The sequence below is a fragment of the Virgibacillus sp. 7505 genome (assembly GCF_002272135.1).
Classification (GTDB): Bacteria; Bacillota; Bacilli; order Bacillales; family Amphibacillaceae; genus Terribacillus.
In genome coordinates this window covers 57672-115342 of sequence record NZ_NPBF01000028.1, presented here as the reverse complement: position 1 = coordinate 115342, position 57671 = coordinate 57672, and the positions used below count along the sequence as shown (strand labels likewise).

General features: G+C 43.9%; 61 protein-coding genes and 1 pseudogene (1 of these 62 only partly in view). 20 read left to right on the top strand and 42 right to left on the bottom strand.

Features of this window, described 5'->3' with window-relative positions; genetic code table 11:
• Positions 1-563: the 3' portion of an SDR family oxidoreductase gene (locus CHH91_RS13410; RefSeq protein WP_095223967.1), read on the top strand. It extends 340 nt beyond the left edge of the window; the window shows 563 of its 903 coding nt (coding positions 341-903); its start codon lies beyond the left edge, outside the window; the stop codon is at positions 561-563.
• 42 nt (positions 564-605) lie between these two features.
• Here the strand turns inward: CHH91_RS13410 and CHH91_RS13405 are convergent, their stop codons facing one another.
• On the bottom strand, positions 606-1772 hold the full coding sequence (locus CHH91_RS13405) for an iron-containing alcohol dehydrogenase (protein WP_095223966.1): 1167 nt from the start codon (positions 1770-1772) through the stop codon (positions 606-608).
• 107 nt (positions 1773-1879) lie between these two features.
• Positions 1880-2737, bottom strand: a complete 858-nt coding sequence (locus tag CHH91_RS13400) for a dimethylarginine dimethylaminohydrolase family protein (protein WP_095223965.1) — start codon at positions 2735-2737, stop codon at positions 1880-1882.
• Between the two features lie 126 nt (positions 2738-2863).
• Between CHH91_RS13400 and CHH91_RS13395 the strand changes: the two genes are divergently transcribed.
• On the top strand, positions 2864-3289 hold the full coding sequence (locus CHH91_RS13395) for a pyridoxamine 5'-phosphate oxidase family protein (protein ID WP_483372403.1): 426 nt from the start codon (positions 2864-2866) through the stop codon (positions 3287-3289).
• Between the two features lie 14 nt (positions 3290-3303).
• Here the strand turns inward: CHH91_RS13395 and CHH91_RS13390 are convergent, their stop codons facing one another.
• From CHH91_RS13390 to CHH91_RS13360, 7 genes are all read right to left on the bottom strand, one after another.
• The gene (locus tag CHH91_RS13390) at positions 3304-4065 is read right to left on the bottom strand and encodes an STAS domain-containing protein (RefSeq protein ID WP_095223963.1); all 762 of its coding nucleotides are present in this window, start codon (positions 4063-4065) and stop codon (positions 3304-3306) included.
• Positions 4052-4699 carry a cobalamin B12-binding domain-containing protein gene (locus CHH91_RS13385; protein WP_095223962.1) on the bottom strand — a complete coding sequence of 216 codons (648 nt, stop codon included), beginning with the start codon at positions 4697-4699 and terminating at the stop codon, positions 4052-4054. Before CHH91_RS13385 ends, CHH91_RS13390 begins: the two co-directional genes overlap by 14 nt.
• Before the next feature lie 27 nt (positions 4700-4726).
• Positions 4727-5089, bottom strand: coding sequence for a hypothetical protein (locus CHH91_RS13380; RefSeq protein ID WP_095223961.1), 363 nt, complete (start codon positions 5087-5089; stop codon positions 4727-4729).
• Positions 5086-5391, bottom strand: coding sequence for an antibiotic biosynthesis monooxygenase family protein (locus CHH91_RS13375; RefSeq protein ID WP_095223960.1), 306 nt, complete (start codon positions 5389-5391; stop codon positions 5086-5088). Before CHH91_RS13375 ends, CHH91_RS13380 begins: the two co-directional genes overlap by 4 nt.
• Positions 5392-5517: 126 nt before the next feature.
• The gene (locus CHH91_RS13370; RefSeq protein ID WP_411260427.1) at positions 5518-6693 is read right to left on the bottom strand and encodes an MFS transporter; all 1176 of its coding nucleotides are present in this window, start codon (positions 6691-6693) and stop codon (positions 5518-5520) included.
• Positions 6694-6774: 81 nt separating this feature from the next.
• Positions 6775-7179, bottom strand: coding sequence for a MarR family winged helix-turn-helix transcriptional regulator (locus CHH91_RS13365; protein WP_095223958.1), 405 nt, complete (start codon positions 7177-7179; stop codon positions 6775-6777).
• Positions 7180-7298: 119 nt separating this feature from the next.
• A complete protein-coding gene (locus CHH91_RS13360) occupies positions 7299-7532 on the bottom strand; it encodes a hypothetical protein (protein WP_286160781.1) in 234 nt (77 codons plus the stop codon).
• A 110-nt stretch (positions 7533-7642) separates the two neighbouring features.
• On the opposite strand from CHH91_RS13360, the gene CHH91_RS13355 reads away from it, so the two are divergent.
• Positions 7643-8140, top strand: coding sequence for a GNAT family N-acetyltransferase (locus tag CHH91_RS13355; RefSeq protein WP_095223957.1), 498 nt, complete (start codon positions 7643-7645; stop codon positions 8138-8140).
• A 174-nt stretch (positions 8141-8314) separates the two neighbouring features.
• Here the strand turns inward: CHH91_RS13355 and treR are convergent, their stop codons facing one another.
• The 3 genes from treR to treP are packed head-to-tail and all read right to left on the bottom strand — an operon-like array spanning position 8315 to position 12144.
• On the bottom strand, positions 8315-9028 hold the full coding sequence (gene treR, locus CHH91_RS13350; RefSeq protein ID WP_095223956.1) for a trehalose operon repressor: 714 nt from the start codon (positions 9026-9028) through the stop codon (positions 8315-8317).
• A gap of 13 nt (positions 9029-9041) precedes the next feature.
• Positions 9042-10715: an alpha,alpha-phosphotrehalase gene (gene treC / locus CHH91_RS13345; RefSeq protein ID WP_095223955.1), complete on the bottom strand. Its 1674-nt coding sequence runs from the start codon at positions 10713-10715 to the stop codon at positions 9042-9044.
• A 19-nt stretch (positions 10716-10734) separates the two neighbouring features.
• Positions 10735-12144: a PTS system trehalose-specific EIIBC component gene (treP, locus tag CHH91_RS13340; protein ID WP_095223954.1), complete on the bottom strand. Its 1410-nt coding sequence runs from the start codon at positions 12142-12144 to the stop codon at positions 10735-10737.
• A 209-nt stretch (positions 12145-12353) separates the two neighbouring features.
• Between treP and coaA the strand changes: the two genes are divergently transcribed.
• Together coaA and CHH91_RS13330 are read left to right on the top strand one after the other, a co-directional pair.
• Positions 12354-13277: a type I pantothenate kinase gene (gene coaA, locus CHH91_RS13335; protein ID WP_095223953.1), complete on the top strand. Its 924-nt coding sequence runs from the start codon at positions 12354-12356 to the stop codon at positions 13275-13277.
• A gap of 23 nt (positions 13278-13300) precedes the next feature.
• Positions 13301-14167 carry a MurR/RpiR family transcriptional regulator gene (locus tag CHH91_RS13330; protein ID WP_095223952.1) on the top strand — a complete coding sequence of 289 codons (867 nt, stop codon included), beginning with the start codon at positions 13301-13303 and terminating at the stop codon, positions 14165-14167.
• Positions 14168-14176: 9 nt separating this feature from the next.
• On the opposite strand, the gene CHH91_RS13325 is transcribed toward CHH91_RS13330, so the two are convergent.
• The 4 genes from CHH91_RS13325 to CHH91_RS13310 are packed head-to-tail and all read right to left on the bottom strand — an operon-like array spanning position 14177 to position 18748.
• Entirely contained in the window at positions 14177-14821 is a 645-nt protein-coding gene (locus CHH91_RS13325; RefSeq protein WP_176465791.1) for a lysozyme family protein, read from the bottom strand.
• Positions 14805-17414, bottom strand: a complete 2610-nt coding sequence (locus CHH91_RS13320; RefSeq protein WP_095223950.1) for a YfhO family protein — start codon at positions 17412-17414, stop codon at positions 14805-14807. Before CHH91_RS13320 ends, CHH91_RS13325 begins: the two co-directional genes overlap by 17 nt.
• Positions 17404-17808, bottom strand: coding sequence for a GtrA family protein (locus CHH91_RS13315; RefSeq protein ID WP_095223949.1), 405 nt, complete (start codon positions 17806-17808; stop codon positions 17404-17406). Before CHH91_RS13315 ends, CHH91_RS13320 begins: the two co-directional genes overlap by 11 nt.
• Positions 17786-18748 carry a glycosyltransferase family 2 protein gene (locus CHH91_RS13310; RefSeq protein WP_095223948.1) on the bottom strand — a complete coding sequence of 321 codons (963 nt, stop codon included), beginning with the start codon at positions 18746-18748 and terminating at the stop codon, positions 17786-17788. Before CHH91_RS13310 ends, CHH91_RS13315 begins: the two co-directional genes overlap by 23 nt.
• A gap of 156 nt (positions 18749-18904) precedes the next feature.
• Between CHH91_RS13310 and CHH91_RS13305 the strand changes: the two genes are divergently transcribed.
• A complete protein-coding gene (locus CHH91_RS13305; protein WP_176465790.1) occupies positions 18905-19753 on the top strand; it encodes a Cof-type HAD-IIB family hydrolase in 849 nt (282 codons plus the stop codon).
• 10 nt (positions 19754-19763) lie between these two features.
• Here the strand turns inward: CHH91_RS13305 and CHH91_RS13300 are convergent, their stop codons facing one another.
• Positions 19764-20765 carry an NAD(P)/FAD-dependent oxidoreductase gene (locus CHH91_RS13300; protein ID WP_176465789.1) on the bottom strand — a complete coding sequence of 334 codons (1002 nt, stop codon included), beginning with the start codon at positions 20763-20765 and terminating at the stop codon, positions 19764-19766.
• Between the two features lie 127 nt (positions 20766-20892).
• Between CHH91_RS13300 and CHH91_RS13295 the strand changes: the two genes are divergently transcribed.
• The gene (locus tag CHH91_RS13295) at positions 20893-22953 is read left to right on the top strand and encodes a bifunctional diguanylate cyclase/phosphodiesterase (RefSeq protein ID WP_095223945.1); all 2061 of its coding nucleotides are present in this window, start codon (positions 20893-20895) and stop codon (positions 22951-22953) included.
• Between the two features lie 16 nt (positions 22954-22969).
• Here CHH91_RS13295 and CHH91_RS13290 read toward each other — a convergent pair whose 3' ends face one another.
• A complete protein-coding gene (locus CHH91_RS13290; protein ID WP_095223944.1) occupies positions 22970-23440 on the bottom strand; it encodes a nucleoside deaminase in 471 nt (156 codons plus the stop codon).
• Between the two features lie 179 nt (positions 23441-23619).
• Between CHH91_RS13290 and CHH91_RS13285 the strand changes: the two genes are divergently transcribed.
• A complete protein-coding gene (locus CHH91_RS13285; protein WP_095223943.1) occupies positions 23620-23952 on the top strand; it encodes a winged helix-turn-helix transcriptional regulator in 333 nt (110 codons plus the stop codon).
• A gap of 151 nt (positions 23953-24103) precedes the next feature.
• Positions 24104-24406: a hypothetical protein gene (locus tag CHH91_RS13280; RefSeq protein ID WP_095223942.1), complete on the top strand. Its 303-nt coding sequence runs from the start codon at positions 24104-24106 to the stop codon at positions 24404-24406.
• A gap of 219 nt (positions 24407-24625) precedes the next feature.
• Here CHH91_RS13280 and CHH91_RS13275 read toward each other — a convergent pair whose 3' ends face one another.
• Positions 24626-25987 (bottom strand): FAD-binding oxidoreductase, encoded by a 1362-nt coding sequence (locus CHH91_RS13275; protein ID WP_095223941.1) that lies wholly within the window; start codon positions 25985-25987, stop codon positions 24626-24628.
• A gap of 349 nt (positions 25988-26336) precedes the next feature.
• On the opposite strand from CHH91_RS13275, the gene CHH91_RS13270 reads away from it, so the two are divergent.
• Entirely contained in the window at positions 26337-28028 is a 1692-nt protein-coding gene (locus tag CHH91_RS13270; RefSeq protein WP_095223940.1) for an NAD-dependent malic enzyme, read from the top strand.
• Positions 28029-28134: 106 nt separating this feature from the next.
• On the top strand, positions 28135-29100 hold the full coding sequence (locus CHH91_RS13265; protein WP_095223939.1) for an AEC family transporter: 966 nt from the start codon (positions 28135-28137) through the stop codon (positions 29098-29100).
• A gap of 41 nt (positions 29101-29141) precedes the next feature.
• Here CHH91_RS13265 and CHH91_RS20625 read toward each other — a convergent pair whose 3' ends face one another.
• The 6 genes from CHH91_RS20625 to CHH91_RS13240 all read right to left on the bottom strand — a co-directional run bounded on the left by CHH91_RS20625 (position 29142) and on the right by CHH91_RS13240 (position 36196).
• Entirely contained in the window at positions 29142-29288 is a 147-nt protein-coding gene (locus CHH91_RS20625) for a hypothetical protein (RefSeq protein WP_170937651.1), read from the bottom strand.
• A 153-nt stretch (positions 29289-29441) separates the two neighbouring features.
• The gene (locus CHH91_RS13260; protein ID WP_095223938.1) at positions 29442-30041 is read right to left on the bottom strand and encodes a nitroreductase family protein; all 600 of its coding nucleotides are present in this window, start codon (positions 30039-30041) and stop codon (positions 29442-29444) included.
• Positions 30042-30204: 163 nt separating this feature from the next.
• On the bottom strand, positions 30205-31767 hold the full coding sequence (locus CHH91_RS13255) for an AbgT family transporter (RefSeq protein WP_095223937.1): 1563 nt from the start codon (positions 31765-31767) through the stop codon (positions 30205-30207).
• Positions 31768-31789: 22 nt separating this feature from the next.
• Positions 31790-33229 carry a M20 family metallopeptidase gene (locus CHH91_RS13250; protein WP_095223936.1) on the bottom strand — a complete coding sequence of 480 codons (1440 nt, stop codon included), beginning with the start codon at positions 33227-33229 and terminating at the stop codon, positions 31790-31792.
• 222 nt (positions 33230-33451) lie between these two features.
• Entirely contained in the window at positions 33452-35167 is a 1716-nt protein-coding gene (locus tag CHH91_RS13245) for an ABC transporter ATP-binding protein (RefSeq protein WP_095223935.1), read from the bottom strand.
• Between the two features lie 144 nt (positions 35168-35311).
• A complete protein-coding gene (locus tag CHH91_RS13240) occupies positions 35312-36196 on the bottom strand; it encodes a Cof-type HAD-IIB family hydrolase (RefSeq protein ID WP_095224078.1) in 885 nt (294 codons plus the stop codon).
• A gap of 187 nt (positions 36197-36383) precedes the next feature.
• Here CHH91_RS13240 and CHH91_RS13235 point away from each other — a divergent pair, with 187 nt between their 5' ends.
• On the top strand, positions 36384-37730 hold the full coding sequence (locus tag CHH91_RS13235) for a sugar porter family MFS transporter (RefSeq protein ID WP_095223934.1): 1347 nt from the start codon (positions 36384-36386) through the stop codon (positions 37728-37730).
• 29 nt (positions 37731-37759) lie between these two features.
• On the opposite strand, the gene CHH91_RS13230 is transcribed toward CHH91_RS13235, so the two are convergent.
• From CHH91_RS13230 to CHH91_RS13220, 3 genes are all read right to left on the bottom strand, one after another.
• The gene (locus CHH91_RS13230) at positions 37760-38464 is read right to left on the bottom strand and encodes an ABC transporter permease (RefSeq protein WP_095223933.1); all 705 of its coding nucleotides are present in this window, start codon (positions 38462-38464) and stop codon (positions 37760-37762) included.
• On the bottom strand, positions 38461-39306 hold the full coding sequence (locus CHH91_RS13225) for an ABC transporter ATP-binding protein (protein WP_095223932.1): 846 nt from the start codon (positions 39304-39306) through the stop codon (positions 38461-38463). Before CHH91_RS13225 ends, CHH91_RS13230 begins: the two co-directional genes overlap by 4 nt.
• A gap of 156 nt (positions 39307-39462) precedes the next feature.
• A complete protein-coding gene (locus tag CHH91_RS13220) occupies positions 39463-40479 on the bottom strand; it encodes a LytTR family transcriptional regulator DNA-binding domain-containing protein (RefSeq protein ID WP_095223931.1) in 1017 nt (338 codons plus the stop codon).
• Positions 40480-40558: 79 nt separating this feature from the next.
• Here CHH91_RS13220 and CHH91_RS13215 point away from each other — a divergent pair, with 79 nt between their 5' ends.
• Genes CHH91_RS13215 through CHH91_RS13205 form a run of 3 tightly spaced genes read left to right on the top strand, consistent with a single transcriptional unit; the run spans position 40559 to position 42542 of the window.
• Complete coding sequence (locus CHH91_RS13215; protein ID WP_095223930.1) at positions 40559-40999, top strand: YueI family protein; 441 nt, start codon at positions 40559-40561, stop codon at positions 40997-40999.
• A gap of 59 nt (positions 41000-41058) precedes the next feature.
• Positions 41059-41679, top strand: a complete 621-nt coding sequence (locus CHH91_RS13210) for a flavin reductase family protein (RefSeq protein ID WP_095223929.1) — start codon at positions 41059-41061, stop codon at positions 41677-41679.
• Positions 41680-41699: 20 nt separating this feature from the next.
• Positions 41700-42542, top strand: coding sequence for an SDR family oxidoreductase (locus CHH91_RS13205; protein WP_095223928.1), 843 nt, complete (start codon positions 41700-41702; stop codon positions 42540-42542).
• On the opposite strand, the gene CHH91_RS13200 is transcribed toward CHH91_RS13205, so the two are convergent.
• From CHH91_RS13200 to CHH91_RS20620, 10 genes are all read right to left on the bottom strand, one after another.
• On the bottom strand, positions 42543-43085 hold the full coding sequence (locus tag CHH91_RS13200; protein ID WP_095223927.1) for a transcription repressor NadR: 543 nt from the start codon (positions 43083-43085) through the stop codon (positions 42543-42545).
• A gap of 72 nt (positions 43086-43157) precedes the next feature.
• The gene (locus CHH91_RS13195; RefSeq protein ID WP_095223926.1) at positions 43158-44030 is read right to left on the bottom strand and encodes a glycosyltransferase family 8 protein; all 873 of its coding nucleotides are present in this window, start codon (positions 44028-44030) and stop codon (positions 43158-43160) included.
• A 177-nt stretch (positions 44031-44207) separates the two neighbouring features.
• Positions 44208-44771 carry a shikimate kinase gene (locus tag CHH91_RS13190; RefSeq protein WP_095224077.1) on the bottom strand — a complete coding sequence of 188 codons (564 nt, stop codon included), beginning with the start codon at positions 44769-44771 and terminating at the stop codon, positions 44208-44210.
• 96 nt (positions 44772-44867) lie between these two features.
• Positions 44868-45839, bottom strand: coding sequence for an aldo/keto reductase (locus CHH91_RS13185; protein ID WP_095223925.1), 972 nt, complete (start codon positions 45837-45839; stop codon positions 44868-44870).
• A gap of 227 nt (positions 45840-46066) precedes the next feature.
• On the bottom strand, positions 46067-46996 hold the full coding sequence (locus tag CHH91_RS13180; protein WP_095223924.1) for a manganese-dependent inorganic pyrophosphatase: 930 nt from the start codon (positions 46994-46996) through the stop codon (positions 46067-46069).
• An 85-nt stretch (positions 46997-47081) separates the two neighbouring features.
• On the bottom strand, positions 47082-47669 hold the full coding sequence (locus CHH91_RS13175) for a DNA-3-methyladenine glycosylase (protein WP_095223923.1): 588 nt from the start codon (positions 47667-47669) through the stop codon (positions 47082-47084).
• Positions 47666-48907: an MDR family MFS transporter gene (locus tag CHH91_RS13170; protein ID WP_095223922.1), complete on the bottom strand. Its 1242-nt coding sequence runs from the start codon at positions 48905-48907 to the stop codon at positions 47666-47668. Before CHH91_RS13170 ends, CHH91_RS13175 begins: the two co-directional genes overlap by 4 nt.
• Before the next feature lie 99 nt (positions 48908-49006).
• Positions 49007-49402 (bottom strand): large conductance mechanosensitive channel protein MscL, encoded by a 396-nt coding sequence (gene mscL / locus CHH91_RS13165; protein ID WP_095223921.1) that lies wholly within the window; start codon positions 49400-49402, stop codon positions 49007-49009.
• A 112-nt stretch (positions 49403-49514) separates the two neighbouring features.
• The gene (gene nadE, locus CHH91_RS13160; RefSeq protein WP_095223920.1) at positions 49515-50339 is read right to left on the bottom strand and encodes an ammonia-dependent NAD(+) synthetase; all 825 of its coding nucleotides are present in this window, start codon (positions 50337-50339) and stop codon (positions 49515-49517) included.
• Between the two features lie 133 nt (positions 50340-50472).
• On the bottom strand, positions 50473-50628 hold the full coding sequence (locus CHH91_RS20620; protein ID WP_176465788.1) for a hypothetical protein: 156 nt from the start codon (positions 50626-50628) through the stop codon (positions 50473-50475).
• A 156-nt stretch (positions 50629-50784) separates the two neighbouring features.
• Here CHH91_RS20620 and CHH91_RS13155 point away from each other — a divergent pair, with 156 nt between their 5' ends.
• Positions 50785-51654, top strand: coding sequence for an SDR family oxidoreductase (locus CHH91_RS13155; RefSeq protein WP_095223919.1), 870 nt, complete (start codon positions 50785-50787; stop codon positions 51652-51654).
• Positions 51655-51685: 31 nt separating this feature from the next.
• Here CHH91_RS13155 and CHH91_RS13150 read toward each other — a convergent pair whose 3' ends face one another.
• The gene (locus tag CHH91_RS13150; RefSeq protein WP_095223918.1) at positions 51686-52645 is read right to left on the bottom strand and encodes a cation diffusion facilitator family transporter; all 960 of its coding nucleotides are present in this window, start codon (positions 52643-52645) and stop codon (positions 51686-51688) included.
• Positions 52646-52891: 246 nt separating this feature from the next.
• Between CHH91_RS13150 and CHH91_RS13145 the strand changes: the two genes are divergently transcribed.
• Positions 52892-53422: an HD domain-containing protein gene (locus tag CHH91_RS13145; RefSeq protein ID WP_095223917.1), complete on the top strand. Its 531-nt coding sequence runs from the start codon at positions 52892-52894 to the stop codon at positions 53420-53422.
• Positions 53423-53559: 137 nt separating this feature from the next.
• Positions 53560-54078 carry a M15 family metallopeptidase gene (locus tag CHH91_RS13140; protein ID WP_353615323.1) on the top strand — a complete coding sequence of 173 codons (519 nt, stop codon included), beginning with the start codon at positions 53560-53562 and terminating at the stop codon, positions 54076-54078.
• A gap of 27 nt (positions 54079-54105) precedes the next feature.
• Here CHH91_RS13140 and CHH91_RS13135 read toward each other — a convergent pair whose 3' ends face one another.
• Positions 54106-54294 (bottom strand): hypothetical protein, encoded by a 189-nt coding sequence (locus tag CHH91_RS13135; RefSeq protein WP_095223916.1) that lies wholly within the window; start codon positions 54292-54294, stop codon positions 54106-54108.
• Positions 54295-54407: 113 nt separating this feature from the next.
• Positions 54408-55181 carry a glucose 1-dehydrogenase gene (locus CHH91_RS13130; RefSeq protein WP_095223915.1) on the bottom strand — a complete coding sequence of 258 codons (774 nt, stop codon included), beginning with the start codon at positions 55179-55181 and terminating at the stop codon, positions 54408-54410.
• 675 nt (positions 55182-55856) lie between these two features.
• On the opposite strand from CHH91_RS13130, the pseudogene CHH91_RS21590 reads away from it, so the two are divergent.
• Positions 55857-56189, top strand: a pseudogene (locus CHH91_RS21590) (methyl-accepting chemotaxis protein); the annotation flags it as partial.
• Positions 56190-56203: 14 nt separating this feature from the next.
• Positions 56204-57031 carry a methyl-accepting chemotaxis protein gene (locus CHH91_RS13120; RefSeq protein ID WP_095223913.1) on the top strand — a complete coding sequence of 276 codons (828 nt, stop codon included), beginning with the start codon at positions 56204-56206 and terminating at the stop codon, positions 57029-57031.
• Positions 57032-57061: 30 nt separating this feature from the next.
• On the opposite strand, the gene CHH91_RS13115 is transcribed toward CHH91_RS13120, so the two are convergent.
• A complete protein-coding gene (locus CHH91_RS13115; RefSeq protein WP_095223912.1) occupies positions 57062-57658 on the bottom strand; it encodes a hypothetical protein in 597 nt (198 codons plus the stop codon).
• Between the last annotated feature and the right edge of the window lie 13 nt (positions 57659-57671).

Below are 57671 nucleotides of genomic sequence, written 5' to 3'. Positions count from 1 at the left end.
ATTTGCGGAGTGAAGCACATTGCCAGGCTGTTATTTCCCATACAATCGACACTTATGGAAAATTGGATATTCTCGTAAATAATCATGGTGTCCAATTCCCTCAGGATTCGCTGACCGATATCTCTACCGCTCAATGGGATGCAACATTCCACACAAATATTTTTGCTTTCTTCTATCTGACAAAAGCTGCACTGCCGCATCTGAAAAGAGGAAGCACGATTGTTAATACAACATCAGTGACTGCGTATGAAGGAAAACCAGATCTGATTGATTATGTTTGCACAAAAGGTGCTATTGTTGGTTTCACGAGAGCGTTATCCCAAAATCTTGCAACACAAGGGATCAGAGTGAATGGTGTCGCGCCGGGGCCAATTTGGACACCGCTCATTCCTTCCAGTTTCTCAGCAGCGGATGTTGCCACATTCGGGCAGGATGTACCAATGAAACGTGCCGGTCAGCCTTATGAGCTTGCCCCGGCCTATGTTTACCTAGCTTCCGAGGATTCCTCTTATGTAACTGGTCAGATCATTCATGTGAACGGCGGTACGATGGTAAGCTCCTAAAAAAAGAGCCTGCGCATTTATGCGCAGGCTCTCTTCTGATTATCAGAAAGATGCTTTGTAGATCTCAAGGGAATCTTCTTTATTCAGTTTGCGATAGCCGCCGAACTCGCCGTTCGCGTATGCTTTTTCAGCCATCAATTCCAAGCTGTCTTCGGAGATATCGTAATCCCGAAGCGTAGCTGGTGCATCAATGCTGTTCCAGAAAGCACGTAATGCATCAATTCCTTCAAGTGCAGCTTCTTTATCCGTTTTGCCTGTTGGATCGATACCGAAGACACGGACAGCAAGCTGTTTGAAGCGCGGTGCAGTCTCATCGTCGAGTACATGCTTCATCCAGTTCGGGAATAGAATTGCCAGACCGCCGCCATGCGGAATGTCATGCACAGCAGATACAGCATGCTCCAGGTTATGTGTTGCCCAGTCGCCGCGATAGCCCATGTTCAATACGCCGTTCAAAGCCATTGTTCCGCTGTAAAGGATAGCTGCACGGTAATCGTAATTTTCCAGATCATCAAGCAGCTTCGGTCCTGTTTCCATTACCGTAAGCAATAGGGATTCACAGAAGCGATCCTGCAATTCTGTATTCGTCGTTGTATGGAAATAATGCTCCAATACGTGTGACATCATGTCGACGATACCGTAGATCGTCTGATCACGCGGTACAGTGAATGTGTTCTGCGGATCCAGGATAGAGAATTTCGGGAATGTATGAGGACTTCCCCAGCCGTACTTTTCATTTGTTTCCCAGTTCGTGATAACAGAACCGGAGTTCATTTCAGAACCTGTCGCTGCAAGGGTGAGTACAGTACCGAATGGAAGAGCATCGTCTGCGAATGCTTTTTTGGTTACGATATCCCATACATCTCCATCATACTTCGCACCTGCTGCAATAGCTTTCGTACAGTCGATTACACTTCCGCCGCCAACTGCAAGCAATACATCGATTCCTTCAGTTTTGCAGATTTCCACACCTTTACGCGCAGTAGAAACGCGCGGGTTTGGTTCTACTCCAGAAAGTTCGAATACTTCTGCACCGATTTCTTCTAGTTCTTTCAATACCTTTTCATACAAGCCGCTGCGCTTAATGCTTCCGCCGCCATAGACAAGCAATACTTTCTTCCCATATGCAGGAATTTCCTCTTTCAATTTATCTAATTGGTCTTTACCGAAAATCAATTTTGTTGGGTTATAAAACGTAAAATTATCCAATCTGATCGCCTCCACATTTTATTATGCTAAAGGCTTGGAACAGAAGTAAAGCAATCCGCTCATACCAGCCAAGCCTTAGGATATATATTTCTTTCTTTTTTATACGTTCATTGGCGCTGCAGCGGGAGGGAACAGCATCGGAAAGAACCGCCGGATTTGATGATTTCCGAGAAGTTTACTTCGATTACTGTCACTCCTTCCTCACGCAATGCCTCATTGACCCGCTTATTTGAAGGCAGGCTTAATAGCTTATCAGGTGCAAAGGAAAGGATATTCGTACCCATATAGAATTGTTCTTCTTCCGAAATTTCGATTGTGTTGTACAGTTTACGGAAACGTTCTAGATCGTCCCGTTCAAAAGCATCTGGGTAAAGAATTGCCAGGTCTTCCCGGACCAAATTGAAGACACAATCCAAATGAAGGATATCCTCACGGATCCTTACTGGGATCACTTCATATTCCGGCAGCTGCTGCTGTACTTGCTGTACGGCTTTCTCATCTGTCCGTTTACTGAGGCCAATCCATACACGCTGACGGTCAACAACGACATCACCGCCTTCAATTGTTCCCTCATCTACCATCTTGTATGTAAGTCCTTGTTTTTCCAGCCATTCCCGAAGTATTTTTGTTTCCCCTTTGCGTATTTCATCACCCATATTTGCAGTAAATAACGTATCGCCTATACAAAAACCGATATCCCGGGTATATACTTGTTCATTAAATTGCTCATGAGCCGGCAGTGACATCACATCCACTCCGTGATCCCTTAAAGCTTTTACAAAGTCAGTATGCTGTTTCATAGCTAGATCTTGATCGATATTATGATTCAGATAATGCTTTTGTGTTTCGTTAATGACTTTGCGTATTTCCATATATGCCGGCGGACAGACAACAACATGCTTTAACTCGCCAAATTCTGACTGGCACTTTGTTTGTGGTTTTTTCTCTTCCTGCATCTTAGTCATACGATTCCCTCCATTAGTTGGCTTTTAGACGAGTCTTTCTTCCACTCCATATACACTTCCCTTTTTTCGGGTTTAATAAGCTGCCAAAAAAGGGATACTACCTTTAGAAATCAGAAGGAGGAGATCATGATGGAACAAGCAGAAGTCAGAAAACATGTGGAACAGATCCTGGAAAATCAAAAGATCGGCACACTTGCTACCGTTCAAGGTGGTAAGCCTTATACTCGCTATATGGCCTTCTTCAACGAAGGATATACATTATATTGCGCAACAAGCGGCAGTTCACACAAGGTGGACGATATTGAAAACAATCATAACGTCCATATCCTGCTAGGATATAACGGCGACGGCGTCGGAGATGAGTATGTTGAAATCGAGGCTGAAGCAAAAGTCAGTGAATCTTCGGAGCTGAAACAGCAGCTTTGGAAGGATAGCTTCAGCGCTTGGCTTGACGGACCAGATGATCCAGATTATGTTGTACTCGAAATCAAACCAGACAAGATATATTTGAAAAATGTGAACAAGAGCGACGTTTATACAGTCGACCTATAAGAAAAAAAGCAGAACTACTTTTGGTTCTGCTTTTTTATATATTTGGCTATCGCCTGTTTTAAGCTAGCCATAGAAACCGCCTGCAGCGTCCCTTTTGACTTAAGTCCACTGACCTGTGTCGGAGATAGTCCGACGATTACTGTTTTTGTCCCCATCAGCTGGATAGTTTCGAATAGTTGACCAAGCTGCCTTTTTCCATCGTCCGTTATATTTCCCACTGCATGGAAGTCGAAGAATACTTGCTCGTAATCCCCTTCCTCAATACGATACAAAATATTTTCCTCAATCACCTGCAGATTATCAGCTTGAAGATCTCCGAACAACGGGACAAGCCCCGCTTCTGCATAAAGAGGGATGAATGGACCGCTCAATTTATGAATTCGAGCTATCGCATCCTCCAGCTCTTCCTTCTTTCCAAGCAGTTCAAAATCTGTTTCTGACAGTCTGCTTCGGAGCTTTATCAGCTGATCTGAGAGAGTGTCTACCTCTTTTGTTTTTTCCACACATAGTATATGCACTTTATTGCCTTCCCATTGCACAGAAATGCCGAACACCGCGAGAGGGTCGCGTTTCGTTTTCATATTAAGTTCTATTTTCATTTCCGAAAAATGAGGCTGTATATACTGGCTTACTTTCTGCCTATTCTCTTCATCGACCAACGTAATGAAATTATCGCCAATTAAAAAGATATCGCTGGCAGGACGGGAATAATCCAGTATGGTAAGCTCCTCATCAAGCAGAAAATACGGAAGGGGAAGGAATTTACCGGACACCATCTGCCGAGGCCTCCGTTTTTACCTCAAGCCATGCAGCAATCTGTTCGAGATCGTAGATGATGCTTGTCTGTCTACCGCAATAAGCTCTTAAATCATGCATAGCGACAACTCTTCCCCCAACCAGAATTCGAGGTACCCAGGATAATTGCTCAAATGCAGCTATATATTCTTTTAAGGCAGTGATTCGATAAGGAATGGCCGCCGACAAACCGACTACATCGGGCTGCCATTGCTCTGCACTTTTCAATGCATGAGATAATGGAAGATTCGGTCCCATATGCCTGACCTGCCAATGGTTTTCCTCAAATAGAGCTGCAACCATCTTTGAACCGATAACATGCTGTTCATCCTCCAAACAAAGAAACATCGCTTTTTTACCTGATTGTCTGTTTCGCCTTTTGAATGGATAGATATACTGTGCCAACGCAAAATCACAGACGCTCGTCGCCAAATGCTCATCTGCTACAGTGATCTCATTACGCAGCCATTTCTCCCCTATTTCATACATCGCCGGTGTAATGATTTCCTTGTACACATGTATACTTGGTCTTGTATCCTCTGCTAAAACTGTGTACGCCTGCCGCTCATCGCCCGCAAGCAACGCAGCAGCAAAACGCTGCCATGCTTCTGTCATCACGTATCACCCTCAGTTGTCTTCGTCCTAGTTTTTTTCTGCAAGCAATGCCTCGATTCCTTCCTCCAGACATACTTTGAAAAAGAGGTATTTCCCTTGGTCCATGTACTCTTCCAGGAGCGGAATGAGCCGTTCATAATTATCAATGATGATTCTTTCATTCATACCACGGGCGGACAGCAGTTCATACAGCCACATGGTGTAGCCCACAAACAGTTTCGAGTCATCTGAATCATAAGCTGTCTGCAGGTAATCAAGATGGTGCTGATTATCCTCCCGTGTCCGCTTCTTTCCGTTTTCCCCGTATCGTTCATATAAAGAAGGATAAGCGTTGAAGATTTCTTCCACGATTTTATCAAGTATTGCATCTTTTCCTGACTGCTGGTTCATTTGGCCACCACCTCGTACATCTTAACGATTGGCCGAATAGCCGCGAGCTCTTGATCCGGATACTTTTTCTCCAGATCATGAATTCGTTTAAAATCCTCCCCGCTCACCCAGTTTACATAGCTCTGCTTGTCCTCCCAGGTGATTTCAACCGTCAGCTCCCCAGGCTTCTTTTGATTATGCAGCAGCTGGAACTGTAGGAACCCTGGTGCTTGATCCACCAATTTCGATCGATTTCGATAAATAGCAATTACTTCTTCTGCCTTTTCTGCTGGAACATCAAAAATCGAATGGACGATATACATGGAATCCCCCCAATTGCTATAGACTCGAATACTATCAGCGTATCATAATCCGAAATACAGTTATAGCATTTACCTTTGTCTTCCCATACAAAAAAAGGCCATGGTCAAATGACCATGGCCTTTCTCTTAACTCAAACGATCCATTGCACCTCTTCTAGCAGTGAATAACAGCAATCCGACGAGCACCGCCGCTGCCGCGACATAGTATGGAGCTCCAATCGAAATATGCTCTGACACTTTTCCCGCGAGCCATGGTGAAATCGAACCACCGGTGAAACGCAGGAAACTATATGCAGCTGATGCTGTAGAACGCTCAACCGGCGAGACTTCCATAACAGCTGTTGTCATGACCGTATTGTTAATACCAAGTAATAAACCCATTAATGCAATCATCACTATCAGGAATACCGGCCAATCTGCGCCAATCCCCATCAAAGCCAATGTAATGATGATACCCACCATTACCAAACTTAGTGATCTTTTCGTACCTAGCTTCGTTTCGAAAGAAGGTGCTATAAAGATCGACCCAATTGCCAGCATGACTCCCCAAACAAAGAAGACGAATCCGATACCGAATTCACCGAGATTCAAGACAAAAGGTGAATATGTCAGCAACGTAAAGAAACCGAAGTTATAAAATAAAGCTGTCAACCCTATCGTCAAAAGTCCCGGATGACGCAATGCCTGGAATGGTGCTGAAAGCGGAATTTTCTTCGCTGGTTTTGGTACATCTGTCAGCAATATCCACACCGCCAGCAATCCGATCAGCATCAATACCGCCACACCAAAGAAAGGTGCACGCCAATGGATGGATCCAAGAAGTCCGCCCAGAAGCGGTCCGACTGACATCCCTAATCCAAGAGCTGCTTCATAAAGCATGATGGCTACTGCAGAACCACCGCTGGCAACACTGACGATTACGGCAAGTGCTGTGGAGATAAATAATGCATTACCTAACCCCCAGCCCGCACGAAGGCCGACCAATTCATCCACACTGCCGGCTAATCCTCCTAAAGTGGAGAATAATATAATGATGACCAACCCGATGAGCAGTGTCATTTTCGGACCGATCCGACTGGATAACCAGCCTGTGATCAGCATCATGATTCCGGTAACGAGCAAATAACTCGTGAATAATAATTCTACTTGACTCGGCGTTGCATCCATCTGTGCAGCGATTGATGGAAGAATCGGATCGACAAGACCAATCCCCATAAATGCAACGACACATGCAAAAGCAACCGCCCATGCCGCCTTCGGTTGCTTGAATATCCGTTTTATACTATGTGCGTCTTCCTTGATTTCATTTTCCGCTTGTTCGATTTCGTGTCCATCGGGTATCGTTTCATTTCGAATGTCCGACATACACTCATCCCCTTTCTTTTAATCAGCGAGCATCTTACGGCTGAGCCGGATGAACTCGTTTTTCTCTTCTTCTGTTAGTTTACCGAGGAAAGAACTGAATGCTTTGTCCCTTGCTCCAGAAAAACTCTCATAGAAGTCAGATCCCTTTTGCGTAATTGCAAGCATGACAACCCGGCGATCCTTTTCTGAGTGGATTCGCTCCAAGTAGCCTTCCTTGATCATGCGGTTACCTAAGTTCGTTGCCCCACTAAAGCTGATACCTACTTCCTCAGCCAAATCAGACATACGCATCGGCCCGCTATTTTTTAACAGCCTCAACAAGACAAGCTGCGGTCCGGAAATCTGAAAATCCCATTCCTTACGCAACGCTTTATTGACATTACGTACTAATTCGATAAAATCAATCATATCTCTGCTTTCCACTTACAGACCCCCAATTACTGCTTTCTACTAGTATTAGTATACATTATTATTTCATACATGTGAAATAAATTTTATCAAAAAAAAGTTCAGCCGCTATATGCAGCAGCCGAAATTTCTTATTACCCTCTTTTTTTCAATGTCTTCTCCGTCTGTTCATTCACTGCCTGCCTAATATGATACAGCTCCGCGTACATACCTGCCGCAAATGCTCCAATGATGCTGAGCAATACACTTAGAATCATAGCCATAAAGTTTAAATCAAAGCCGAGCATAGCGACTATACCAATGATGAAGCCAATCACTAAGCCGATAGCAGCGAATTGCAGCAATTTACCGAATGTTACTGAATACATAATCCACATCCTCTCATCTGCCATTTCACCTGCTTACCTAGTACCCCAAACTCATCCAGACTATTCTTCTATCTAACCGTTTAGTATAATTAGTCAAAAACCATGGGGGAATGGACATGCAATACCGCATCGCAGAACTTCACGATCTTCCTGCAATTGTTTCCATTTATAATTCCACGATTGCCGGCAGAATGGTCACCGCAGACTTGGAAGAGATATCGGTGGAAAGCAGACTGGATTGGTTCCAGCATCATACAGAACAGCGACCGCTTTGGGTCGTGGAGGAAGACGGAATCGTCCTGGGCTGGATCAGCTTGGAGCCGTTTTATGGCCGCGCAGCTTATCACAAAACGGTGGAAGTCAGCATCTATATTCATCAGGATGCCAGAGGAAAAGGATTAGGAAAAGATATGCTCCAGTTCGTTCTAGACCAGTCCGAAGCATTGGATTTCAAGACCGTTCTAGGTTTCGTTTTTGGACATAATGAACCGAGCATTAAACTCTTTGAGCGTTTCGGATTTGAGCGCTGGGCTGTTATGCCGAACGTAGCAGAATTGGATGGCATCGAGCGGGATTTAGTTATTTTAGGCAAGCGGATTCGCCCTTAAATGATATCCACATGTGGATAAAATGCATTGCACCAGCATTCGTCAAATTTTTCTGTGCATAACTTACGTTACACACAAATTATGTGAACAAACAGAATTTTCCTGTGTACAAGCTTCTCTTTACCCACAATAAAATGTGCATAGCCTCTAAGCTATGCACATTTTATTTATTTCTCATTTTGTTCTTCGAGCAAAATCGACAAAACGAAACTTGTCCGGTCGATGCTTCGACTCGGTATATTGGAATAAAGTTGTATCTTCAAGATAAACTGCACTGCGCACTACGACAAGCTGTTGATAACTTCCTAAATCCATTATTGCTTTATCTTCCGCTTGAGCTTCTTCAACGACAACTTCTTTCTTTGCATAACTAATGGATAACCCTAGATCCTGTTCCAGATAATCATAGATTGAATCAGCTGCTATTTCTTCTGTCAAACCAGGAGCAATTTCCTTCAACAGTAAATCTTTATCATAGATGACCCCTTCGCCATCCAGCTTACGCAAACGATGAAGCTCCCATACTGGCGCACCTTTCTCACATTGCAGCAGCTGTTGGGTAATGCCACTCGCTTCCTTACTAGAAAGTGACGATACATATGTCTCCACCTTCTGCGACATCGAGCGGGCCAGCTCCTTGAAGCTCGTCAATCCGCTGACCGGCAAAGGCAGCTTATCCTGTTCAAGCACGACCGAGCCTTTTCCTTGCAGCTTTTGGATGTACCCATTTTGGGACAGCAATTGCAAGGCTTTGCGTACCGTTTCCCTGGATGTCGCAAATCTCTCCGTCAGTTCGTTTTCAGAAGGCAGCAGCTGTCCTGCCTTGATTTTCTCTGTTTGGATTTCTCTTGCTAACAAATCATAGATTGTTTGAAATTTCTTCTCCATCCCTATCAGGCCTTTACGCTTTACTATGGTAAATGACCGCTTCGTACGGGCGAAGCCGTATCTTTCTGTAATCTGACGGACTATCAGCATAATTGGAAAGCAGGATTTCTGCTTTTGCCATGTGTTCTTTCGGGTAGGAAAATTCTGCTGTCTCTCCAAAGAAATTCGCTACGACAAGCAATTTTTCACTATTCCACTTCCGTTCATAACAGAAGACACGTTCATCATCCATACATATCGGTTCATAGTCTCCATGGGTTATGATAGCATATTCCTTCCGCAATCTAATCAGCTTTTGATAATGATAGAAAATCGAATCATCATCCCGCAGCGCTTTTTCAACATTGATATCTGTATAATTCGATGCCACTGCAAGCCACGGATTTCCATCAGTAAAGCCAGCATTTTTTTCTTGGTTCCACTGCATCGGAGTACGAGAATTGTCCCGGGAGCGGCGCTGGATGATTCTCAAGGCTAGTTCACTGTCCATACCATCCTCTTTGAGAGCTTGAAATGCATTATGAGTTTCTACATCATTATAATCTTCGATGTTAGAAAACTTCGGGTCGGTCATTCCAATCTCCTCTCCTTGATAAATATAAGGAGTTCCTTGCATCATGTGCAGAACGGTTGCCAGCATCTTTGCTGATTCTTTCCAGTATTCACCGTCATCTCCGAACCTGCTGACAATACGCGGCTGATCATGATTGCACCAGAAGAGGGCATTCCAGCCACCTACCTCATGCATACCAATTTGCCAGTCAGATAAAATCTGCTTCAGCTTTATGAACTCCAGCTTACCATCTGTCCACTTCATTCCGTTATCGTAATCCACCTTCAGATGATGGAAATTGAATGTCATACTCAACTCTTCGGCATCTGGTTTTGTATACTGCTGGCAAGCAGCCAAGCTAGTAGACGACATCTCGCCAACTGTTACTAGACTATGAGGGGTGAAAACTTCCTGGTTCATTTCATGCATGAATTCGTGGATTCGAGGTCCGTCTGTGTAGTACTCCTTCCCAAATTGACCATCTGGGGCATCATGATCATAGGGCAGGCTCTGGACTTTTGAAACAAGATTGATAACATCCAGACGGAATCCATCAAGACCCTTCTCTGCCCAGAAATTCATCATCTTGAACAAATCTTTCCGCACCTTTTCATTCTCCCAGTTAAGATCCGCCTGCGTCTTGTCGAAAAGATGTAAATAATACTGATTCGTATGTTCCTCTAAACTCCATGCATTACCTCCAAACTTGGATACCCAGTTATTCGGTTCTGCACCATCGTGCGGATCTCGCCAAATGTAATAATCACGGTAAGGATTATCCTTTGAAGATTTCGCCTGGCGGAACCATTCGTGATCTGTTGAGGTGTGATTGATGACGATATCCATCATCAGCTTCATATCACGCTCATGCAATTCCCCTATTAATCTTTCCACATCTTCCATCGTACCGTAAGCAGGTTCAATCTTGTAATAATCACTGATATCATACCCATTATCACGCTGCGGCGATCGGTAGATTGGCGTCAGCCACACCATATCAATACCGAGCTCCTTCAAATAATCGAGCTTTTCGATTATTCCCTGCAAATCCCCCATTCCACTGCCTGTCGTATCATGAAAGCTTTTCGGGTAAATTTGATATACAGTACTTCTCTTCCACCATGGTTCGCGCATTATAATCTCCTTTCCTTCATTACACATTCTTTTTTCTTTTAGCTACTAGATACGTTGTGACGAACGGCACCACAATGACTATTCCCATACCGATTGCAAAGGCTCCCCAGCTCCCCGGCAGTATAGAAAAGATACCCGGTACACCGCCGATTCCTACTGAACTTGCCTCTACACCTCTCCAGGCAATGAATGTACCAGCGACAGCCGAAGCTCCAAGAGCAAGGAAGAATGGATAACGGAATCGCAGATTCACACCGAACACTGCTGGTTCTGTTACGCCGAGCCAAGCACTGATCCAGGATGTCAGTGATAACCCTCTCAGCTTCTCATCCTTCGTTGCCAGCATCACACCAAGCGTTGCAGAACCTTGGGATATATTCGACAATGCCAGTATCGGCCATAAGAAGGTTGCTCCTGTATTAGCAATCAACTGTAGATCCAACGCAAGGAATGTATGGTGCAGCCCGGTGACGACCAAAGCTCCATAAAGGGCACCGTACAGTAAACCGCCAACTGGAGCGACTGTATCGAATACAGCTACGAAGCCATCTGTAATGGCATTTCCAACGATGAACATAATTGGTCCGATTACGATGAAGCTTACAATACCAGTAAGCAGCAGTGCTACAGGAGCGACAACGAGCAGCTGAAAACTATCTGGAACTTTACGACGAAGAAATATTTCTATTTTAGCTAAGACCCATGCTGCGAAAAGTACCGGCAGCACTTGCCCTTGATATCCGATACGCTGGATCTCCAGTCCGAACAAATTCCACACTGGCGCATTTCCTTCAAGGGCAGCGCTAGCATAATCAGTCGGATTCAATAGGGAAGGATGAATCAATGCCAATCCGAGCACCATTCCAAGCAGCGGACTGCCTCCGAATTTCTTGACTGCCGACCAGCCTATCAGTGCCGGCAGGAAGGCAAAGGCCGTGTTAGCGATTACATAAATCATATCAGCAATACCCGCCCATTGCGGATAAACCTCAATGATTGATGCATTGTCGAAGAAGATTCCTGGATTATTTAAGATGTTATGAATACCTAGCAATAAACCCGCAGTTACGATAGCCGGCAAAATGGGAATGAAAATGTCGCCAAGCGTTTTTAATGCTCTTTGCAGCGGATTACCCTTCTTACTTACCGTTTCCTTCACTTCATCCTTTGTAGATTCCCCGACTTCGGCAACTTGAATGAACTCTTTATATACTTTATCCACCGTACCTTGACCGATAACAACCTGATACTGGTTATTCGCTGAAAAAGAACCCTTTACAACATCAATGTTCTGCAGTGCATCTTTATCTACTTTACTCTCATCGGCCAACGCCAGCCGTAGCCGCGTGACGCAATGTGTTGCAGCTTGGATATTCTCTTTTCCTCCAAGTGCTGCCAGTATTTCTTCTGCCTGTTGTCTTAGATCCACTTCTGCCACCTCACCTAGTTTTGTAATGTAAGCGAATACAACATTAGCATAACTTGTATATACAAGTTATGCAAGAAATACCTACTCTTCTATACCCCAAGATTCAGCTCTGGATTATTAAATTTTGTCGTAGTAAAATGGAAAAGTATTTGTAAACGTTTTTACTTTGCACTATTTCTCAAATCCGCAGACAGAAGTTGAGGGTAATCATGCATACATACAAACCTTATTATCATTTTCCCCGGGAGGCGTGGGCTGCTCTTTCGGAAACGAAGACACCGCCCCTGACTCAAACAGAGCTTGAGGAAATCCGGGGAATAAATACGAGGATTTCTTTGCCAGAGGTAGAAACTGCTTATATGCCGCTGACACAGCTTGTCTCTTACTATCTGGAGTCAGCAGAAATGCTTCACGCTAAAGCAGGTAACTTCCTCGGTACGAACGAGAAGAAAGTTCCTTTCATCATTGGTATCGCCGGAAGTGTGGCGGTTGGAAAAAGTACCATCGCCCGATTGCTTCAATTACTGCTTTCCCGTGCACTGCCTGATAAAAAAACGGAGCTTGTAACGACTGATGGATTTTTGTATCCGAATGCTGTCCTTAAAGAAAAGCAGATGATGCAGCGAAAAGGATTTCCGGAAAGCTACGATATAAAGGCATTGATCGATTTTATGGGACAGGTGAAATCTGGCAGCACAAATATTATGGGACCGCAATACTCCCATCTCACCTACGATGTACTGCCTGAACAGGCAGAGTTAGTATCCGATCCGGACATTCTGATTGTTGAGGGTGTGAATGTACTGCAAGTGAAGAAGGAATATCAATTCTTTGTCAGCGACTTCTTCGATTTCTCAATCTATATCGATGCTGATGAATCAAACATTGAAAAATGGTACAAAGAACGTTTCCTCATGCTGCGCGCGACAGCCTTCCAGGATCCTAAATCCTACTTCCGCCATTACGCAGAAGTATCCCTTGAAGAAGCATTGGAATCAGCGGATAAAATCTGGGAGGAAATCAACGCTAAGAACTTACATGAAAACATACTGCCAACGAAAGGCCGTTCCGACCTTATCCTCCGTAAAGGAAACAATCACGAGGTCGAAGACGTATATTTGCGTAAACTCTGAAAGTGAAAGGGGTCTTTTCCGTCATGCCGGATATATACCATCGTATTTCCAGTCAGCGGGAGCAGATGTCGAAGTCCCAGAAGAAAATTGCCAATTTCATTATCGAACATCCAAATCAGGCACCTTTCCTCAATGTAGAGGGACTGGCTAATGCAGCAGGTGTGAGTGATGCAACGATCGTCCGTTTTGCTGCTTTCATGGGTTACCGTGGGTTTCCGGAGATGCAGCTTGCCTTGCAGAATGCTATGCAGGAGCAGCTGAATGCAACAGAACGGTTCAAGCATCCTTCAGAAGAAGCTCAGTCAGAGGACCAAGATTTATATGCCATCTTCCTGCGTGATCAAGCGAACATCCAGGAAACGATGGAGGCAATCGATATGCATGCCTTCCATGCGGCAGCTGATACAGTCATCAACTCTAGACGGATTTTCATTTTAGCGAATCGCAGTGCAGTCAGTGTAGCCGATCTATTGCATTATCATCTTTCATTCATCTTTGAGAATGTAGAAATCGTCGAACCATCTGACAGGGCAATAGACCAGATCTCCACGATACGGGAAGATGACGCACTAATTGCTTTGAGCTTCGTACGTTATTCCAATCACACGCTGCGATTGTTCCAAATGGCAAAGGACCGTGGTGCAAAAGCAATCGCCATTACAGATGGACTGTCATCACCATTGCTTACAGCAGCGGATTATTCATTCATGGCTTCTAGTAAATCTCCGTCGCTGACACATTCCTTGACTGCTCCGATCAGCCTGATTCATGCATTCATCGCTTTGATCGGAAAAGAAAAGGCTGCGGACGTAAAAAAACGCCTCCGAACAATCGAGGAGGCGTGGCGTGATTTCAATGTGTTTTCTAATTTCAAACCCCCATCTGCTTAAGCATGGGGGTTATTTTTCTTTATAAGCCGCTTCAGCAGCCGGCAAGTAGCCATAGACTGCATCCACATAATGAATATCTCCGTAGCATGCATCCAGCTCTTCGGACTCAGGCCTTATACAGCGGTAGTCTTCCGGATTATCAACCTTCTTATATTGCTGCTGAGCGAATTGAACTGCCAAGTCCTCACTGAACTCGCCACCGTTTTCTTCAACAAAACCAATAAAGCCCCTTCCGAAGTTATAAGCCTGGATAGCGACAGCTTCCTCTCCATCCGCTTCTTCCAGCATACGGAGAAAATGGGCAACACCGTAGGAAACTGACTCTTCTGGGTCCTTGATGCAGCCAACCTCACCGCATCTGCTTTCTGAAGACTGCATCGGATCATCTCCTCTGCCGCCGGATTCCTGCATCATAACCGAGAGAACGAGCGGCGCCAGAGACTCCTGATCCGATTTAGCCAACTCCTGTTCTACCGTATCCCGATAAGCTAGCACATCTTCAGACAGCACTCTGCCTTCCTGCTGCTCTTTGTCGTCATTCTCTACCAAAACAGAGATAATGAACAGCAGAAAGAAGAGACCCAATCCGAATAAAAATACTGTTCCAAGTGCTGTAGAAAGAGATTGCTGCTTTCTTTTACGCTTCTTTTTCACCTTTCTCACCCGCCATATGACGTTTTCGCAAGAGAATTCCCCATACTAGAGAAACGAGCAGACTTCCGATACATAGAACGACCAGTATATTCCAATAAGGCGGCCGATAAGTGAAAACAATGTGGTTCTCTCCGTTCTGCAGCTGTACGCCAAGGAACGCATAATCTGCTTTCAAAAGCTCCCGGCTTTCACCGTTGACTGTTACCTGCCAGCCTTTCTCATAAGGTACAGGTATTTTTAGATAGCTGTCTTCCTGCAAATTATCATAGTCTACTGTTACCTGATTATGGCTTATGGAAAATGGAATATCCTCTGCTTCGGCAACGGCAGAATCAAGCATATGATAGTCTTCATGCTGCAAACGGAAGTCTTCCATCGTATAGCTTCCCTCTGGCAAGCGTATCCGGATAGTATCGGTCGCTTTAACTCGAATTGTCAATTCGTCGACCTTCGTACGATAAATTGACTGCTGCGATTTTCTGTTAGTTTCAAACTCATTGACGGTCAAGTCGTATAATGGTGCGCTGGCATCGTTATTCTTCAGATAGAAACTAACGTAATAATCACCTGTCTGCGGCAAATCATCACCCAGCTTCAGATCCAGGCCGCCCTCTGTTTGATCTACTTGTAGCTGACCATCCTGATAGGTTCCTCCTGCTGCTTCCACTGACACCTTATCCATCAGATCCGGGAGTGATTCGGCCTCTTCAGTCGACCTGCCGTCAGAAAGAATAATACCATCAAGCATTGCATGCTCCCGTTCAAGCGGTGTATGACTTTCCATTTCCTTCTCATCAAACGCAGCTGCAGTAACTCTTGCAAATGGCAGTAAGTTATCATTCCGGTAAACAATATAATTACTGCTCTCCATGTACGGTCTAAAACCATATGGTGCAGCTATTTTCTCTTCTTTATCGAACATTATATATTTTCCATTCAGCATACTGTACAAATTCGCTCTGTTTCCAAAGCCCGAATAACGGCTGACGCTTTCCCGTTTCATATCGATATTCAAATCATGATAATAGAAAAACAGCAGCTCCTTATTCAAAATGCTCGAATAAATACTGATACCTGGAAAACCTAGGAGCATATTTGTGTTATTATCATTTGTCTTCCATTCGAGTCTTGCAAAGCTCTCGTCTGACGAAAGTACATCATCTATCAGTCCTCGCTGTTCATTACTTGCATATTTATCACTTGTCAGTAGCTGCTGCGTGGAATTCTCTACATTCCCAGCCTCAGAGAGCTGCTTCTCCTGATGGGCATTGATCAGCGGTATATACGTTGCAAAAACAACCGCCAGACAGATACCTAACATCCATGCTTTCCTTTTTAGAATATAGAAAAGGAATGCCAGCAGCACAAGCGCTACTCCGGTCCAAACATACTTCGCCCAGTCATCCGCCAAATCCAGCGTCATATCGTGGTGCAAATAAAGACTATATAACAGAACTGTAAGTCCTATAGCAACCAGCAGCTGCCATTTCCTCACCTTGTGTAATTGTGTAAGGCCCACAGCTATAGTCCCTGCAACAACGAACATGGATAAATACTCAAAACGGTATTGCGGAGCTGAAAAACCATTGAAAATACTCGCTATACGAGGACTTCCCTGGAAGAAAATGAACAAGATGCTCAGCAGTGCAAACAACCGGAACAGCTTGTTCTTATAAAAGCCTCCTACACAAATTAAGAAGACAAACAATACCGGCAGAAGTAACGTTCTGCTTGTGAATAAGATGTTATCATCGTTCCCATAAAAAGGTATCGGGTCTTCGAATGCCGGACGGTAATTATTCAAAAAGGCATAGACAGATGGGATGAATGAAATGGAACCGATCCCGAACCCAAGCAATACGGACGGTATGAAAAAGAGCAGCTGGGATTTGATAGGCAGCTCATCTTCTGATAGCTTGATGAACCAGCGCGCTATCGCATAAATCCCTATAAAAATAAAGCTTATGTATGAAAAATAGAAATTATCGAAAACGGAGATTGCCACTGCAGCAATGAACCAGTAAGGTTTTCGTTCCCGGATAATTTTCTCCACTCCTAGTACAAGGAGTGGCAGCCACAAAAAGGCATTCGCGAAGAATTCCCAATACACGACGTGCCTGAAATAGATGGCACTGCCGGCATAGAAGCACCCTCCGATAAAAGCAGGTACAAGCGGTATACGTAAGTACCGAAAAACACCCACTGCCAGCAAGAGTGCTGCTGTAAGCCTAATGATACTAACTGGCAGGATCGCTTTCGCCCACGTGATGACATCCGGGCTTCCGATCACATTGGCAATGTCCAGCAGCTTTATCACAAGCAATGTGAACAGATAAACGATGCTGGTCGAGAAATAATAAGCCAGCTGACTGTAAATTCCGCCGCCAAGTCCAAAGGAGAATGAATAGAAGAAATTCCCCTGTGTATATTGATCATACAAATGTTGCTTAAAGGGCAGCATTTGTGCCATTCCATCATTTGGTCCCAGCATGAAACGGCCATCCATGTATTCTCGGATGAAATGCATATGTACTAAAATAGCAAATGTGAGTGCCGCTAAAACAAGCAGCACCACTTTCCAACTACGCTTCATTTGTTACATCCCCACGCCCATTCTTCATGATTTTACTTGTGATGACAAACGTGATCGGTACAGTGAAGAAAACAGCTGCAATCGGCGCCACTGTACCGCTCCAGCCGAAGCCTTCGACGAATATGTACACTAAAACAGAAGATACGGCTATATTGACAGCCTGCGTCAGCGGGAACTGGAAAAACTTCCGCCACGTTGGCCGTACACCGTACGTGAAATAACTGTTCAAGAAAAACGAAAAAATCATGCTGATGATGATCCCGATCCAGTGAGATACGAGATAATAAATATCTGCAAGCTGATAGAAGAGCAGATATACCAGGTAATAGCAGATGGTGTTCAGTACACCGACGATAATAAAACGGGTAAATTCAAGCTTCCATATTTTTTTCATAATGTTTCCTTACCTCGATATTCGTATCTTTCACCAGGTAATGTGGTCTTCGTTTTGTTTCGTTGTAAATACGGCCGATATATTCTCCGATTACGCCCAAACTGACTAACTGCACTCCGCCCAGGAACAGGATGGCAGTGATCAAAGTGAAATAACCCGGTGTAACCACTCCTCGGACTAGCACTTCCACAAATGTATAAAGGATATACGCCAGCGATAGGAATAACACTACGAAACCAGCATACAAGCAGGCACGCAATGGCTTTGTATTGAAAGATACGATACCATCTATACCATAGTCAAACAGTTTTCCAAAAGACCATTTGGATTCCCCGTTTTGACGGCAGACGTTATCATAATAGACTGTCTTCTGCTCAAATCCGATCCAAGAAAATAATCCTTTTGAAAATCGATTGCCCTCGCTCAGGATTAATAGGGCGTCGATAGCCCGGCGGCTGAGTAAACGGAAATCCCCAACACCATTCTGGATACGGACATCGATGAACCGATTGATGATCTTATAGTACATTGTCGAAAGCACTTTGCGTGGAAGGCTTTCCCCTTTTCTGTTTCTTCTTGCGATGACTTGATCGTATCCCTCTTCGAATCCTTCCAGCAGTTCATGCAAAAGCGCGACTGGATGCTGTAAATCCGCATCTATGACGACTGCACAATCTCCTTTGGCGTGTTGGAAGCCGGCCAGTATTGCTGCCTCTTTCCCGAAATTCCTCGTGAAAGACACATACTGCACGTTGTAGTGCATATGCGCTAATTCTTTCAGTTCCAATAGCGTAGTGTCAGAACTGCCATCATCCACATAAATCACTTCATAGTCATAAGGTGAGTATTGTAATTCTTTGGCAAGTTCTTCATAGAAGAGCTTTACGTTTTCCGCTTCATTAAACGAAGGCACAATTACGGATAGTAATTTCCCAGCCATTCTTTTCCCTCCATTTGGTGTGAACCATTCTATATGTATTGTTAAAATTGTGAGCGGCTTGACTCCTTATTATACTTTACTACCCTTATTTCGTCAGTTTACATCCTATTTAAAAGAGGGAATATGTGTAAAAAAGAAGTAAAGGAGCTGAATCAAATGCCCAAATTAGTAGCAATAGACCTAGATGGAACATTCCTTAATCAAAATTACACTGTATCCTCTCTGCAAGCAGACGCTGTAAAAAAAGCGCAGCAAAAAGGGGCTGAAATTGTTATAGCAACAGGAAGAGCTGATTTTGATGTTCGGCGCCTCTTCCAAAGTGAACAGCTTTCTACCTGGGTCATCGGAGCAAACGGAGCTTCCACCTGTGATCCAGAAGGATATCTTATAGTTTCCTTACCCATGGAAACAATTTACGCAAAAGAAATAATCGCTTGGCTTAATGAAGAAAACTATTATTATGAAATCGTCACTAATAATGACATATTCATCACGAAAAAAGCAAAACAGCTGCTACAGGATGAAATGGATATCGTCTGGAACGTGGACAGAAATGAGATGGAGAGAGCTTGCGAGCGTCAGCTTGGACAGGCGAATCTGCAGGAGATAGATGACTATATCGATGTCTTCCAAGCGGAAAAAGAAATTTATAAGATAACGATTGTCAGCTTTGATGAAGAAAGACGACGCGTCGCGGCCGATACATTAAGCAAGAAAGGGCTGAATCTATTTTCTTCAGCCGATTTTAATATAGAAATTGTTGATGGGAAAGCATCAAAAGGAAACGCCCTAAAAAAACTTGCAAAGAAACTGGACGTGAAGCAAGAAGATATCATTGCAATCGGTGACAGCATGAATGATTTGCCGATGCTGGAAGTGGCTGGAACGAAGGTAGCGATGGGCAATGCAACGGATGAAGTGAAGCAGCATTGTGATTATACAACCGAAACGAATGAGAAAGATGGCGTTGCCCATATTCTCGAACGTGAAATACTACAAAAATAGAGGCTTGATATCAGCCTCTATTTTTTTGGTATTCAATTGTACTGTATACTTGCGCACTCGCTGAAGGGTCCAAATACAACTTTGCACTATTGACCGCTGTGATTGCCTCTGCGAATCCAGTCGCAATCAGCATATTCTTATTGCTATATTGTACAGTATCTCCCGCTGCATAGATGCCCGGTACATTGGTTGCCATCTTATGGTCCACGATGACCTTGTTCTTATCCGTATCGATTCCCCAGTTGGCAAATGGAGTTTGGGTAAGGTTGACATTTTCATAATACAACAGCGCATCTGTTTCATACATCATCTGCAGACCATCCTGTTCCACCAATAATGTATGCAATCCTTGGCTGTTTCCTAATAGCTTGGTCACTTTATGATTGTATTTTACGCGTATCGATGTCTTCTCAAGCGCTTCAATCACTTGCGGTGGCGTATATAAGAAATAATCACGCTGATTTAGCAATGTCACTTCCTTAGCGGTTTTCTCAAGCGACATCGCCCAATCGATTCCCGTCCGATTCATTGCATAGACTGTGACACGCTTATCACGGAATTTTTCAGCTGACTTAAGATAATAATGCAGATTTTTATCCTCATAAAGAGGCGCTTCCTCAAGCAGCAGCGGTTTCATCTGGTAGGTTCCCATTCCGCAAGTGAGGATGATCGTACGAGCCATATACAGCTTACTGGCGGTTGTTTCAACTTCGAATATCCCATTTTCTTGTTTTCTAATCTGCTCGACAAACTCTCCTGTTATGATTTCCGGTTCTGCCTTCCTGCTTTGATCAAGCAGTCTGGCAACCATTTCTTCCCCAGTAGCAACAGGATAAGCACCTACATCATAAATGTGCTTTTCCGGATAGAACTGCGCTACTTTCCCGCCGAAATCTGAAGTGGCTTCAATCAATAAAGTCGTCATCTTCCGCAGCTTTGTATAAAAGGAAGTATATAATCCGGTCGTTCCGCCTCCTACGATGATCACATCGTAGATAAAATCATTCCGCACTGTCATATCCTCCCTGTTGGCTAAGAATAATTCACTATAATTTAATGAATATTTGTTTGCTTTTCCGTCCCTCGAGTATACAATATCCCTAAGACTATTTGACCACATAACAACTCGGAGGTTTTACATGCAGGAAGTCACTGGTACATATAACGTCACCTTTGTTGTCGTGTCTATATTCATTGCAATTCTTTCATCTTATATCGCCCTGGATATGTGTTCCAGGATAAACCGCACGACAGGCTGGCGTAAATTCTTTTGGTTCATCTCCAGTTCACTTCTGATGGCTCTCGGCATCTGGTCGATGCACTTCATATCCATGCTGGCGTATAAACTGCCCGTGGAGGTCACCTACGATCCTGGCATTGTCATCTTGTCCATGATTTTCTCTTTTGCTGGTACCTCTATCGCTTTTTATCTTTCTTCTATAAAAATGACTGCATTCCGCCTCTTTGCAGGAAGCATCTCTATGGGAGCAGCAATTGTAAGCATGCATTACATAGGCATGATGGCCATGCGCCTAGACGGTATGATGCACCACGGAGGAGCCTATTACTATTTATCAATCATCATTGCTATTATAGCATCTTGTGTCTCACTGCTCTTGTTCCATTACTTCCAAAACAAAACCGGTCAAACACAGCATTTGTTTAAGTTATCCAGCGCAATTACGATGGGCGTTGCCATTTGCGGCATGCACTATACGGCAATGAAATCGGCTGTCGTCCATGTGAACAGCAGTTCCATTCTGCCGGAACCTGTGTTTACGCCGAATAACATCAATCTCGCTATTAGCGTGATGCTTGTGATCCTGCTGATACAGGTGTTGGCTTTTGTCTCTACTTCGACGGATCAGAAGCTGGCCGAACAAGCAGACCGATTGCAATATATCGCAAATCATGATGAATTGACGAATTTACCGAATCGCCGTTACTTTGAACAGCAACTGCTTGGCTATTTAGAAGAGCGTAAAAATGGCCAAGCAGCTCTGTTCTTCATGGATTTGGATCGTTTTAAAGCAGTCAATGATACGCTCGGACATAAATTCGGTGACAAGCTGCTGCAGCTTGTCACCTTGCGCCTTTCACGGATGCTTCCAGAACGGAGCATGCTTGCTCGACTAGGCGGAGATGAATTCACCTTGCTTTATCCAGCTGCTGAAAAGGAAGATGCGACACAGCTGGCACAAGCTATCATACAATGCGTAAAAGAGCCATTTTTCATTGAGGGGCGAAAAGTGAGTGTCAGCACAAGTATCGGAATCGCTTTGATTCCTGATAATGGGACAACGAGTAAGGAAGTAATGCGTTTTGCTGATATCGCCATGTATTTAGCAAAAGAAAGCGGCCGGTCGAATTATAAGTTCTTTGCCAATGACAGCCTGCATGACTCCCAACCATTGCTGCTGGAATCTGAATTATGCAGCGCCATCGCAAATGGAGAAATTCAGGTGTATTTCCAGCCTAAGATGGCAAGCGCCGGGGATCATGTCTATGGCGTCGAAGCTCTATGCCGCTGGATTCATCCCATCCATGGAATCATTCCGCCAGCTAAGTTCATCCCATTGGCAGAAAAGAATGGAGACATCATTCCGTTAGATATGAAGATGATTGAACTTGTCTTTGCCGAAATGAACAAAGAAGCGTTCCGGGATCTCCATGTTGCGGTTAACATCAGCACCCAGCAATTTTATAACAATCGCTTCTTAAGCTTCATTCGCAAACAGATGGAGATATATCCTGAAGTAGATGTAACGAAACTGGAAATCGAAATAACAGAGGAAACCGCAATCCAAGATGTAGAAGGGGCTGCACATACAATAATGGAGTTAAAGGGATTAGGAATTCGTATTGCGCTCGATGACTTCGGTAAAGGCTACAATAGTCTCAATTACTTAAAACAATTGCCTGTAGACACACTAAAAATCGATCGCGCCTTCATTGCGAATTTGCCCGAGGATTTCCAGGATCAAGCCATCGTCTCTTCCATTGTGACGTTAGCGAAAAAACTCCAGCTATCTATAGTAGCAGAAGGTGTGGAAAGCCAAGAACAGCTGACTTGGGTACAAAACTTACAGTGTGATTATGCACAAGGCTATATGTTCAGCAAACCGCTGCAAGTGTCCGAGCTCCTAACTTATCTTGATACTTTCAATGCCACACATAAAAAGAAGGCGACCCTCATATAAAGGAATCGCCTTCACTTTAATATTCCACCTTATCTTCCTTCTCTGTCCATGCTCTCATTGGATCTGCTGTCTCATCACCAAGGAGCTGTACTGTATGAATCTTTCGTTCCTCATAAGGTTTTTCTATCTCTTGATAAATGAAATCATCATCGAATCCAATTACAGCAGCATCCTTTTTCGTATAAGCGAAGTACAGTGCTTTCGGACGAGCCCAATAAATTGCTCCCAAGCACATCGGGCAAGGCTCACAGCTGGAATAAATGATACAATCCTCAAGCTCAAAATGACCCAATTTGCTCGTTGCGTTACGTATGGCCTGTATCTCTGCATGTGCCGTTGGGTCATGCAAGCTTGTCACTAAATTCGTTCCTTCACCGACAATCTCTCCATCTTTTACAATGACGGCACCGAATGGCCCGCCCTTGCCGCTGTTCACATTGGCAACCGCTAATTTGCACGCATAATCTATGTAATAATGATGATCCATCTTCTCTCCTCCTACATCATACTTTCCTTTCAATTATAGAATTTTTCTTAATTTTTAGCCAGAAAGTCAGTATAGAATCCTTTGCTTATAGGAACAATATACTTGTTACTTTTCGTAACCTCATATATAATGAAAAACAACAGTTGAAGTATACAGCGTTTATACAGAGGTGATGATAGATGAAATCCGAAGAATTATGTCCACGCTTTGAGTCAGGAATGGAGCTTTTAAGCAAACGTTGGACTGGTCTAATCATTTTCCGCCTCTTAGAAGGATCACAGCGATTCTCTGAATTGGAATCGTCCCTGCCAATCAGCGGGCGTTTGCTATCTGAACGTCTTAAAGAGCTGGAAGCAGCGGGCATTACAACAAGAACAGTATATCCGGACACACCCGTCCGTATTGAATATGAACTGACTGAAAAGGGTCATGCATTGCGCCCTGTGATTACTTCCATAAGAGAATGGGCGGAAAAATGGGTTACACCGGATGAACCAGCCCAAACAAAATAATAACCCTTCAAAAAACCTGCCCTTTTAATAGGACAGGTTTTTTTACTTGATTAAATTTCCGAATAGTAAGAATATTAATAAATAACCATTTACAATCCTGCAAAATGGGTATATAGTTAAGAAATCAAAACGGATAGGAGGTGGGGAGGAAATGCAACGTAAAGCTGCTCTTTTATTTATCGGACTCGTGCTGTCTATCATGCTGCAAGTAATGGTGCTGCATCCAATGTATCATTGGGAAGCAAATGATATTCAACCACAGCACGTCGTTATCCATAAGGCTGATTTGCCGGATGATGAAAAACACTGGTTCCCGATCACAACACAAACAGCAGTCCTGACTTTTCTGCCCGTGCTGCTTGTTGCAAGCATGATGCAGGCACGCATGATGCAGACGAAGCAGGCGGTCCGGCATTTCCTGCTGGCCGTCTTCTATCAATCGAGTTACCGCTGAATAGTCTTCCCTTTTGCTTGAAGGTTTCTTAGCATTCCAAAGGAGGGGACGAAAATGTTTGTGGCAAGAGCGATCATCGTCGTAGCATTTTCCATCAGTGCATTATCCATCTTTGCTTTTCAAGGCATTGAATTGGTGCACGCAATTACAGACCTATTCAGCAAAAAAGGATAAACAAAAAAGAGCGTATTCTTGAGGGGGAATACGCTCTTTTTCTATTTAATCAATAAGTTTGCCGGGATTCATGATTCCTCGCGGATCAATAGCCCGCTTGATTGTTCGCATCAATTCGTAAGCTGTACCGTGTTCTTTTGGCTGATAGCTCTTCTTCCCTACTCCTACACCATGCTCACCTGTACATGTGCCCTCATGGGCAAGCGCATAGTCAACTATTTCCCTATGGAGCTGTTTAGCTGCCGTTACTTCATTAGGATCCTCAAAATCCGCCATCGCGATGATATGGAAATTCCCGTCGCCTACGTGACCAACGATACCAGCCTCCAAGCCGCTGCCATCAACTGCTTGTCTTGCGTGCAGGATTGCCTCCGCAAGCTCTGATATCGGCAGACATACATCTGTCACGAGCATCCGTTTTGTTGGTGCGGCTTGAATGTAGTAATAAGCAAGATTATGCCGCGCATCCCAAAGACGCTCCTGCGATGCCAAATCGGTTTCTGCTAGGAATTCCGCCACATGAAACGGCTCCAATAATTTCTCCATCCGTTTGATTTGATGCTGAAGATGCTCAACCTCACCATTCAACTCGAAAAAGATTGTCGGCTGTTCGATATAAGATGTATTAGCGAATCGATTGACATGCGCTACTGAGGCCGCATCAACAAACTCGATTCTAGCCAAGTCGAGTCCTGCTGTACGTAGTCTCACTACAGCTGCCACGGCCTCTTCAAAGTCATCGAACACAGCACGGGCTGCTACACTTGCTTCTGGAATTGGATACACACGGAGAGTGAGTTCTGTAATAATACCAAGCGTTCCTTCTGAGCCCGCAAATAACCCCGATAAATGCAGCCCGGAAGAGGACTTCACGGCTTTCGAACCAGTATGTATGATTTCCCCGCTCGGCAAAACAACCTCCATGTCCAAGATATTGTCCCGCATTGTGCCGTATTTGACGGTATAAGAACCACTTGCATTCGTGCCTGCCATACCTCCAAGTGTCGCCTCAGCACCAGGATCTACACTGAAGAATAATTTATGTTTCTTTAGTGCATCATTCAATTGAAACTGTGTCAGACCTGACCCGACAACGACAAAACCATCTTCCTCACTAATGGTTTTCAAGCCATTCATTAATCCAAGGTCGAGGGAGATGCCTCCTTCATAAGGAATCGCGTGCCCCTCTAAACTGGAACCTTTACCGAAAGGAGTAACAGGTATTCCATGTTCGTTGGCAAACGATAGAACTGCGCTGACTTCCTGTGCATTTTCGGGAAAGATGACCACATCTGGATCAGCCGCTGGGTGATAGGATGCATCATGGTTGTGCTGGCTGATGACTGCCGCCGCTGTTGATATCCTCCCGGGATGAATCATTTCACTCAATTCTTTCACAATGTCCATGCCTAAATCCCCCTTCTTTCTTATAAGAACAAGCTTAACATGAAGGGTTTGATTTAAAAAGCCGAACAGTCAGAATAATTAAATATAATAAAACAAACCATGGATTGTATATTTTTGTAATTAAAAAAAATAATAAAAAAGTAATGATCGAATTTATTTCACATCAGTAAAATACTTTGATACCGCGGTTTTTCAGATGGCTAATTAGTATGTGAAATATCACACAAACTCAGTAAATGCAATAGTTATTTTAAATACTTTGTTAAAATTGATTAACAATTGTTTAGTGATAGAATGGATTGTGGCAGTTACAAAAGGTAAGTAATCATTCGAAAAGGTGGAATCAGATATGAACACATATCGTAATAATGAAGATGGATCCATTTCCACTTCTCTAAGAGGTAAGAACTTAATTTCAAATCCTTTTCTAAATAAAGGTGTCGCTTTTACGAAAGAAGAACGAGCTGAGCTTGGTCTTGAAGGTGTTTTGCCAGCGACCGTTTTAACATTGGATGAGCAAGTAAAACGCGCTTACGAACAGTTCAATGCACAACCTAATAATTTGTTGAAAAACAACACATTGAACCAGCTTTACAACCGTAACGTTGTTCTTTACTATCGTCTGTTGACTGATCATCTAAGCGAAATGCTTCCTGTCGTTTATACTCCAACTGTAGGACAAGCTATCCAGGAATACAGCCATGAGTACCAACGCCCAGGCGGTGTTTATCTTGATATCAACAACCCGGACAGCATCGAGCAAGCATACGAAAATACATTGCTTAACACAGATGAAATCGATTTGATCGTAGTAACTGACTCTGAGAGCATTCTTGGAATTGGTGACTGGGGTGTTGGCGGTTTGAATATCGCTATCGGTAAACTTGCTGTTTACACAGCTGCTGCTGGTATCGACCCTAACCGTGTGCTTCCAGTTGTTATTGATGCGGGTACAGACAACGAAGCATTGCTTAACGATCCACTATACGTCGGTAACCGTCATAAACGTGTGCGTGGCGAGCAGTACGATCAGTTCATCGATGCATTCATCAGCAAAACAGTAGCGAAATTCCCTAACGTACTTCTTCACTGGGAAGACTTCGGTAACCGTAACGCTCGTAACATCATCGATAAATATGGCGATAAAATCCTTACTTTCAATGATGATATCCAAGGTACTGGTGCCATCACACTTGCAGCTGTTATGAGTGCTTCCAAAGTTACTGGTACACCAATCAGCGAACAGCGGGTAGTTGTATTCGGACCTGGTTCTGCTGGTATCGGTAACGCAGACCAAATCGCAGCGGCAATGGTACTTGACGGCGTTTCTAAAGAAGACGCAGTGAAAAACTTCTGGGCAATCGACCAACGCGGTCTTCTGACTGATGATATGGACGGCATTGCTGATTTCCAAAAACCTTACCTTCGTCCTGCTGACGAAGTGAAAGACTGGAATAAAGAAGATGGCATCATTGGTCTTGCTGAAGTAATCCGACAAGTGAAACCAACTATCTTGATTGGTACATCTGGCCAAGCTGGTGCATTCAGTGCTGAAATCATTAAAGAAATGGCGAAGCATGTAGAAAATCCAGTTATCATGCCAATGTCCAACCCAACACCACTTGCAGAAGCAATTCCAAAAGACTTGCTTGAGTGGACAGATGGTAAAGCATTGATTGCAACAGGCAGCCCATTCGACCCTGTTGAATACAAAGGAACTACTTACCATATCGGTCAAGCAAACAACGCATTTGCGTTCCCTGGCCTTGGACTTGGATCCATCGCTGTTAAAGCAAACTTGATCACAGATTCTATGTTTGCAGCTGCAGCTAATGCGATTGCAGACATGGTTAACAGCAACACACAAGGCGGCTCTTTGCTTCCAGCAATCGATGAGCTTCAACCAGTTTCAACCGCTGTTGCAGAAGCAGTTGCAAAAGCTGCTATCGAAGACGGCGTATCTGATGCAAAACCTGAAGAAATCAAAGACCTAATAGCTAAATCTGTTTGGAAACCAGAATACAAATCCATCAGAGGCTAAGCCTTTAAAGAATTTCTAATGGTGCAGGTGACTCCTTCCAAAAGGAGGCACCTGTATTAATTTTGACAACATGAGCAATATAACTACTGTAGGGAGTGGAAAGAACATGAGTTTTGGTGAAATTTTCATCATACTAATTCCGATTTTCTTTGTAATCCTGCTAGGATTCATTGCAGGAAATCGCGGTATCTTCAATAAAGAAACATCCAAAGGGATCAACACACTTGTAACAAAAATTGCCTTGCCGGCTCACTTATTCGTTGGGATCACAACAACTTCCCGCGATACTATTTTTGACAAAGCTTCATTCCTTGGCGCTTTACTGATTGGTGTTATTGGATTCTTCATCGTTGTATTGTTAATTACAAGATGGACTACTAAATATGATTTCGTACAGTCAACGATGTTCTCCTTGAACTCAACACAGCCGACATTCGCCTTCATGGGTATCCCAGTTATGGGTAGTATCTTCGGTGCTGATGTCGTTGCGATTCCTATCGCATTGATGGGTATCATCGTAAACGCTGTTTTGGATCCATTGGCAACTATCCTTGGTACAGTTGGAGAAAGAAACCGTAACACGGATTCAAATGAGAAACAAGAAAGCCTGTTGAAAGTAACTATCAAGTCTATCCTTCATGGTCTAAGCGAACCACTTGCTTGTGTACCGATTATAGGTCTAATCCTGGTACTTGTTTTCAACTTCCAGCTTCCTGAGCTTGGTGTGAATGCACTTGATCAAATCGGTGATGTAACATCCGGTGTTGCTCTATTCGCTGTCGGTGTTACAATCGGTATCAACAAAATCAAGCTAAGCTTGTCTGCGTTCTCCATCGCAATCCTGAAAGCTATCGTTCAGCCGCTTGCAATGGTCGGTATCGCTTACGCTTTAGGTGTAGCACATGATGACTTCGTTCAAGCTGTATTGCTTGTATCATTCCCGGGTTCTGCGGTTGCTTCCATGATCGCTATCCGATTCAAGAGCTTGGAATCAGAGGTTGCATCTGCATTTGTAATCAGTGCAATCCTGTCCATTGTCACCTTGCCATTCTTAATTACGGCATTGCTATAAACAGAAAAGGAGTATCCCATCAACAGGGATACTCCTTTTTTCTATTTAACAGCAGGAAGGTCATCTGATTTCGACAATTCATCACGCAAGTAATCCATGTATCGCTCCAAGGTAGTCAGAATCTCATCTCGTTCATCATCTGACAAGTCACCGGCATGCTGCAACTTTTTATATGGATATGCACTCACTTTACTTCCTTCCTTTCGCATTTATAGTAGTGGTAGCTATTATATACCCCGGCCTTCTGCAGAAGAAACATATGTAATATAATTGTAACAGAATTTTCAAATAATTATATCTAAAAAAAGTGCTATTGTCCATATGCGACAATAGCACTTTTTTTATTTAATGACTTTAACGCGCTCTTCCAAAGGTTGGAATTCTTTATCGCCAGCTGGCGCTGTCGGTTTACCAAAAGGCATCTGACCGCGAAGCTTCCAGTTGGATGGGATATCCCATTCTTTTTGGATAGCCTCGTCCACTAATGGGTTATAGTGCTGCAGGCTCGCACCAAGACCTTCCATCTCCAATGCAGTCCAGACCACAAGCTGGTGCATACCAGAAGTCTGCTCAGACCAGATTGGGAAGTTTTCTGCATAAAGCGCGAATTGCTCTTGAAGACCTTTGACAACTGTTTCATCTTCAAAGAATAGAACCGTACCATATCCATTACGGAAAGATGCAATTTTTTCTTCCGTCGGCGCAAAGTTATCAGCAGGCACTACTGCACGAAGCTGCTCTTCTGTAAGATCCCAGAAACGATCATGCTTGTCTCCAAGAAGCACAATTACACGTGTGCTTTGAGAGTTGAAAGCAGATGGTGTGTATTTAACTGCAAACTCCACAATTTCCTGAATACGTTCATCAGAAACAGGAGATTCCTTTGCTAGTCCATAAATAGATCTTCTGTTTTCTAAAGCTTTGAAAAAATCTTGAGTCATTATATATCCCTCCAAAAATTGTAGTACCGTTTGATAGCATACCCGACTAAGCAACCATTTATTAGTTACTTATAATTATCGAGTTACTTTCAGTAATTAATGTATCTTATTCCAAAGAAAACGTCAATAAAAAAGGGCGCCACATAAGCGCGCGCCCAATTTCTTATAAGCGAATATCGACACCCGGACCAACCTGCAGACCAAGCAAACTCCAAACAACGAACATAATGATCCAAGCAATTAATATGATGACTGCAAATGGCAGCATGAGTGACATCAGCGTTCCTAGACCTGCCCGTTTATCGTACCGCTTCATGAACCCAAGCAGCATAACAACGTAAGGACTCATCGGTGATAGAATATTGAAGGCAGAATCCCCAATACGGAAGGCCACCTGCGTATAAGCTGGATCATATCCCAATTGGTAGAACATCGGTAGGAATACCGGTGCAAGCAGTGCCCAAAGCGCGGAACCACTTGTGATGAACAGATTGACGATCGCACTGATTAATGTGAAGCCGACCATCGCTCCAACACCTGTTACATTCATATTTTCCAGTGCGATACTACCATTTACCGCAATGATGGTACTAATATTTGTCCATTCAAAGTAAGCAATGAATTGCGCAGCTGCAAATACCAGGACAATAAATCCTGACATCTCTTTCATTGCAATTCCCATTTTCTCTGGAATATCGGATATTTTCTTCAATGTCCCTGCAGTAAACCCATAAACTACAGCCAAGATAATGAAAAGGACTAAAATCAGCGGAACGATATTACTTAAAAATGGCGATGGGATGATTGTTCCCTCTTCCCCTCGCAGAATGCCATTAGAAGGGACGATAAGCAGCGAAATTAGGATGATATAAACTCCAGCAACAATCAATGCATTCCGAATGCCGCGTTTCTGCTCCGGACGAAGTTTTTCAATCTGCTCGTTCAAGATGCCTTTATCTGCAAAAGAAGGATCATATTCACCCAAACGAGGTTCAATCAATTTCTTGGAAACAAATGATACGACAAAGACGAGCATTATAGTAGAGGCAGCCATGAAGTACCAGTTATCCAACGGCGAAACTGCACGCGCATCAGGATACTGCCCTTGAATAACTTCAGTCGATATACCGGATAGCAAGACATCCGTACCTGCAATCAAGAAGTTCGCCGTAAATCCTGCGGATACAGCAACAAATGATGTCAGGAGCCCTGCAATCGGATGCTTTCCGATAGAATAATAAATCATGGCAGCAAGCGGCGGTATAATTACCATTGCAGCATCCGATGCAATATTCCCCAAAACACCAGTGAAAATGATCATATACGTAACAAGACTTTTCGGGATGTTCATTACCATACCGCGCATGACTACTTCAAAGAATCCTACATGCTGCGCGAGCCCGATACCGAACATCATGACCAGTACAAGACCAAGCGGAGCAAATCCCGTGAAGTTTTCCAGCATAGAGGATAAAGCGAAAATCAATCCTTCTTCCGATATCATGTTGTTTACTTCCACAACCTCATTTTCCGGTGTGGTGACGGATACGCCAAGCATACTCATAATCCATGAAACAATAGCAATAAAGATAGCTAAGTAAATAAAAAGCATAAATGGATCAGGCAGCTTATTACCAGCCCGTTCTATTGCTGAAAGAAACCTTAGAACTTTCCCCTCTTCTTTTCCGGGCTTTTGCGAACCGCCATTCTGTGTTTGTTTTTCCATCTCTTTACCCCCAATCTGTTAGTTAAGCTAAAATGGTTGGCTTGACACCATCCGGGATAGGACTCGTATATCCATTTGGACCTATACGCTTTTGCAGTTCAAGCTTCGCAGCTTCCAGCTTTTCCGGCTTATCGAATAGAGACAGCGCAGTAGCTGCCATTACTTCACTCGCATAGAGCATTCCTTTTTGTGCTAAAGGTGTTTTACCCTGCGATACTACTTGCCACGTATGCAATGGAGTACCAATGGCAAAGCAAGCTGCATGGAATTGGATAGTAGGTGTGATTCTGCTTACATCCCCTACGTCAGTAGAGCCGTATTGGAAATTGTCTGCATCATGGTACGGAATTGGTGTTGTAAGAATAGGTGATGTCTCCATTTCCTCTTCCCACAATGCTGCATCCTTTCCGATTAGCTGGAGAATTGATTTTTTATCAGAAGAAATATCCTCTTTACTTAAGGTCTTTTGAATACCTCTTGCAAAATCGAGTTCTTCTGCTGAATACTCAGGCACTTGGACACGCTCCACCTGCTCCTGCATAACTTGCTCGAGGATTGTGTTGCGGATGAAACCAGAACAAGCCTTATCAAACGTTATCTCCAACTCTGTTTCTGTCATCAGAGCTGCCCCTTTGGCAATCTTCACTACACGCTGGTAGATACTTTCTACTTGCTCTGTTTCCGGAGCCCTGACCAAATAAAGAACTTCCGCTTCCGGCTGGACGACGTTTGGAGAAACGCCCCCAGCATTCGTAATCGCATAATGCAAACGCGCATCCTGTATAACGTGCTCCCGCAGGAAGTTGGTACCGATATTCATCAGCTCGACCGCATCCAGCGCACTGCGCCCTAAATGCGGTCCGCCTGCTGCGTGTGCACTTTTACCTTTGAACTTGAAATATACTTGATAGTTGGCCAGCGTCTCAGCTCTTTGCACCCCGCTGTGCGTAAATGGATGCCATGTAATAGCTGCATCTGCATCATCAAAAACGCCTTCTTTAACCATGAAGGTTTTGCCTGATCCACCCTCTTCTCCTGGGCAGCCGTAGTAACGAACGGTACCGCTCAATCCGTTCTCCTGTAAATACTCCTTTACTGCCAATGCTGCACCAAGTGCACTTGTACCAAGCAAATTATGCCCGCAGCCATGTCCTGAACCTCCAGGCACAATCGCCTTCTGTTCAATCACACCAGCTTCCTGACTCAAGTCGGATAGTGCATCAAATTCACCCAAAAAGGAAATCACTGGTTTGCCTGCACCAAAGTTTGCTACGAATGCGGTTTCGATACCTGCAATACCGCGCTGGACGTCAAACCCTTCCTCTTCCAGCACATCCGCAAGAAGCGCTGCTGATCGTTTCTCTTGAAAACGCAGTTCCGCGAACTCCCAAATACGTTCACTTACCGCGCATAGTTTTTCCGCTTTATCTCTTATAAGACTATCAATCGAAATAGTGCTCATTAGCTCTTCCTCCTATGTATGCAAAATTCATGTGAGCTTTCCTTCCCTGTGATGTTACCTAAATACAAGCAAATCCGCAATAGTATATCGTCGAAAAAATCTAATAATTCTAATTTCATTGTAAAATATTCTAACACACACTTTGAGAAAACGCTTTCATTTATTACAAAAAAACAGGAAGTTACTTCTCCCTTATGGAAGAAAACTTCCTGTTTCGATGAATCAATGAGCGAACTGTGCATCATAAAGGCGGCGATAAGCACCCTCTTTTTCCAAAAGTTCTTTATGCTTTCCTTCTTCCGTTATACCTTGTTTGGTTACCATGATGATTTTATCAGCATGCTTGATTGTTGCCAAACGGTGGGCAATTACTAAAGTGGTACGCCCCGCTGACAGCTCATCCAGAGCTTCCTGTATCTTGACTTCCGTTTCAGTATCCAATGCGGATGTTGCTTCATCCAGTATAAGAATTGGCGGATTCTTCAAGAATACACGGGCTATTGAAATACGTTGCTTCTGACCGCCGGAAATCATGACTCCACGCTCCCCGATGACGGTATCCAAGCCTTTCGGCAATTCAGCAAGAAAATCAGTCAGTTGGGCTCTTCTAGCCGCTTCCTCAATTTCAGCATCAGTAGCATCCAGCTTGCCGTATGCGATATTTTCCCTGATGGTGCCGCCGAACAAGTATACATCCTGCTGCACGATGCCGATTTGACTGCGCAAGGATGCCAATGTCATTTCATCAGTCGGAATGCCATCAATAGTGATTTCCCCTGCATTCCGCTCATAAAAGCGCGGCAGCAGACTGCATATCGTAGATTTGCCAGCTCCAGAAGGTCCGACAAAAGCAACCGTCTCCCCTGCCTTAATCGAGAAACTAATATCTTTGAGAATCGAGCTGCCCTCTTTGTACCCAAAAGAGACGTTATCATACCGGATATTCCCTGTAAGACCATCAACGCGCTTGGCATTTGGTGCATCCTTGATATCAGGATCCAGCCGCATGATGTCCATATAGCGCTGGAATCCTGCGATTCCTTTTGGATAAAGCTCGATGATCGCGCCGATTTTCTGAATTGGCTGGAAGAATACGTTTGTCAGTAGAATGAAGGCTACAAGATCTCCGTAAGACATCCTTCCCTGAATAATGAACCACGCTCCGGCAACTAACTGAAACACAGCTATGAATCGCATCAGCATATACGTGACAGATAGATTCAATGCCATGATTTTATAGGAGAGCAGTTTCGTCAGACGGTAACGTTCATTGTTAACCTTAAATCGTGCTTCTTCATGCGCTTCATTTGTAAAAGCCTGAACAACGCGGATACCCCCGACTGTATTCTCGATACGGGAACTGAAATCAGCCGTATCTTCGTTCATCCTTCTAGAGGCTTCTGTCATTTTCTTGTTGCAATATAGAACGATCCAGAACAATACCGGAACAACGAGCATCGTCATAAGCGCAAGCGGCCAGTTGATGAAGAACATGATTGTCAGTGCACCAACAATGGTCATTAACGCGATGAAAAGATCCTCCGGGCCATGGTGAGCCATCTCGCCGATCATAAACAAATCGTTCGTCAAACGGGAAATCAGATTCCCTACCTTTGTATTATCAAAGAAACGAAAACTCAGTTTTTGTATATGCTCGAATAGCCGTTTGCGCATATCCCGTTCGATATTGATCCCGAGCTTATGTCCCCAATAGGTAACGATGTATTGCGTGACTGTACTCAAGCCATAAACGATGAACAGCAAAATACACGCTGTCACAATCCAGCTCCAGTTTTCCGTTGGAAGCAGTCGGTCTACCATCATATTTACTCCGATTGGAAAGGCAAGCTCCAATATTGCTACGAACACAGCACTGCCGAAGTCCAGCATGAAAAGCCGTTTATACGGTTTATAAAAAGCGAAAAACTCCTTTAACAAGAACCAACACTTCTTTCTGAGAATGATTATCACTCTATTTTACATGGAACTCGCAGCTTACGCATCCCTTTATTGGAAAATTCCTAACAAATCAGCATGAACAGGAAAAAAATAAACCCGGCACATTCCTGTGCCAGGTTTATCTTATACGCCTTCTTCGACTCTGCGCAGCTCTTCCTGCTCTCCAGCAATCAGCTTATCAATAAAGTACGCTACACCCAGTTCATCATTCGTTTTTGTAACATGCGTAGCAATTTCCATGAGCTCCGTCATCGCATTCTTCATCGCAACACCGTTGCCAGCAACCTCAAACATGCTGATATCATTCGGGCTGTCTCCAACTGCATAGATATCTTCCTTGTGAATTCCATACTTTTCTGCAAGCATCGTTACTGCATAACCTTTACCAGATTTCTCAGGCAATATTTCAAGAATATGCTCTCCAGAAGATGTAACCGTGATTTTCGCATTCTGCCTGATAGCTTTATACACTTTCGCCAGATTCTGAAGATCAAAACTGAAGACAAGGATCTTGAATATCGTATTTTCATCGGTGAAAATGTGATCGATATCCGGTACAAAGCGGATACCGGATTGCTTGAACTGGGACATAGCACCAATCCAAAGCTTCTCCAAGCTTTCATCAGGGTTGGCAGAGATTACTTTATCCAACTCTGCCTGGAGTTTTTCTTGTCCATTATAAGGAGAGAGCAGCTCTGTTTCTGTATACACTTCAAAGTAGATATCCTGTTCAATGAGGTACGTCGCTATTTCCCTTGCCAGTTCTTTTTCAAAGGTGATTGTATTAAGTAATTTATATCCAACATCATGGATCGTCCCCCCATTGGAAGCGATGATCGGTATATCCAAGTCATCTCCAACAAGAGACTTTACATCGAATGTTGCACGTCCAGTACTGATAGAAACGAGCATATCAGCATCAATAGCACGCTTGATTGCCGCTTTATTTTCTTCGGGGATTTGACTCTCGGTATTCAATAACGTTCCATCCAGGTCGATTGCTATCATTTTTTTAGCCAAGTAAAATCCTCCTAATAATATTTTTAGGTAGTCAATTCTGATACTAGTAAATTATAATGGTTTATTGTGGGACTTTTCAATCGAGAGCAGATGCAAAGGTTTCATTTTATACGGAAAGAGGAAAAGGCTTACATATTATAACATAGTTTTCGCACAACTTAGGAGGTAGCAATATATGCAGAAAAAGCAATCCAATGGCTTATTGTATTTTTTTGGTGCACTTGGCGGTCTGCTCTATGGTTATGATACTGGAGTCATCTCCGGTGCACTGCTGTACATAGACGAAGATCTCGGACTGAACTCCTTCACGGAGGGGCTCGTTGTCAGCTCACTATTGGTAGGAGCTATCATCAGTGCTGCCATTACTGGCCGCGTAACAGATAAAATTGGACGTAAAAAGACGATAATAGCAGCCGGTATCTTATTCCTGATTGGCGCATTGTCAGCTGGACTTGCAGTCAATGTAACTACAATGGTTATCGCCCGAGTTATTCTCGGCTTGGCAGTTGGTTGTTCCACTACAATTGTTCCACTATACTTATCAGAACTTGCACCAAAAGAAAAAAGAGGTTCTCTCGCTTCATTAAACCAGCTTTTGATAACGATAGGTATTTTATCATCCTATCTCGTAAACTACGCGCTGTCAGATGCAGGCGCATGGCGCTGGATGCTTGGACTGGCTGTCATACCAGCAGCGATCTTAATCATCGGTATGCTCTTCATGCCCGAAAGCCCACGCTGGCTACTGACGGCAGGAAAAGAGGAACAAGCACGCGCTATCCTAAAACGTGTCCGGGGTGAAAATGCCTCAATAGACGAAGAAGTTTCCGAAGTGAAGAAAGCAGAAAAAGAGGATGAAGGCGGCATAAAAGAACTGTTTTCCAGCTGGGTGCGGCCCGCATTGATTGCTGGAATGGGTATTGCTTTCTTACAGCAGTTCATCGGTATCAACACCATCATCTATTACACGCCAATAACACTTGAGAATGCTGGATTCGCAGATTCCGCTGCCATTCTCGGTACAGTCGGCATCGGTGCAGTCAATGTGTTGATGACGATCATCGCCATCCGTTTCGTGGACAAGATCAACCGTAAGACCTTGCTTATGGCAGGTAATATCGGGATGGTAGTCAGTTTGGTCGTTCTATCCACAGTTAACTTACTGGCACCTGATTCCACAGCCGCAACATGGGCTATTATCATTTGTCTTGGAACCTTTATTGTCTCTTTCTCGACGACTTGGGGACCAGTTGTCTGGATCATGCTTCCAGAACTATTTCCGACAAAGGTACGCGGGATCGGAACAGGTGTAGCCACTTTCGCACTGCATGGCGCTAACTTGATTGTGTCATTACTATTTCCGATTTTGCTCAATGCGATCGGTATCAGCTACCTTTTCTATATTTTCGCTGTCATCGGTATCCTTGCCTTTCTATTCGTCAAATTCTTCACGACAGAGACACGCGGAAAGAGCCTGGAACAAATCGAACAGGATCTGCGCAAACGCAGTAGTGTAGGATAATGAAAAGCCGCCCGTTATGGGCGGCTTTTTTAATTGGATAGACTTTTCTTTTTGAAGGTAATGAAGGTTATTACTAAAGCAGCAGCCGTCCATCCAACAAGCCAGATAACGTCTTCTCGATAAGCCGAAAACGCCTCCCCGCTAATCGCTGCCAAACACGCTTCCATCATGAAACTTCCTGGCGTATAGCCTAAAATATCTGCCACTATGCCCTCAGAGAAATACATCTGGATCATAGGACCAAACCCGAACACGAAGCTTAACGGTAAAAGATATACCGTAGTCTGAACTAGGTTTTCACTAAGCAAACCAACTAAGGTTCCCAATGCAACAAAGAGGATGACAGCGATTAGCAGAATGACGGAGAGCATGACCGGACTTTCTACACTTACGTTTATAATCAGCATGGATACCACGAACATAATAATCGTCAAGATAACAGAAATGATGCTTTTACCGACCATGATATCAGCAGAGCTAGCAGGTGAAAGCAACAAAACCTGCAGCGTATTTTTTTCTTTCTCTTCTGCCAGCAACAGAGCCTGGACATACATCGTGACAAACGTAACAGTAATAATAAAGACAAAGGAAGCTGCAAAGTCCTGTTCTCCATCCATCCTGCTATAAAGGATGGCCAAAAATATAGGAACAATCAGGATTGATAGTACTTGAACATTAGATTTCATATCATGGTATTCTTTCACAAGCATTGCGGATATTCGAGCAGCATTCATGCTAATTTCCTCCCTGTTACTTCAATAAATATATCTCCCAATGTCGGCTGATCGGAATGCACAGCAAGGACTTCCTCTGCTTGCATGTATCGATAAAGTTGTTCTGCTCCAGCCTTATCATTCTCGATAGTTTCGCTGCGACCATCTTTCAATTCCAGGTGAATTGTGTTTTTGGCATATTTACGCTGTAATTGGTTCGGTGCATCCATCTCCCGTATTCGTCCTTCATGAAGAAATGCAACCCGGTCGCACAGCTGTGCAGCTTCCTCCATATTGTGGGTGGTCAGGAAAATCGTCGTCCCTTCGCGGTTTAAATCCATTAAAAGTTCATGCATTTTTTGGACATTTCCAGGATCTAAAGCAGAAGTCGGTTCATCCAGGAATAGAACTTCCGGTTTATGCAGAACAGCACGAGCAAGAAGCACACGCTGCTTCATACCTTTTGACAGTTTTTTTACCGGCTTTTTCTTATCTTCTGCTAAGCCAACCAGCTGCAGAACCTCTTCTACTCTTCCAGCTGCAGCACTATAAAGCTTTGCATAGAAATCCAGATTCTGCTGCACTGTCATCCGCTCATACAGTCCGCTATTGTCAGTCAGGATACCTATTCTGCCTAAGTCAGCATCTTTCATTTTAGCAGCTGGTTTGCCAAGTATATAAACTTCCCCAGCTGTCTGCATAAGCTGACCAGTCAAAATTTTGACTGTCGTTGTCTTCCCAGATCCACTAGGCCCCAAAAAACCGAAGACCTCACCTTTTTTTACATTAAATGAAACTTGCTGCAATGCCCGCTGCTGACCGAATACCTTGGACAGCTCCTTCACTTGTAATGCGTAGTCCATATCGAAATGCCCCTTTCCGTTCATGACGGTTGATAATCAAAGCTTACTACCCTTTTTTGAAAAACGCAGTAAAATCAGGCTTAACAGAACCCAAAAACGCTGAGTGGAGCAAATCAGCAGCCGAATAGTGCAAAATCTCAGGCTGAATGGAGCAGGTTACAGCCCGAGCATACCCTTTAATTCCTCAAATCGATTCTTAGACAGCGGAACCGAACTGCGTGAATGATCATCAAGGATCAAACTGAAACTGTTTCGTGTCCAGGTCACCACTTCCTTCACCTGCTGCAGATTCACTAGGTAAGAACGATGACAGCGGAAGAAGCCGAACGCTCGCAGCCGTTCCTCTAATTCTTGTAAAGTATATGTACACGGATAGACTCCGTCTTGAAGATGCAGCTGCGCCACTCCTTCACTGCTTTCAATAAAGTTAATATCAAAAGGATTGAAAAGAATGATCTTATCATCGATTTTTGCTGGAATCTTCTCCAGCTTGACCGGTTGGATTACATCTTCGCCAGCTGCCAGTTCTTCATTTTCCTCTTCGACAGCTATTCGTTTACAGCTCTTATCCGTCAAGGTATATACATAATTGGTAAGTGCTAATGCATTTTCCAAGTCTATAGTAGTAAGAAGGATCGTTTTACCTTTTCCTTTCAGCTCACCGATGATGCGGTGAATGATCAAGCTTGTTTCGAGATCGACATTTTGTTCCGGCTCTTCCATAATCAAAACCGGCTGATCCTGTATGAGGAGCCTGCCAATTTTCAAGCGCCGTTCCTGCGAAAAAGTCAGCTTGCTTATTTTAGTTAATTGGCACTCACGCAAGCCTATTTGCTGAATCACCTCACCAATATCGACGCTGCTGCCGTAAAGCTTCCGAAAGAAACTTAGATACTCCTTCACCCTCATCCTTGTATATACTGCATCATCGAGATACAGGAAGCCGATCCGATCATTCACAGAACGCAGGTTTTCGATATTTTCACCAAATAGTAGTACACTACCGGTAGACGGGTTTTCTTGTTTGTTAATTATTTTCAGCAGCTGGCTTCCAATCACTTTATTACAGCGAATGACATAACATTCACCAGCTTTCAGCTCAATATCGATTGGAGGCAGAAGCATCGTATTATGAGATGTTTTACTGAGATTTTCGAATTGCAGTGTAGTCATAATGTATTGCCTCCCCTTTTTACTTATATTGTAAAGCTAACTCCATGAATTGGAAATACCGAATCGGAGATGAAGACCATTGAAAAAAGATATAGATGATTACTTAAACGAAGGAATATATGGAACAAAAGAAACGAAGGCAAGTGAAAGAAAAGAGTATTTGGGGACATTGCGGGAGAGAACGATCCTTGCACTGACAGAGGGGGAAGTCGTCCAGCAGAGGGGGTTAAAACAGCTGGAGAATGCTATGAAAAGCTACCCCGATGCATGCTTGCGCTTTTCCGGAGAGGTCACAATGCGTTTCTTCAAACCGTACAAGACCCTCGCTACTTCATACCGCATCCCGTACACATCCGTTACGAATCAGGGTGTCGATGTGGATATTGCACTCGTTCTGCATGTTGATCATGCAATTGATAAAACGGACATCTTTTTACACGAGGAAGAAAAAACGATGGAAATGACCAATAAATCGGAGCACTCCTTTACATCCGTGCTTAAGAATATATTCAAAAGGTAATAGAACTGTTAAGTGCATGTAAGGTTCCTATGGTAGGCTGACAGAAAGGAGCAATAAACTTGTTTACATTCAACGCAAATGATCTTTCAGCAAAGACACATTACAAAATACTCACAGGGAGCATCATCCCAAGACCCGTAGCTTTCGTCACGACCAAGTCACCAGAATCAGAAGTAGTCAATGCTGCTCCCTTCAGTTACTTTTCGATCGTCAGCGCGAATCCGCCGCTTATTAGCATTTCGATCCAGCGTGCAGCAGGCAAACAGAAGGATACAGCACGCCATGCTATTGGATCCGGCGAGCTTGTTGTCCATATCAGCACAGAGTCGATCGTGGATGAATTGAACAAAACCGCCGCTGCGCTGCCTTCCGAAGAAAGTGAGCTTGACCACACGAGCTTGACTCTCACTCCGAGCACATATGTCTCGGTGCCCGGAATTACCGAAGCGTCTATCAGGATGGAATGCACCCTGTATGATCATCTCGAGATAAGAGACAATGATGGAGCTATTACAGCAGACTTATTACTCGCAAAGGTGGCTGGGTATCATCTGTCACCGGAAGTTTATGATGAGAACACCGGCTATCTGGATGCAAAAGCCATCCAGCCAATCAGTCGCTTGGCAGGTAATGATTACAGTAAACTTGGAGAGCTATTCACACTGAAACGTCCAGAATAACATGGAGAGTGGTGTACAATATGCAAAAAACAGTCGTAATCACTGGCGCGAATTCCGGTATGGGATTTGCCACAGCTGTATCGTTAGCCAGAAGAGGATATACCGTATGTATGCTGTGCCGCTCTGAAGAACGAGGCACGCAAGCTCTGAAGGAAGCTAAACAGCAAAGCTGTTCAGAGAATATGTATCTATATGTATGTGACTTGGCATCCTTTACTAGCATTCATGCCTGTGCAGAAGCATTGAAAGCCCAGCACTCTGTTATTGATGTACTTATCAACAATGCCGGCGTCGTGACAACAAGAAAACAATTCACTGCTGATGGTTTGGAGATGATGATGGGTGTGAATCATCTTGGCCACTTCCTGTTGACTAATTTGCTGTTAGAGCAGATCAAAGCCGCACCCCAAGGGCGTGTGGTCGTTGTATCTTCCGGTGCTTATAAAATTGGAAAAATAAATCTGGATGATCTAGGCGGAGCTGAATCCTTTACACCATGGCAAAATTATGGGCACAGCAAACTTGCTAATCTTTTATTCACCAAGGAACTTTCTCTCCGTCTTTATCATTCAAATGCTACGGTGAATGCAGTACACCCTGGAGCAGTGAGCACGAGTCTCGGTGTAGACAGGCATACCGGCTTCGGTAAAAAGATCCATCAGCTACTCCGCCCATTTTTCCAATCACCTGCAGACGGAGCAGATACTGCCCTGTATCTTGCGGAAAGCTCAGAAGTGCAGCATGTAACGGGAGGATACTTTTATAAGCGGCAGATCCAGGAAGTAAAAGGACAGGCAGATGATGCTGAGCTAGCTAAGCAGCTTTGGGCAATGAGCGAAAGAAAAGTGGGACTGACCGTATGATCAATCCCACTCTGGTACCAAAAAACCATGATGGCTCAACAACTCAATCGCTTCCTCCATTACTGACTCATCATTTGCTGCCAATGTATGCAGATGGATTCCGTCCGTCAGCTCGGATAAATAACCTGCTTTGCTGTTGGCTATCCTTTCGATGAACTTCTTTACTTCCCTTCGACTGGAAACCATGATAGAAGCTGTTATCTGTCCATAAACAGGATGCTCCACCCGGACATCCTTCACTGTCACCCCTAAGTCTACGAGCAATTGCAGCTCTTCTTCTGTCCGTTCAGGCGCATGCTGACAAGCTACGATCCTTTCGACTGAATAGACAGGATGCTGCTGCAGTACATATCCCTCACTAGTAGCAATGATCGGATGCTGCTCTGCCTTCAGAAGCGTCACATCACCCACAATCACTTGCCTGCTGACATTTGCCTCCTCTGCCAGTTCACTCCCCTTGAGCGGACCGTCTGCTGTCTGCAGCTTATTCAATAACCACTTTCTGCGCGTACTTCCCAATAACTTCTTTTTTTCCTGGCCCATCTCTAATCCGTCCTTTTTCATTGTTTCCTGTATTATAACAAATAAAAAAGACACAGCCGTACTAGCTGTGTCTTAGTCCGCGTACACTTCCTGTTCCTTTTTTTCGGGAAGTACTTTCCATGGTGTCTGCTGCAGGAATTCAAAATATAGCGGAGCAAATGGATGTCCGACATCTGAATTCCATGGTTTATTCGCACCAGTGAAATGAACGATCGCTGGAGATTGGCGAGCTTCTTTATAACGCTTGCGCTCTGCTAATTCCCTTGGTGTTTTCGTTTTTAGGATGATGAAGGATTGCGCATTCCATCTCGGGTGGATCGGCTTCCATTTATCCCATAGGATCGCATTCAAGGCATCCTGATCATGCAAGTAAAGGAACTCTGGATCATTGTTTTCATCAATGAATTGCAGCACTCTATTCGATATATTCTGTTTGCGCCAGCCTTCCATGTCAATGACCATCATACCCGAATTAAAGTACTTGCCTTCTGTGGTTATATTCATTTTCTCCAAACGCTGAAGCTGGCCGGCATCTTCCACTGCTGCCATCAGACTTCCATCCAGCTCGATATCGTGCAGCTGGGCGATATCCGTCAACACAAGCGTATCGCAGTCGATATAGATGACTCGTTCCACACTCGGATCTGTTATGACCTCGGGAATGGAGATACGGTAGTAAGCCGTTTTATTGATATATCTGCTTTCTGTTGCATTCTTATAGGATTCTGTATCTATGGATAGGAAACGGATTGGAACACCGAATTGCATCGTTGTTTTCATCAGCATCCGTTTATTTGGCTTTGTTATGCCCCCGTCGATTACATATAGCATGACTCGTCTGTTCTTATTGACATTTGTAAGCAGTGATGCCAGCATCACACCGAGGTGGTGGGCATAATTATCATCCGCACTGGAAACAACATGAATCGTATCTTTGTGATGCAAGACGTTCATCCTCCTTTGAAATCGTACGTTTCTATACCCTGCTTTCTGGCCCGGAAAACCCTTAACAGCAAAAATAAGCAGATAGGACCGGTAATTATTTGACAATTAGGACAATTATTCCGGTTAAAAAGAGCTATTACAACAAGTTAATTGCAATAGCTCTTTGATAAAATGCGATCAGGAGGATAGCGGCTGATGTAGTTCCCAGCCCAGCTTCAGTATTTCTACGATATAATCCGCAACTTCCTCCGGATTCAGATTATCGGTTGTAACCCGCGCATTATGTTCCGCATAAATCGCTTGCCGTTCGTCGAAAATCTGCTGGACTTCGTCGACAGACTTATTATGCAATACAGGACGATTTTCAATCAGAAGATCCATACGTTCCTTCCAGCGGTCCCAGCTCAGATCAAGGAAAAGCACCAGACAGCTGTCGAGACATTTTTCCCGGATGGCTTCTTGCTTAAAAGCACCACCGCCGAGAGAAACGATATTACATTGTTTATTATCACAAATATCAATAACCGTATTCCGTTCAATCTCCCGAAAATATCCTTCCCCATGCTGAGCGAATATTTCTGGTATTGTCTTGTTATAACGGCGTTCGATTTCGATATCGACGTCGATGAAATCTCTGTAAAGTTTATCGGCAACCATTTTGCCGATGGTCGTTTTCCCGACACCCATGAATCCGATCAGGACGATATTCTTCGCCCGCACGGGTATATGCTGTCTGCTCATTGTCCGCACGCTGAATCTCCTCTCCTTACAAATCGTATACGTTGCATTATGTACTATTGTATACGATAAATCAAAAAATCGTAAGAGAGAAATACCCTACTTTACTGCGGCATCCGCAAGCTCCAGATTCAGCCACTTTACTTCTTCCTCTGTCAGTTCGATATCAACGGCCGGCAGTGCTTCTTCTAATCGCTGTACATTTTTACATCCGACAATGGCACATGTCGGGAATTCTTGATGCAGGACATAAGCGACAGCAATCTGATTTGCTGACACGCCTTTTTTCTCGGCAATTTCTGCTGCACGGTCAAAACGTTTCCAGTTGTCATCATTGTAATAAACTCGGGCAATTTCTTCATCTGTCACATGATTCCTATCATAAGTACCGGTAAAGAAACCACCTGCCTGAGACGCCCAGGAAATGACAGGCATCCCTGTATGGCGATGCCAGGCGAGATAGTCATTATCCAGAGCTACTGTCTCCGCCCATCGCACCTCGTTCAGCTGTGCAAGGCTCAAGTTTGGACTGTTTACAAACAGCCGGCTATATCCTTGGGCATCTGCATAGGCATTAGCTTCTTCAATGCGATCGGGCTGCCAATTGGAAACGCCATATACACCGATTTTTCCAGATTGCTGATGCTCATGCAGCATATCCATCAGCACCTGGACCGGAACACTTCGATCATCGCGATGTATGAGATAGATATCGATGAAATCTGTCTGCAGATTTTCCAAGCTATCATGCAGGTCTTTTGTAATTTCGGCAGGATCGACACGTTTCATTTCCGGGTGATGTGTACCATCCTTATCAATGTGGTAATGACCGCCTTTGGAGATAAGAATCACATCCTCACGGTTACCACGCTCCTGCATCCACTGGCCAATCAGCTTCTCAGCTTGGTATTTTGCGTATTTTGGGCCTGTATCAATCGTATTGCCGCCTGCCTGTAAGAAGGCATCCAGAACAGCGAATACATCATTTTTATTATCTTTGAAGAATTTTGTTGTTCCCAGGATTAATTTTGATAGCGGGCGCTCCATTCCTGGTATAGCTGTATATTTCATCCTGAAAAACCTCCCTTTTATTCTGAAAAGTAAGTAAGCAGTTTGCATTCCTATTCCCTTATTGATAAGAAAAATATCCTATGCCAGTACAGAAAAAAACAGAGTTCTTGATTGGAAGAAGCTATTACGGGGTTGTTCCTTTGGGGCGTGTATATCCACTTTAGCATTATGGCCATGCTGACAGCAAATAAAATGAGCAATCACATAGTGTGACTGCTCATAAACCATTAGCCATTCATGACTTCTGTCAGAACTGGCACGATTTGTTTCTTACGGGATACCACACCTTTAAGTGTAGCGGTGTTATTGGAAAGCTTCACCTGGAACGCTTTTTCGACAGCTTCCGTATCTGCTCCGATTGCGATGGCAGTGGAGTCATTTGTCAGGATATTTGTGATTGCGAAGAGATAGAGCTTCAAGCCTTTATCTGTGATTTTTTGCTTCATCGCTGCTTCCACTTCTGCCTGACGTACAAGAACATCCTGTTCATCTACAACGTTTACTTGTGCGATTTCCACTGTTGCATTTCCCATCTGGAATTCCTTCGCATCAAGTGTGATCAATTCCTCAGGAGTTTTCTTGCTTACATCAGCTCCAGCTTTCAGCATATCCAAGCCGTATGTATCCACGTCGACATCTGCAATTCCTGCAAGTTCTTTTGCAGCTTTAATGTCCTGTTCCGTACATGTAGGTGATTTGAACAATAGAGAATCAGAGATGATGGCGCTCAGCATCGCACCTGCGATTTCTTTTGGAATCTCTACATCGTGCTCTTTGTAAATTTTCTTGATGATGGTTGCTGTGCATCCAACTGGCTCTGCACGGTAATAAAGCGGATCAGCTGTTTCAAAATTAGCAATACGATGGTGGTCGACAACTTCAATTACAGAAACTGTGTCGATATCGGAAACACTTTGCTGTTTTTCGTTATGGTCGACTAAGATGACTTGCTCAGCATCTCCATCAATTGCCTCAATCAAACGAGGTGCTTCCAATCCGAAGGTTTTCAAAGCGTATGCTGTTTCTTCATTCAAATCTCCCAGGCGGACTGCTTCTGCTTCCATACCTAGTTTATTTTTCAAATGCGCGTATGCAATTGCGGATGTAACCGCATCTGTATCCGGGTTCTTATGTCCGAAGACGAGTACTTTACCCACTGCCTATCTCTCCTTTTTGCATTGCCGGCGAGTGCCGGACATGATGTATTCATTTTACATGATTATAGCCGTTTTAAAAAGGGAATCACCTGGAAACATACCTATTCCCATGTACCCAGAAGCGCCACGGAAAATCTTTGGCTTCCTGCGCATTCGGAATTCCGATTCTCGGCCCTGTTTCCACCTGTTCGGGTGAATACCCAGGAGCTATATATAATGGCGGATTGGTGAAATGACCGCCGTAGTGTGACTGGATTATGCCCATTGCCTGACAAAGCTTCCCAGGTCCATTGGTCAGCTCCCTCGTCTTACGTCCAGGTCTGCGCGTTTCCATAAGTGCTATGCCTTCCTTCGGTTCAAGCGCCCGTATAAGGACAGCCTCCGGTATCTCAGCCTCTGCACTTACTACATTGAGCAGCACTTGACGATGCATCGTATACGTGTATATATGGCCGGGCGTATGGAACATGATTTCTGTCCGTTTTGTTCGCCGGTTATTAAAGCTATGTGCGGCGCGATCGAGTGCTCCTCGGTACGCTTCGGTCTCTACGATATAACCGGATGTGATCCCTTCCGATGTTTCGTGTACAAGCAGGCATCCTAATAAGCTTTGAGCCAAATCTAGTGTAGGCTGCTCGTAAAATGACTGAGGCAACGGCGGATAACTTGTCATCTAACATGCTCCTTCTTTAATACAGGTTTCGGATTTCTCTCCTCCCCTTTTAGCATTACCCAAACTCGGAATAAGAATGGGGCACCAATAATAACTAGGAAGGCTATGATTGTGAATATTGGAATCGGATGAACAGCACCGAAATGATCCAACAGCATGCCTCCAATCAGCGGTCCTGCCACACTACCAAATCCTGTAAAGCCCATCGCTCCGAAATATGTCCCTTTCATATCGGGATTGGCAATCTCATCTATGAACATATCCGACATGGAAAATAACAGCACTTCTCCGATTGTAAAAAGAATGACCGCAGCTGCAATCCAGATGATCTCGTGCAAAAAGGCCATACTTAGCAAACTAAGGGCAATCAGTATATTTCCGAGCATCAACGACAATACAAGTGAATACTTTTTCGCAATTGCAACTATCGGATATTGCACAATCAAAACTGTCAACGCATTCAGCGTGAGCATCATGCTGAATAGCCGTGCTCCATCTTCAATGCTGGGCGTAGCAGCGAAAAACTGAGGCAGAGTGGCGCTGAAATGCGAATATCCGAACACACTGATGGTGACCCCGATCAGCAGGAACATAAACAGAGTGTCCTTTCGCGTCACATGAAAGGCTTCACGGACACTAATTATATTGACTCCTGCTGCAGCTGTCTCTTCCACTTTGACGCGTAAAAATTGAAAAATAAGGACAAGTCCGTAGGCGAAATATACCAAAGCTGCTATCAGAAATGGTGTGGTAGAAGCAGCAGAACCAAAGTACAAACCTAAAAGAGGCCCGAATACGACACCAATGTTGATTGCTGTATAGCGCATATTGAAAACGAGTAAACGGTTCTTTTGATCGGTCACATCCGACAATAGAGCTTTGGACGTCGGCTCGAACAACGAACGGCATAATCCATTCAGTGCATTCATGACAAAGAATACCCAAATAGCATCCGCCAATGCGAATCCTACGAATACCCCGCACCAGCCGAATATGCTGATACCGATGATTATCTTTCTTCCGAATCGATCAGAAAAGTATCCGCCATAGAAGCTGGACAGGATACCGACCAAAGAACTGATAGCGATGATCAAACCAGTGAATCCTGCTGACGCCCCTTTCACCTGCGTCAGATAAATTGCCAAAAAAGGAATACTCATACTAGTTGCCATCCTGCCGAACACCGTTCCAATGATGATTGTCCAGCTGTAAGGATGGAGTGTGCGTAAAACGTGCATGCTGTCTCAACTCCTCGTAATCCAAATTATAGCAGATTACAAGGCTTCTGTTTTTCCATTCCCGGCCTGGTTATAAATTAATCAAAAAAAGAACCAGACTCATGTCTGATCCTTCATTTTCCCTTCATTTTTCAATAGGTCGCGGATTTCTGTAAGCAACTCTTGTTCCACTGAAAGTTTCTGGACAACCTCTTCTGTCTGCGGCTGTTTGCGTTTTAATTTATTCATGACTTTAACGACCATGAATAGTGCTAAAGCTATCAAAAAGAAATTAATGACAGTTTGAATGAATGCGCCATACTTTACTACAGCACTGCCAACGGTGAACTGCAGCCCGCTAAAGTCATGCCCTCCTGTAATGATACCGATAAGCGGCATGATGATATCGTTGACGAGGGAAGTCGTGATAGCACTGAACGCTGAACCGATCACTACGGCTACAGCCAAATCCACGACGTTCCCGCGTAACGCAAACTCTTTGAATTCCTTGAGCATAGTATGTATACCTCCTTAAAGCTAGTACCATTCTTACGCATCTATTTCCCTTTTTCAAGTATGGCCATTACAAAAATAAAAGAGACCCCTAGGTGGAGTCTCTTTTTTTACATTAAAGTTCCTTCCACCAATCATCATGGATGGTGGCAGGCATTTGCCGTTTATGCGTTGTTTTGAAATAACGATCTTCCAAAAGTTTAGCTGTCTTCTCTTCGATAATTTTCCCTTCCAGGTAATCATCGATATCCTCGTAAGAGAGTCCGAGTTCTGTTTCATCAGCTTGTCCCGGATTCTCATCTAGTAAATCAGCTGTTGGCGCTTTTTCATACAGACGCTCTGGTGCCCCCAGCTCGATGAGAAGCTGTTTACCCTGCCGCTTGTTCAGTCCGCTCAGCGGAAGGATGTCTGCTCCGCCATCTCCGTACTTCGTGTAAAAACCGGTAATAGCCTCTGCAGCATGATCTGTTCCGATGACCAGCAGTCCTTCTTGACCGCCAATTGCATATTGGGCGATCATCCGCATTCGTGCCTTGATGTTACCTTTGTGATAATCAGCAAGCTTGTCGCCAGTTGCATCTTCATATGCTTTCGCCGCTTCTGAAACTGGAGATTTAATATTGTAAACGTAAGATTCTACAGGATCAATGAAGTCCAGTGCCAGCTGAGCATCTTCTTCATCCGCTTGCTCTCCATGAGGCAGACGAACAGCAGCAAAGGTCACATCCTTTCCTTCCTTCTTCAGTTCCTCAATTGCCAATTGCGCAAGTCGCCCCGCCAAAGTGGAATCCTGTCCGCCGCTAATACCCAGAACGAATCCTTTCGCACCTGTTTTAAGCAGATAATCTTTCAAGAAGTCGATTCGGCTGCGGATCTCCTGTTTAGCGTCTATTGTTGGTTTTACTTGCAGCTCTGAAATAATTCTGGATTGATTGGACATAATTTTGCCTCCTCGTTAATGTTGATAGTACTCTTTTCCCTCTCAAGCTGGAACGTAATCTATTTATGTATCATGCTCTCTTTTTCTAGTATAAACCAATCGTACATGAAAAGACGAAAATAAAACCCGCGGATCAATTCTCCGCGGGTTTGCTGTTCAGATATGCTTCCATGTCCTCCATCGTCTTTTCCATACGCTGGACATCTATATCAAAATCAAGATCTGTTGAACGAAAGAATGGATCGTCAAATGTGAAAAGCTCTGCAATGTAGTTTTCATAAGCTCGCATCGCAACCATCTCCTTTCCATTTCTTCTTTCGTCTATTCTAGCCTAAATCCCTGCCGAAAAAAACCCATCCAAAGGAACTTATTCGCGGGCCCGGCGTTTTAGAACTTGCTGTTTTTGTCAATAACTTCCCTTATGGAATAAAAGGAGGCAACTAAAATGGATTTATATGATTTTATGAAAGACGGCAACCCTGGAAGGAAACAAAACCGCCAGCCCGGAATCCAGCATGAGATGGACCCTCTACCGATTGAAGAATTCGAACATTGGAAGGGCAGCGGAAAGCTGCAGGGAAAGGTTATCCTTATTACAGGAGGAGACAGCGGTATCGGACGTGCTGTTGCTATTGCTTACGCCAAAGAAGGCGCAGACATAGCGATATCCTATCTGGATGAACAGGAGGACGCGGAATACGCAAAGAAGCGGATTGAACAGGAAGGCGTCAAATGTGTGCTGTACCCTGGTGATATAAGCGATGCTGCATTTTGCGAAAACCTTATAAAACAAGTAATAGAGGACTTCAATAAGCTTGATATCCTGGTCAACAACGCTGCACGTCAGGAAGTACAGAACGATTTAACGGATATTACGCCAGAACAGCTTGAACGCACTTTCCGGACCAATTTCTTCAGCTACTTTTATCTGACACGCGCCGCCCTGCCGCATCTTGGAAAAGGGAACTGTATTATTAATACGTCTTCCGTCACTCCATATATCGGCAACCCTACATTGATCGATTATACGTCAACAAAAGGGGCGATCGTTGCTTTCACTCGATCATTGGCAAAAGGGTTGGCTTCCAAGGGAATACGTGTGAATGGAGTTGCACCTGGACCGATTTGGACCCCGCTCATTCCTGCTACCTTGCCGCAAGACGGAATCGGAAACTTCGGTACCCAGACTCCTCTCGGCAGACCTGGCCAGCCCGTCGATCTCATCGGCAGCTACGTTCTCCTGGCTTCTGATGAAGCTGCCTACATTACTGGACAATTCATCCACGTAAACGGCGGCGATTATATGTCATCGTAATAAGAATAAGGAAGCCGCATATGCGGCTTCCTTATTCTTTGCTTTTCCATGCTTGATTTTTATCGTCTTCGTCAAATTCAATAATGACATCCGTTACGCCTCTATGCTCCATGATTTGGGCTTCAAGCCGATCCTTGATGTCATCAGCGGCAGCTACCGTAATTGTCGGGTCAATTTCCAGTTTAGCTTCGACGTGGAAGGATTCCCCTTCTTTTACGACAGTCATTTCCTGCACATCTCTTACATCTTTATCAGCAAACAAGATGTCTCCGATTTTGTCAGCCATCTCTTCATCCGCTTCCCCGATGACACCAGCTGCATTATCAAGGAAAACGCGTCCTACGACAAGAAACATCATCGCGCCAATTATAATGGAAGCAATTCCTTCCGCCTGGTAAAACGGTGTGTATGCAGCTATCAAAATGGCAATGATGGCAACCAATCCGCCGCTAGTAGCAACCAAGTCTTCCATAAAGACCAATTTTGTAGCTGGTTTTGCACGTTTTACATGCACGAAGCTCATCGGAATAACCGCCAGCCCTTTAGCACCTGATTCACTCTCATGAGCAATCTCACGCATCGCTTTCAGCAGTACGAATCCCTCTAGTATGCAGCCTAGTGCAAGAACTGAAATACTAATCCATAATCCCTCAGATTCAGATGGATGAGCCAGATGCGTAATTCCTTCACGAATGGTTTCATAAGCAAGGATACCTACGATCAGGACTGCACCGAGCAGCACCAAGTTGACAGCCCGGCCAAATCCTCCCGGGAACCGCTCTGTCGGGGCTTTTTTACTGAGTGCAGAGCCGACATAGACGAACAGCTGGTTAGCAGCATCCCCAAAACTATGCATCGTCTCTGCAAACATTGCCACATTCCCTGTCAACAAGAAAGCCCCTCCTTTGACAAGTGCAATGACCAAATTGACCACTGCAGCCAATGCGGCTGATTTACTGCCCTGGCGTAACAAGCTTACATATTCCTTCATGCTGTCTCTTCCTTCTTTAATGATTTTTATATGTAGCAGTTTATGGTAACAATATTTTTAGCATAGCATAAATTGAATGCAACGCTCCCCCCTTTTGCTCAAGGCTCAGGAAGGCAGGATGTTTTAGTTTGAGTAGAAACGGTTATTCCATATACATGAAATCCCCCGTTTTTTTCACTTGCAGTCTTTCGCTTAACGTGTTAATATCTTGAACAATATACTTTTACAGAGAAAGGAGATAAAGAAATGAGAAAAGTGACATTAGAGCAGATTTATACACACCCAATCGCACAGAAATACCTCGGACGTTCCGGACAGGCGCATGCCATATCGGTGGCGGAACACGCACTGGCTATAAGTGAGAAAAAGCAGGTTGATCCAGACATGGCAGTCAAAGCTGCATTGCTGCATGATATTGGCCATTATGAATGGTATAGCGATGGAAAATGGGATTACGATATGTATAAACAGAACGATATCCATGCTATTAAGGGCGCTGCCCGTGCGCATAAGCTCTTGATTCGTTTAGGTGAAGAGCCGCAGGCCGCCAAAGCAATTTCCTTGGCTATCCTTCTGCATACAGATTCTTACCTGCCCGAGCATAATTTGAAGCTTGACCCATTACAGCAAGTAGTAGCGGAAGCGGATACAGCTGATGAAGAAACAGGCGGTGCACATCATTACAAGACCATATCTCAGCAAGAAGCACTGAAACGCATCCGGAAATTGGACGCAAGCATCGAGAAGCGCATGATGAGACAAGTCCAGACAAGCTGATCATGTCCGCTTCCCTCCCCCCTTCCTTAAATCTCCTATTTTTCCTTTCAAAACTTCGCTTCAAAACGTGCAATCTAGTACCTATTCCGCTATGCTAGAATATAATATACAAGATTTCAAAAAGGAGAATAGCGAATTTGCACTGGAAAAGGATTATAGTAACTACTTTGCTTATGACAGTTGCAGCGTTGATCCTATTCGGCTTTTTGCATATAGAGCAGCTTCCGCCCAATCAAACCACTCCCACTGATTCCATGAATGCAGATGACATTACCGGACTACATCCTACAGTAGAAAAAAACATGCATAAATTAATAGAAAAAGCTTCTGACATCGGTATCTCCATTATAATTACGGATGACTATCGTTCCAAGGAAGAACAAGACAAGCTCTACGCCCAAGGACGCACAACGGACGGACAAATTGTCACCCAAGTCCAAGGCGGGGAATCCATGCATAATTATGGACTTGCCATTGACTTTGCCCTGGAACCAGAACCAGGCAATGTGATCTGGGATATGGAATATGACGGGAATAAGAACGGGAAATCCGACTGGATGGAAGTAGTCGAAATAGCCAAAGATCTCGGCTTCGAATGGGGCGGAGATTGGCCAGGATTCAAGGATTACCCGCATCTGGAAATGCATATTGACTAAGGAAAAAGCGCCCTAATAGGCGCTTTTTTAGTTAGCCAAGACAAGATAAGCGCTAAAACTGATAATATAGATAGCAAAACAAAAAACGGCTACGCGCATGTAATTACTTGTAAGATCGAACAACACCTTTAAACCATTGGACAAAATAGCTGCAATTGTAAGTACAAAGGTAAGTCCCAACATCAGCATAGCACTTAAAAAGACGATCTGCTCCATGTGGATTCTCTCCTTCTTTAAGTTCTATTACGTCTTATAATAGAAGGAAAGCAGCATGAGCTCCTGTCATTCCGGTAACATTAATTGCCAGGAAGTGACGATTATGTCACCTCTTACAGTTCCAACTGAGACGGGTACAGTGTCATACCTCCATCGACGAAAAGAGTAGTACCTGTGACATAGCTCGCTTCCTTGGATGCAAGCCACGCAGCAGCTGCTGCAATCTCTTCTGGTTTACCAAATGACTGCATCGGTATTTTCTTCATCTGTCTAGCTTCGTTTTCCGGCTTGGTATCTTCGTTCCGCTCCGTATCAATTGTTCCTGGCGCAATAGCGTTTACTCGAATTCCGTTAGCTGCATACTCAAGTGCCATTGTTTCGGTCAATAGCTTGATACCGCCTTTGGATGCTGCATAATGACTGTCAGAAGGCTTCGGTATTTGCTGGTGTACACTAGACATATTGATAATGCTGCCTTTCACATTATTCTCGAGCATATAACGAAGAGCTACTTGGCCGCCAAGGAATGTGCCAGTCAGGTTTACATCAATGACACTTCTCCACGTATCCTCTTCCATTTCATGATACGGCTGCGGCTTGCTAAAGCCTGAGTTATTCACCATTACATCCAATCCGCCGAATTCCTCCAAAGCCGCATCCAGCAATTTCCGAACCTCTTCTTTCTTGGAAACATCAGCTTGAATGACAACGGCTTTTCCGCCAGCTTCCCGAATAGTCTCAGCTGCTTGATTAGCACCATCTTCATCCCCATGATAATTGACGACAACATTCATACCTTCTTGTCCGAAACGCTCTGCGATTGCTCGCCCAATACCTTTGGAAGATCCAGTGACGATAGCTGTCTTTCCTCTTAAATCATCATACATGCAGATTTCCCCTCTCCCGATTATGTTCCTCTCTGCTTTTCCCCCAATCTTGCAAACAGAAACTTTTCTACAAATTATGACAAATTAGGACTTTTTCTAGTGGAACTCTTCACTTCCTGGTACTTCTTACCGATATAAAGGAAAACCATGTGCAGAGGAGCTCATTTTATGAATTCTACGTTACAGGCAGTAGTCAATATTGCCCCTATTATAAAAGATACGCTTGGACCGACAGCTGCGATGGGTGTGCTGGACACCGAAAAGTTTATTTATTTCGCCCCTTCCACACTCTTATCACTAGGCATTGAAGCCGGAAGAACAAGACTTGATGAACATGAAGTTTATTTGCGCGCTATCAAAGGAGAGCATATTGTCTTTTCCATCACGGAAGATTACGAAGCGCTTGGTGCACCAGTCGTAACCTCCATTACCCCGATTCGCGATATGGAAACGAATGAAATCGTCGGCTTATTATCACTATCACGTACATTGGAGCATCAAGAGAAGCTAGATAAAGAACTTAACAAATTAAATCAAGTAATAGATGCACTACAAGGAAAAGTACAGCATGTCGCTGCACAGGCAGAAGAACTCTCTGCCACAAGCAGTGATATCAATGAGCAGGCAAATAGCGCCAACCAAAACTCCCGCCAAATTGGAGAGGTAGTACAATTAATCGAACAGATCTCTACGCAGACCAATTTACTTGGTCTTAATGCAGCCATTGAGGCAGCTCGCTCTGGTGATGCAGGAAAAGGGTTTGGTGTCGTTGCAGATGAAATCAGAAAACTTTCCGATAACACGAAGGAAGCCGTCCAAACGATAGGCAAGTCCTTGACTGAAATACGATCAAGTATTGAAAACCTGACTCTTAGCATAAATGAAGTATCTACCTCCTCTGAGGAGCAGTCAGTAATAATGGTCGAGTTCATGGATGATATTCAGGCTTTGGATGAAAAGAGCAAACAGATAATCGAAACAATGAAAAAAGTAACAAACCAAGAATAAGGAGGTTATAAATTATGCACCCTACGATACAAGCTTTGGTACATCTAGCACCGGAAATCAAAAAGAATATTGGAGAAAATAACGTTGTTGTCGTTACAGATACGGAGAATTATGTTTATTTCTCTCCTTCTAAGGATTTGGATGTCGGTATTAAAGTCGGCGAATTCGCTTTTACAGAAGATAATGATCTTCTACGTCAAGCGCTTCAAGGCGAAAAAGTGCAAGTACATATTCCAAAGGAAAGATACGGTATTGGGATGCAGAATTCTGCCAACCCAATTAGAGATGAGAACGGTGAGATTGTAGGCGTTCTTCAGATTACCAAAACATTGAAAGATGAAGAAATCTTGGATAAGCAGCTTGATGAGTTACGCACAGTTGTAAGCAGCCTACAAGGAAAAGTACAACAAGTAGCAGCTCAAGCAGAGGAACTTTCTGCTACGAGCACAGATATTGATAGCCAGGCATCCCATGCAAATGAAAACTCTCAGGAAATCAGTAAAGTTGTCCAACTAATCGAAGATATCTCCACACAGACGAACCTACTAGGCTTGAATGCAGCTATTGAAGCAGCTCGCTCTGGTGACGCTGGCAGAGGGTTTGGTGTCGTTGCAGACGAAATCCGCAAGCTCTCGATCGGTACAAAGGAAGCTGTCGGAACTATCGGCCAATCTCTTCAGGAGATCCGGACAAATATGGAGAACCTTACGTTGAGTATAGGCGAGGTATCTACCGCTTCAGAAGAGCAATCCCGTGTAATGGTAGAGTTTATGGAAGATATACAAAATCTCGATACGCAAAGCAATGATATAGGACAATATATCAAAGATATCACTAATTAAAAAATCGCCTCCCTAAGGGAGGCGATTTTTTTAGATAGATTGCTTGTTATTAGGAGTAGGCGGTGTTGTTTTAGTTGTAGGTGCTGTAGTTGTTTTGTTGATAGGCTGGCTCTTTTGTTCATCAGAACCGCTATTGCCTTCATTTTTTGACTTTGTCATCGGATTGCTCGGTGCACTTTCCGGTTTGGCTTCCATTAATTTGTTAGAAGCTTCCTTCGCTTTACTGCCTGCATTTTTCAAATCTTCCTTCACTTCTTTTACCGTGCCAAGGGCAGATTTGGAATCCTCTTGGACATCGTTGACAGAAGACATAATTTCATTTTGAGCTTTATCGTAAACATTCTTAACGTCATTAGCTGCATCCTTTGCAAGCTCAGTCGCATCCTGCACTTTGGACATAACCTGTTCCTTCGTGCCTTGCGGATCCTGTTTCGCTTCTTTTACGAAGCTGACAACTGTATCCTTTGCCACGCCCACATTTTGAAATACCTTTTGACGTGTCTGTTTGTTAAGTAAAACGATTGCCGCACCTGTAACTGCTCCAGCAACTGCACCAGTCAATAGTTTGGAACCTGCTTTAGCCTGCTCTTTCACTTCTTGCTTGTCTACTTGTTGTGCTTGTACCATCCTAATCACTCCT

What these genes read in the sequence shown, in the direction of transcription:
- CHH91_RS13400 (WP_095223965.1), bottom strand. Translation starts at nt 2,737, where the DNA reads ATGACTAAGATGCAGGAAGAGAAAAAACCACAAACAAAGTGCCAGTCA.
- CHH91_RS13395 (WP_483372403.1), top strand. Translation starts at nt 2,864, where the DNA reads ATGATGGAACAAGCAGAAGTCAGAAAACATGTGGAACAGATCCTGGAA.
- CHH91_RS13390 (WP_095223963.1), bottom strand. Translation starts at nt 4,065, where the DNA reads ATGGTGTCCGGTAAATTCCTTCCCCTTCCGTATTTTCTGCTTGATGAG.
- CHH91_RS13385 (WP_095223962.1), bottom strand. Translation starts at nt 4,699, where the DNA reads ATGACAGAAGCATGGCAGCGTTTTGCTGCTGCGTTGCTTGCGGGCGAT.
- CHH91_RS13380 (WP_095223961.1), bottom strand. Translation starts at nt 5,089, where the DNA reads ATGAACCAGCAGTCAGGAAAAGATGCAATACTTGATAAAATCGTGGAA.
- CHH91_RS13375 (WP_095223960.1), bottom strand. Translation starts at nt 5,391, where the DNA reads ATGTATATCGTCCATTCGATTTTTGATGTTCCAGCAGAAAAGGCAGAA.
- CHH91_RS13360 (WP_286160781.1), bottom strand. Translation starts at nt 7,532, where the DNA reads ATGTATTCAGTAACATTCGGTAAATTGCTGCAATTCGCTGCTATCGGC.
- CHH91_RS13355 (WP_095223957.1), top strand. Translation starts at nt 7,643, where the DNA reads ATGGACATGCAATACCGCATCGCAGAACTTCACGATCTTCCTGCAATT.
- treR (WP_095223956.1), bottom strand. Translation starts at nt 9,028, where the DNA reads ATGGAGAAGAAATTTCAAACAATCTATGATTTGTTAGCAAGAGAAATC.
- treC (WP_095223955.1), bottom strand. Translation starts at nt 10,715, where the DNA reads ATGCGCGAACCATGGTGGAAGAGAAGTACTGTATATCAAATTTACCCG.
- coaA (WP_095223953.1), top strand. Translation starts at nt 12,354, where the DNA reads ATGCATACATACAAACCTTATTATCATTTTCCCCGGGAGGCGTGGGCT.
- CHH91_RS13330 (WP_095223952.1), top strand. Translation starts at nt 13,301, where the DNA reads ATGCCGGATATATACCATCGTATTTCCAGTCAGCGGGAGCAGATGTCG.
- CHH91_RS13320 (WP_095223950.1), bottom strand. Translation starts at nt 17,414, where the DNA reads ATGAAGCGTAGTTGGAAAGTGGTGCTGCTTGTTTTAGCGGCACTCACA.
- CHH91_RS13315 (WP_095223949.1), bottom strand. Translation starts at nt 17,808, where the DNA reads ATGAAAAAAATATGGAAGCTTGAATTTACCCGTTTTATTATCGTCGGT.
- CHH91_RS13310 (WP_095223948.1), bottom strand. Translation starts at nt 18,748, where the DNA reads ATGGCTGGGAAATTACTATCCGTAATTGTGCCTTCGTTTAATGAAGCG.
- CHH91_RS13305 (WP_176465790.1), top strand. Translation starts at nt 18,905, where the DNA reads ATGCCCAAATTAGTAGCAATAGACCTAGATGGAACATTCCTTAATCAA.
- CHH91_RS13295 (WP_095223945.1), top strand. Translation starts at nt 20,893, where the DNA reads ATGCAGGAAGTCACTGGTACATATAACGTCACCTTTGTTGTCGTGTCT.
- CHH91_RS13290 (WP_095223944.1), bottom strand. Translation starts at nt 23,440, where the DNA reads ATGGATCATCATTATTACATAGATTATGCGTGCAAATTAGCGGTTGCC.
- CHH91_RS13285 (WP_095223943.1), top strand. Translation starts at nt 23,620, where the DNA reads ATGAAATCCGAAGAATTATGTCCACGCTTTGAGTCAGGAATGGAGCTT.
- CHH91_RS13280 (WP_095223942.1), top strand. Translation starts at nt 24,104, where the DNA reads ATGCAACGTAAAGCTGCTCTTTTATTTATCGGACTCGTGCTGTCTATC.
- CHH91_RS13275 (WP_095223941.1), bottom strand. Translation starts at nt 25,987, where the DNA reads ATGGACATTGTGAAAGAATTGAGTGAAATGATTCATCCCGGGAGGATA.
- CHH91_RS13270 (WP_095223940.1), top strand. Translation starts at nt 26,337, where the DNA reads ATGAACACATATCGTAATAATGAAGATGGATCCATTTCCACTTCTCTA.
- CHH91_RS13265 (WP_095223939.1), top strand. Translation starts at nt 28,135, where the DNA reads ATGAGTTTTGGTGAAATTTTCATCATACTAATTCCGATTTTCTTTGTA.
- CHH91_RS13260 (WP_095223938.1), bottom strand. Translation starts at nt 30,041, where the DNA reads ATGACTCAAGATTTTTTCAAAGCTTTAGAAAACAGAAGATCTATTTAT.
- CHH91_RS13255 (WP_095223937.1), bottom strand. Translation starts at nt 31,767, where the DNA reads ATGGAAAAACAAACACAGAATGGCGGTTCGCAAAAGCCCGGAAAAGAA.
- CHH91_RS13250 (WP_095223936.1), bottom strand. Translation starts at nt 33,229, where the DNA reads ATGAGCACTATTTCGATTGATAGTCTTATAAGAGATAAAGCGGAAAAA.
- CHH91_RS13240 (WP_095224078.1), bottom strand. Translation starts at nt 36,196, where the DNA reads ATGATAGCAATCGACCTGGATGGAACGTTATTGAATACCGAGAGTCAA.
- CHH91_RS13235 (WP_095223934.1), top strand. Translation starts at nt 36,384, where the DNA reads ATGCAGAAAAAGCAATCCAATGGCTTATTGTATTTTTTTGGTGCACTT.
- CHH91_RS13230 (WP_095223933.1), bottom strand. Translation starts at nt 38,464, where the DNA reads ATGAATGCTGCTCGAATATCCGCAATGCTTGTGAAAGAATACCATGAT.
- CHH91_RS13225 (WP_095223932.1), bottom strand. Translation starts at nt 39,306, where the DNA reads ATGGACTACGCATTACAAGTGAAGGAGCTGTCCAAGGTATTCGGTCAG.
- CHH91_RS13220 (WP_095223931.1), bottom strand. Translation starts at nt 40,479, where the DNA reads ATGACTACACTGCAATTCGAAAATCTCAGTAAAACATCTCATAATACG.
- CHH91_RS13205 (WP_095223928.1), top strand. Translation starts at nt 41,700, where the DNA reads ATGCAAAAAACAGTCGTAATCACTGGCGCGAATTCCGGTATGGGATTT.
- CHH91_RS13200 (WP_095223927.1), bottom strand. Translation starts at nt 43,085, where the DNA reads ATGGGCCAGGAAAAAAAGAAGTTATTGGGAAGTACGCGCAGAAAGTGG.
- CHH91_RS13190 (WP_095224077.1), bottom strand. Translation starts at nt 44,771, where the DNA reads ATGAGCAGACAGCATATACCCGTGCGGGCGAAGAATATCGTCCTGATC.
- CHH91_RS13185 (WP_095223925.1), bottom strand. Translation starts at nt 45,839, where the DNA reads ATGAAATATACAGCTATACCAGGAATGGAGCGCCCGCTATCAAAATTA.
- CHH91_RS13175 (WP_095223923.1), bottom strand. Translation starts at nt 47,669, where the DNA reads ATGACAAGTTATCCGCCGTTGCCTCAGTCATTTTACGAGCAGCCTACA.
- CHH91_RS13170 (WP_095223922.1), bottom strand. Translation starts at nt 48,907, where the DNA reads ATGCACGTTTTACGCACACTCCATCCTTACAGCTGGACAATCATCATT.
- mscL (WP_095223921.1), bottom strand. Translation starts at nt 49,402, where the DNA reads ATGCTCAAGGAATTCAAAGAGTTTGCGTTACGCGGGAACGTCGTGGAT.
- nadE (WP_095223920.1), bottom strand. Translation starts at nt 50,339, where the DNA reads ATGTCCAATCAATCCAGAATTATTTCAGAGCTGCAAGTAAAACCAACA.
- CHH91_RS20620 (WP_176465788.1), bottom strand. Translation starts at nt 50,628, where the DNA reads ATGCGAGCTTATGAAAACTACATTGCAGAGCTTTTCACATTTGACGAT.
- CHH91_RS13155 (WP_095223919.1), top strand. Translation starts at nt 50,785, where the DNA reads ATGGATTTATATGATTTTATGAAAGACGGCAACCCTGGAAGGAAACAA.
- CHH91_RS13150 (WP_095223918.1), bottom strand. Translation starts at nt 52,645, where the DNA reads ATGAAGGAATATGTAAGCTTGTTACGCCAGGGCAGTAAATCAGCCGCA.
- CHH91_RS13145 (WP_095223917.1), top strand. Translation starts at nt 52,892, where the DNA reads ATGAGAAAAGTGACATTAGAGCAGATTTATACACACCCAATCGCACAG.
- CHH91_RS13135 (WP_095223916.1), bottom strand. Translation starts at nt 54,294, where the DNA reads ATGGAGCAGATCGTCTTTTTAAGTGCTATGCTGATGTTGGGACTTACC.
- CHH91_RS13130 (WP_095223915.1), bottom strand. Translation starts at nt 55,181, where the DNA reads ATGTATGATGATTTAAGAGGAAAGACAGCTATCGTCACTGGATCTTCC.
- CHH91_RS13120 (WP_095223913.1), top strand. Translation starts at nt 56,204, where the DNA reads ATGCACCCTACGATACAAGCTTTGGTACATCTAGCACCGGAAATCAAA.
- CHH91_RS13115 (WP_095223912.1), bottom strand. Translation starts at nt 57,658, where the DNA reads ATGGTACAAGCACAACAAGTAGACAAGCAAGAAGTGAAAGAGCAGGCT.